Genomic DNA, 55,328 nt, shown 5'->3' with positions numbered 1-55,328 from the left:
TGGATGATCGACAGGATCGGGACGACCAGGGTCTGCATCATCGATACGACCATGGCGGCGAGCCCGAGGACCAGGACCAGCGAGGTCTGCCCCGAGGGCCGTGAGGTCGCCGTGTGCGGTGCGTGAGACACGGAATTTCTTCCCAACTGCTTAAGAACCTAGAAACTTGAGAACCTCAAGCAACCGCATCACTGTAGGGGCCATTGTTTGAGATGGTCAAGTTTTAGGGCGTAAGGTGGACCCCATGCCAGAAACTCCACGCGTCGGCACCGGCCAGCTGATGGAGCTGCTCTCGGTGTCGCTCGGCGCCTACTACGGCGACTTCACGGCCGCGGCCGCCCGCGAGAACCTCACGGCCAGCCAGGGCAAGACCCTGAGTGTGCTGCGCCGCGGCCCCGCCGCGATGCGCGTCCTCGCCGGGACGCTGGCCTGTGACGCGTCCAACATGACGGGGATCATCGACCGCCTGGAGAAGCGCGACCTCGTCCGCCGCGAGCCCAGCCCCGGCGACCGCCGCGTGAAGAACGTCGTCCTCACCGCCGAGGGCGAGCGCGTCATCGACGCGATCCGCGCGAACATGCGCACCACCCTGGCGGGCCTGGACGCCCTCGACGACGAGGAGCGCACCGCCCTGCACGACCTCTTGAGCCGCGTCTTCACCACCGGGCCCGCCGACGCGTCCTAGCTCCGGGGGCGCGGAGCGGGCCGGCGGCCCCGGCGCGCGGCCGGGCATCCGCGGCAGTCTTTGGGTGTAGACGGCAGGTGTGCTGGTGACTCGTGGCTCAGGGTTGGGACAACAGCCCTGTGGCCCGTTGCAGCTGCGGCTGCAACGGACCGCACTTGTCTGTGCGCGCCGAAGCGGGGCAGGCGTGAGAAGGAAGGCTGTCCACGTCCCTGCGACCCCGTTGGACCCGACATGTCGTCTTGCGAGCGTTGGTCGTCCGCCGGCCCGCCGGCCGATGAGGAGATCACGCGGCTGCGGGAGGAGAACCGACAGCTGCGGCAGGCCATCGGCTCCCACGCGGTGGTCGACCAGGCACTCGGCGTCCTGGCCGCCGTGCACCGCCTGGCACCCGAGGCCGGCTGGGAGGTGCTGCGGGAGACATCACAGCACCTGAACGTCAAACTGCGCCTCATCGCGGAAGCGGTCCTCGACGCCGCCATCGGCCGACCACTGCCCGGGCCCGTGCGGCGCGAACTCGACGCTGCGGTACGGCGGAGGCGGAACCGGCTGTCGGCCTGAGCGCGCGGACGGGACGCGGGCCCTTGGCACCCGCGAGGGCCCCGCGTCCCCGAGCTGCCGAGGGGCCCGTACGCGTCCGTCCACCCGGCCAGGCGCCCCGCCCGGCCTCCCGCGTCAGCCGGCGGCCGTGGCCAGGTGATCGGTGAGGGTGCGCAGCGCCTCCCGGGACGGCGATCCCGACTCGGCCACGAAGGTGACCAGGGCCTGGTCGGGCTCGCCGGGCAGATGCAGCGTCTCGCGGTTCAGGGTCAGCTCGCCCGCCACGGGATGGCGTACCCGCTGCACGTCGTGGGCGTGCTCGCGCACCTGATGCTCGGCCCACAGGCGGCGGAAGTCGTCGCTGCGCACGGACAGTTCGGCGAGCAGCGTGCACAGCCGGTCGTCGCAGGGGAAGCGCCCCAGGTCCATGCGCAGCGCCGCGACGGTGTCACGGGCGACCTCCTCCCAGTCGGGGTACAGCTCTCGCACGCCGGGGTGGAGGAAGTGGAGCCAGGCCACGTTGCGCTGCGCGGCGGGCAGGGCGTCGAAGTCGACGAACAGGCTGCGGGCCGGGCGGTTGGCGGCCAGGACGTCGAGCCTGCGGCCCAGGACGTAGGCGGGGACGTCGCCGACCGCGTCCAGGAGGATGCGCAGCCCTTCACGTACCGGCTGCGGTGCGGGCGCGGCCCGGTCCGGGGCGCCGTCGCGCAGCGCCCGCGTCAGATGGCCGAGGTGCGCGCGCTCGGCGGCGTCGAGCCGGAGCGTACGGGCGACGGCGTCCAGGACCTGGTCGGAGACGTTGAGGGAGCGGCCCTGTTCGAGCCGTATGTAGTAGTCGACGCTCACCCCGGCCCGTTCGGCCAGCTCCTCCCGGCGCAGGCCGGGGACGCGGCGGCGCCCGCCCAGCGGCCGCAGGCCGACGTCCTCCGGTCGTACGCGGGCTCGACGGGACTGGAGGAAAGCGGCCAGTTCGGTACGGAAATCCATGCCTCAAGTGTCGGTCAAGCCTGGTACTGCCAGACCCAGGGTCGGGCAGAGCCCTGGGTCGCCTTCGATCCCTCCGTCAGAGTCGGGTGAGCAAGACACCGCACGACCCTTTCCCGGAGATCACAGTGACCACAGCAGCAACGCAGCCCCACTCCTCCCTCCGCCCCCTCGCCGGCCGGGTGGCCGTCGTGACGGGAGCCTCCAGCGGCATCGGGGAGGCCACCGCCCGTCTGCTGGCCGAACAGGGCGCCCGCGTCGCGCTCCTTGCGCGGCGGGCCGAGCGTCTGACCGACCATGTGGCGCGGATCGAGACCGCGGGCGGCCACGCCCTCGCGGTGCCCGCGGACGTCACCGACCCCGCCTCGCTCGCGGCGGCCGCCGACCTGGTGCGCGAGCGCCTCGGCCGCGTCGACCTGGTGGTCAACAACGCGGGCCTCGCGCTCCCCGACCTGCTGGGCCGGAGCGACGAGAAGAACTGGCAGCGCATGATCGAGGTGAACGTCTCCGGCGCGCTCGCCGTCGTGTCCACCTTCACGCCGGACCTGATCGCGGCCGCCGCCGAGCGCGGCCACGCGGACCTGGTCAACGTCTCGTCCGCGGCCGCGCAGATCGTCCTGCCCGGCTTCGCCGGTTACGCCGCGAGCAAGGCCGCCGTCAGCCACTTCTCGCGGAACCTGCGCGCCGAGCTGAGCCCGCACCACGTGCGGGTCACCACGATCGAGCCGGGGACCGTCGACACCGAGCTGCGCGAGCACATCGGCGACCCGGCGATCAGCGCGGCGGTCCAGGAGGCCGTGGGCTCCCTGGGGGAACTCCCCAGCGGCACCGATGTCGCCGAGGTGATCGCCTTCGCGGCGAGCCGGCCCCGCCACGTCAACCTCTCGCTGCTCACGGTGCTGCCGACGCGGGAGGCGTGAGGACGGGCCCGGGCGGTGAAGGCAAACCCTTCCCCGCTCTCCGTGCCCACCGTCGTCCTCTCCAGGACCCGCGCGGTCCGGTGAGGTGTTCAACTCGGTGCCCGGGCACCGCCTTTCCGTGGCTGGGGCGAGCGCGCCGACGGCACCCGGCTCGCCCCGTGCCGCCGACTACGACGGCGTCGGCGCGGCCGTCGACCTCCTCGCCCGGGCGGTGGCCACCGGGAGGAACGCGGTCACGCTCACCGCGAGCGCCGGCGCGGGACTGCCGCCCACCGCCGGGCATATGCACTCGACCCGCCCGCAGTACGGGCAGACAGGAACCATGGTTGTCATGCCTTGCACTATGCCCTCCTGAAGTCAAGATTCCGTTAGAACCCGATGATTATCGGCTAGCTCACAGGGGACACCGGCTCCGCGCGGGGCGGGTACGGTGACCGTGTGGCTGAGTCGTGGTGCGAGACGGACCCGGGTGTACTCCGGTTGCCCTCGGGGCGTTCGGTGCGCGGGCGCGGCCTGCGGCGGCCGTTGCCCGAGGGGCCCGAGCCGATGTTCGGCGTGTATCTCCTGGGCAGGCCCGCGCCGGCGGTCGCCTGGGACGCGCGGTGGCTGCGCTGGCCCGACTTCCGGCTGCCGGCGGACCGTGAGGAGGCGCGGCGGCTGCTCGGCGAGGCGTGGGCGCGTGCCGCCACCGAGCGCGTGGAGGTCGCGTGCGGCGGCGGTATCGGCAGGACCGGCACGGCGCTCGCGTGCCTGGCCGTGCTCGACGGCGTCCCCGCGGACGAAGCCGTCGGGTACGTCCGCGCGCGCTACCACCGCCGCGCGGTGGAGACCCCGTGGCAGCGCCGCTTCGTCCGGTCCTTCGGCGCGTCCTAGCCCCACGACGGCACGGCCGCGGTGAACTCGGCGGGTCCGCACGGCACTTCCGGCTGAGCTGAAGACCGTGGTCCACCGCTTGCGCCGGGCGCGGGGGCGGATCGCCGGAGGGATCAGGACGATCGAGGAGGGGCGGGACCGCGAGGAGGTGGTCGCGCAACTCGCCGCCGCGTCCCAGGCGTTGGACAAGGCGGGCTTCGCGATCATCGCGACGGGGCTCCGGCGCTGCCTCGCGGACGCGGGCCTCGCGGAGGGCCAGGGGGACAGGGACCGGGTGCGCGCCCGCCTGGAGAAGCTGTTCCTGTCACTCGCCTGAGCGCGCGCGTGTTCCCGGTGCGACCGTGCGCACGCTCGTACGCCCCGCGTGGCGCTCATCGTCGTACGGCGACGTCGAGGAGCATCCCGGCCGCCACCGCGAGCAGCACGCAGGCGAAGGCCTGCCGCAGGCGGGGGCCGGAGACCCGGGCCGCGAGGCGCTTGCCGTCCCAGGCGCCGAGGACCGCCGCAGCGGTGAACGGCGCGATCACCGACCAGTCGAGGCCCGCCGTGGTGCTGCCGCGAGTGGCCAGCGAGGCGAGGGAGTTGGCCGCGATGACGAGCAGGCTGGTGCCGGTCGCCTCCCGCGTCTCGAAGGCGAGGACGGTGACCAGGGCGGGCACCACGAGGAACCCGCCGCCCACCCCGAGCAGCCCGGTCAGCGCGCCGAGCGCGGCCCCGGCCCCCGCCACCGGGCCCGGGCGCACCACGCCCGTCCCCCGCGCTGCGGCTCGCCCGGGCCACAGCATCCGCAGGGCTGCGACGGCGGCGAACGCGGCGGTGAGGACCGGCTGCGGCAGCCGTCCCGCCGCCGCGCCCGCCGCCGCGGCGGGCGGGATGCCCGCCCCGGCGAACAGGGCCCCCGCGCGCCGGCGGACGTGGCCCGCCCGGGCGTGGGCGTACAGGGCGCTCGACGAGGTGACGGCGACGATCAGCAGGCTCGCGGTCGTGGCGGCGGCCGGGGTGAAGCCCAGCGGGTAGATCAGCGCGGGGACCGCGAGGACGCTGCCCCCGCCGCCGAGGGCGCCGAGCGCCAGGCCGACCACGGCTCCGGCGGCCAGGGCGAGGACGAGCGCGCTCATCGGCGGGTCAGTCCGGCCGACGGAGGGTGAGGCCCGCCTTCTCCGCCGCGGCGAAGCTGTCGTCGACGACGACCACGTCCCGCCCCGCGGCGTCGAGCAGGGAGGCCCCGATCGTCGCGCGCGTACCGCTGGCGCAGTGCACCCACACCACGCCGTCCGGCACCTCGCGCAGACGGTCGCGCAGTTCGTGGACGGGGATGTGCACGGAAGCGTCCACACGGGCCTCGCGGCGCTCGGTGGCGCGGCGCACGTCGAGCACGACCACGTCGCCGCGCCCGGCGCGGGCCGCGGCGAGGTCCGCGAAGGTGGCGCACGCGCCGGCCGCGAGGCGCTCGCCCGGGCCCACCCAGGAGCGCGGGTCCCCGGTCGCGGCGGCGGCCGGGCGCTCGATGCCGACGCGCACCAGCTCCCGCTGGGCGTGGGCGAGTTGCCCGGCGGACTCGGCGAGCAGGGTGACGGGCTTGCGCCACGGCAGCAGCCACGCCAGATAGGTGGCGAGCTGCCCTTCGGCCTCGACGTTGACGGACCCCGGCACGTGCCCGGCGGCGAAGGCCGCGCGGTGGCGCAGGTCCACCACCCACTCCCCCGCGGCGAGGCGCGCGGCGATCCGGTCGGCGGTCGCGGGCTCCGGCGGGGTCAGGTCGACGGGTGCGGGCCCCGCGGCGTTGACCGGGCCCATGTGGGCGTAGTACGCGGGGACGTCGTCGAGCCCGGCGAGCAGTTCGGCGACGAACGTGTCCACGTCCTGGGTCAGGGCGGCGTTGCCCGCCCGTTCGGCGCCGACGGTGGTCTCCTCGCCCGTCGCCCGGCCGGACGCGCAGAAGCTGCCGAAGCCGTGCGTGGGCAGGAGCCGCACCGCGTCGTCGAGCGTGTCCGCGAGCCGGTGCGCGGACACGTGCTGGGCGCGGGCCAGGCGCTCGGTGAGCCGTGGCTCGACGAGGTCGGGCCGCCCCACCGCGCCGATCAGGAGCGAGCCGCCGGTGAACGCCGCGACCGCGCGGCCGCCCTCCTCCATGACGTACGCCGTGTGGTGCGGGGTGTGGCCGGGCGTGGCGAGGGCGCGCAGCACCAGGCCCTCGTCCACGGTGACCGTGTCGCCGTCGGCGACGGGGGTGCGCGGGAACGCCACCGCGGCCCCGGCCGGGACCAGGTAGCGGGCGCCGGTGACGCGGGCCAGCTCCAGGCCGCCGCTCACGTAGTCGTTGTGGACGTGGGTCTCCGCGACGTACGCGATCCGCACGCCGCGGCGGGCCGCCGCGGCGATGACCTGGTCGATGTCGCGCGGCGGGTCGATCACGACGGCCGTGCGGGGGCCCGCGGCCAGATAGCTGTGGTTGCCCAGGACCGGGAACTCCAGGGTGTCGACGACGAACACGGCGGCTCCTCCCCATGCGGCGGCGGATACTCGCCGCATACCCAGGGGGGTATTTCCGACTCCGGCCGCCGCTCAGGTTGGCGCGGTTCTTTCCCCGCGCCGCGCCCCGGATTGCACGTCGAGGCGCGCCCCCGGGTCGCACTTCGTGGCGCGCCCCGAAGCGCACCCCCGAGTGCACGCCGTGGCGCACTCCGGAGCACACCGCGGGCCGCGCGCGCCGGTTCCGTGTACGGCGAAGAGCGGTCGTCCGCCACCTCCGCAGTTTCACGCCGCTCCCGCGCGATACCCGTACAGGGAATCCCAACTGCCGCACCGGCCATCGCTGTTGCGCCACGCGAGCGGGCCGGGGCGACGCTCCTCCTTCGGCGGGGCGGCGACCGCCCGCCCGCGCGACGGCTCCGGCGTGCGGTCGTGGAGTCGCCCGACGAATCGACGGACAGGTGGAGCAAAAGTAAAATGTCAACACAAAAGGCGCTACTTCACTCGACCGAAAGCAGCGGTCACGCCATGGCGGCGGAATCCGACGTGTGGGACGACACACCGGAGAGCGGGACGGAACGTCCCGTTTCGCCGGTCTGTTCGTACACCGAGTGGGACCCCCTGGAGGAGGTCGTCGTCGGGCGCCTGGACGGCGCGACGATCCCCGCCAGCGATCCGGTCGTGGCCTGCAACATGCCGCCCTGGGCGGCCCGGTTGCAGGGCTTCGCCGCCGGGTTCAAGTATCCGGGCCTGCTGGTCGAGCCGGCGCAGCGCGAACTCGACGCGTTCATCGACCTCCTGGAGTCCCTGGGCATCACGGTCACCCGCCCGGAGGTCGTCGACCACAAGGCCGGTTTCAGCACCCCCCACTGGTCGTCGCACGGCTTCTGCACGGCCTGTCCGCGCGACAGCCTGCTCGTCGTGGGCGACGAGATCATCGAGGCCCCGATGGCCTGGCCCTGCCGGTACTTCGAGAGCCACGCCTACCGCGGGCTCCTCAAGGACTACTTCAGGCGCGGCGCCCGCTGGACCGCCGCGCCCCGGCCCCAGCTCACCGACGACCTCTTCGAGAAGGACTTCACGCCTCCCGGCGAGGGCGAGCCCCTGCGGTACATCACCAACGAGTTCGAGCCGGTCTTCGACGCGGCGGACTTCGTCCGCGCGGGCCGGGACCTCTTCGTCACGCGCAGCAACGTCACCAACCGCCTGGGCATCGAGTGGCTGCGCCGCCACCTCGGCCCCGGCTTCCGCGTCCACGAGATCCAGAGCCGCTGCCGCACGCCCATGCACATCGACACCACGTTCATGCCGCTCGCGCCCGGCAAGGTGCTCGTCAACCCCGAGTACATCGACGTCGACCACCTGCCCGACGTCCTGGACTCGTGGGACGTCCTGGTCGCGCCCGAGCCCGACCCGATCGACGAGAACGTGCTCAAGCTGACCTCGATGTGCGGCACCTGGCTCAGCATGAACGTGCTCATGGTGGACGAGAAGCGGGTCATCGCGGAGCGGCACCACACCGGCATGCTCCGCGCGCTCGAACGCTGGGGGTTCGAGCCGCTGCCCTGCGAGTTGCTGCACTACGCGCCGTTCGGCGGCTCGTTCCACTGCGCCACGCTCGACGTCCGCCGTCGCGGCACGCTCACGTCGTACGTCGACTGAGGGGCCGCCCCGCCGGGTCCTCGGCGGCCTCCTCCACGGGCAGGGGCCGGGTGAGCTGGCGCGCTGCGCGCATCCTGCCGTCCTCGGTGAACTCGCCGAAGAGGTGCACCTCGGTGGCGGTGGGACCGCCCTTGCGGGTGCGGGCGTGGATGGTCAGGCGGGCGGCGATCCGGCCGCCGTCCGCGACGGCCTCGTGCACGTCGAAGCGCCAGCCGACCACGTTCTTGCGCACGGGGCGCAGATGGGCGAGGAGGCGGTCGTGGTCGAGGCGCACCCCGTCGCTGATCTGCACGACGTCCGGCGTGTAGTGACGGGCCATCACGGACTCCGGCGCGTCGCCGCGGACCGTGGACGCGGTGAGGGAGGTGAAGAAGTCCGCGACGAACCGCTCGGGGGTGGTGTCGGCGAGTGGCTTCATGGCGCTCCGATCCGGTGGACGGGGGCCGGGCGGTGACGCTGCGGAGCCCCGGCAGGCGAGGCCAGGCAGTGGCGCTGCCGAGCTACGTTCTCTGACACCTCTGTAAGATATGAGCCTCTGACAACTTGGACAAGGGTGTAAGAGATGACGGCTCCCCCGGAACCGCCCCGGCGCCGCCGCGCCGACGCCGAGCGCAGCAGAGCCGCCGTCCTGGACTCGGCGGTGCGCCTGCTGCGGCGGCGGCCGGACGCGGGCATGGCGGCCGTCGCCGAGGCGGCGGGCGTGACCCGGCAGACCGTCTACGCCCACTTCTCCTCCCGCGACGACCTCCTCGCGGCAGCCGTCGACCGGATCACCGAGGAGACGGTCGCCGCCATGGACGCCGCCGCGCTCGACGAAGGGCCCGCCGCACAGGCGCTGTTGAGGTTCCTCGACGCCTCCTGGTCGTCGTTCGCGGGCAACCCATGGCTGCTCCACGCGCCCTCGGCCGCCGGATCGGCGGAGCGCGACGCGACCCGTCACGAGCCCGTGACCGAGCGGCTCGTCCGGCTCGTCGAACGGGGCCAGGAGGCGGGCGAGTTCACCCCGGGCCTCGCGCCGCGCTGGCTGGTGGCCATGACGGTCGCGCTCGGGCACGCCGCGGGTGACGAGGTCGCCGCGGGGCGCGTCCCTGCCGCGGACGCCGGGGCCGCGCTGCGCACGACGGTCCTGCGGGTCCTCGGCTCCACGGAGCCCTCCTAGGGAAGCCGGCGCGTCGGCGACCTGTCGCGGCTCGCACTCGGCTGACAGGGACGGGCGTGACAGATCACCTCACCGCGGACCCGCGCGTGCACGTGGTCGGCGGCCGCCCACCCATTGCTTTTGGCATAGGACAATCCTATGTTTGACACAGGACAAAGCCTGGCCGAGCGGTGGAGGGGGTGGCCGTGCCGATCCACGGGGCGACAGCCATGGAGATCGCGGACAGCGTGCGGGACCTGATCGCGGCCGGAGAGCTGCGCTCGGCGGACCCGTTGCCGCCGGTACGCGCCCTCGCGGCCGACCTCGGCGTGAACCGGAACACGGTGGCGGCGGCCTACCGTCAGCTGGTGGTCGCCGGGGTGGCCGAGACCCACGGGCGCGGCGGGACCGTGGTGGCCGGGACGCCGCACCTCGCCCGCGAGGGCGCCGGGTTCAACAGCGGCCTCACCGACCTGGCCAGCGGCAACCCCGATCCCTTGCTGCTGCCCGACGTGCGCGCGGCGGCCGGGCGCGGCGGCTACCGGCAGCCGCTGTACGGCGCGCCCGCCGTCGACCCCGGCCTCGTGAAGTGGGCGAGCGGGCGCTTCGCCGAGGACCTGCCGGACCGCCCGTTCCGGGTCCTGGTGACGAACGGCGCGGCGGACGCCACGGAGCGCCTCCTCAACGCCCACCTCACGCGCGGCGACGCCGTGGCCGTCGAGGACCCGTGCTTCCTCGCGAGCATCGGCACGCTGCGCCTGAACGGCTACCGCACCGCACCGGTCGCGGTCGACCACGCGGGGATGCGCCCGGAGGCGCTGCGCGCCGCCCTGGAGTCCGGGGCGCGCGCGGTGGTGTGCACGCCGCGCGCCCACAACCCGACCGGCGCGAGCCTGACCGTCGGGCGGGCCGCCGAACTGCGCGCCGTCCTGGCCGGGCACCCCGGGGTCCTGGTCGTCGAGGACGACCACTTCTCGGCCGTCTCCGCCGTGCCGTACCTCCGCGTCACGCCTGCGGGGACGGCCAGGTGGGCGCTGGTGCGCTCGGTGTCGAAGTTCCTCGGACCCGACCTGCGCCTCGCCCTCGTCGCCACCGACGGGGAGACGGCCCGGCGCCTGGAGACCCGGCTGAGCGCGGGCACGATGTGGGTGAGCCTGCTGCTCCAGCACATCGCCCGCGAGCTGCTGTGCGACCCGGACGTGCGGGCCCTGCACGCCCGGGCGCGCCGCGCCTACGCCGAGCGCGCCGCACTCCTGGCCGGGGAGTTGGCCGCGCACGGCATCGGCGCCCCCGCCGCCCACCGGCCCGACGGCCTGAACGTCTGGGTGGACCTGGACCAGCGGGCCCGGCCCGTCGTCGACGCGCTGGCGCGCCGCGGCTGGGCGGTGCGGCCCGGCGACCTCTTCGCCGCGGGGCCGACCCCGCGGCAGGCGCTGCGGGTCACGACCGCCACGCTCACCGAGCCGCTGGCCCGGCGGTTCGCCGCCGACCTGGCCGCCGCCCTCGACCATCCGCACGCCGCGTGACCCGCCCCGGGCCCGCGCATCCTCCGCAGAAGGGACCTCCCGTCATGTTCACCGGCCTCAGCGCCTTCCCCCTCACCCCCACCGACGAGTCGGGCATCGACGAGCGGGCGTACGCCGGACTCGTCGCGCGCCTCGCCGCCGCGGGGGTGGACTCGATCGGCGCGCTCGGCTCCACCGGCGGCTACGCCTATCTGTCCCGCGAGGAGCGCGCCCGGGCCGCGCGCGTCGCCGTCGACGCGGCCGGGGGCACCCCGGTCCTCGTCGGGATCGGCGCCCTGCGCACCGCGCAGGTCCTGGCGCACGCCGAGGACGCGCAGAAGGCCGGCGCGGCGGCGGTGCTGCTCGCCCCGATGACGTATCAGCCGCTCGGCGACGACGAGGTGTTCGGCCTCTACGAGGACGTGACGCGGGAGCTGTCCGTGCCGCTGTGCGTGTACGACAACCCGCGCACCACCCACGTGGACTTCAGCGACGAACTCCACGGCCGCATAGCGCGGCTGCCGAACGTCGCCGCCATCAAGATCCCGCCGGTGCCCGGCGATCCGGCAGCGGCCCGCGAGCGCGTCGCCGGGCTGCGGGCGCTGGTCCCGGACACGGTCTCGCTCGGCGTCAGCGGCGACTGGTCGGCGGCCACCGGCCTGGGCGCGGGCTGCGACGTGTGGTACTCGGTCCTCGGCGGCCTGTTCCCCGGCACGGCCCTCGCGCTCACCCGGGCGGCGCGGAGCGGGGACGCGGCCGGGGCAGCCGCCCGCTCCGCGCGCCTCGAACCGCTGTGGGAGCTGTTCCGGCGCCACGGCGGACTGCGCGTCATGTCGGCCGCGGCCGCCCACCTGGGCCTCGCGTCGGAGCCGAACCTGCCCCGGCCGCTGCGCGGCCTCGCCCCCGCGGACCGCGACCGGCTCGTCGCGGTCCTGGACGGGCTCGGCCTGGGGTCAGCCGCGCCGGAAGACCGCGACCGTGCGGGCGGGCACGTGGAAGGTGCCCGAACCCCTCGCGTAGGCGGCTGACTTGACCACGGGGTCCGCGCCGCGCGCCTGGACGGGGTGCAGGGCGTACGGCGTTCCCTTGAGCCCGGCCACGCGCTGTGTCTGCTCGCGCGGCGTGGCGTTGAACACCACCACCAGGTCGCCGAGGCGCATCGTGATCACACCGGGCGTCTCGCCCGCCGTGCCGGACAGCGGGAAGGCCAGTTCCTCCTGGACCCGTTCGCTCGTCGCCAGGGAGAACACGGGCTCCGTGGTGCGCAACCGCAGCAGGTCGCGGTAGGCGGCGGAGGCGCCGCTGATCTCCGCACAGCCGGGCGTGAGGGCCCGGTCGGCCAGGAGCGGCTTCGCGTAGGGCCACTTGTCCTTGTTGTCGGCGGCCGGGGGCAGGCCGCGGCCGAAGCCGTTGCCGTCGCGGCAGTCCCAGTGGACGGCGTTGAACCAGTCGCCGCTGTCGTAGGAGTTGCGGTCCAGGGACTTGGAGCGCAGCAGGTCGCTGCCGGCCTGGGACAGCTCGGGGCCCTGCGCGAGCGTGGCCGTGGCCATCGCGAGGACCTGGGCGCGGGCCCGGTCGGCGGCCGGTGTGGACGCAGGGAGCTTGTAGGCGAGGGCGTCGTACAGCGTCTCGTTGTCGTGGGCGTCGGCGTAGGCCAGGGCGTCGCCGGGGGCGGCCGCGTAGCCCGCGGGGGCGCCGTTGTAGTCGACGTCCGCGCCCTTGACGGCGCGGCCCGACGAGTCGGTGAAGGCGTACGCCGCCAGGTTGCCGGTGAGGCCGACCTTGATGAGGTCCTGGTAGTGCAGGAGCCGGGCCTTCTGCGCGGCGCGGTCGCCGTTGGCGGGCGAGGCGTTCGGGTCGGTGTACAGGCCGCTCGCGAAGCCCTGCACGCGCGGGTCCGCGTCGAAGGGGCCGCCGCCGCGCACCGCGTCACGGGCCCGGTCGGAGAACGTGGCGATGCCCGTGCCCGCCATGTTCCGCTGCGTGGCCTGGACGAAGCGGGCGTCGTCGGCGACCTCGCCGAAGTTCCAGCCCTCCCCGTACAGGACGATCTTCTTGCCGTCGACGCCGTCCTTCGCGGGGGTCAGCGCGTCCAGGGCCTCGCGCACGGCGAGGATGTTGGCCTTCGGGTGGTGGCCCATGAGGTCGAAGCGGAAGCCGTCGACCTTGTACGCGCGGGCCCAGGTGACGACGGAGTCGACGACGAGCTTGCCCATCATGGCGTGCTCGGGCGCGGTGTTGGCGCAGCAGGTGGAGGTGGCGACGGTCCCGTCGGCGAGCAGCCGCTGGTAGTAGCCGGGCACGATCCTGTCCAGGACGGACTTGTCGCTCTGGCCGCTCGCCACGGTGTGGTTGTAGACGACGTCCATCACGGTGCGCAGTCCCGCGCGGTTGAGGCCCCGCACCATCTCGCGGAACTCGACCGTGCGCCGGGTGCCTTCGGGGTCGCCGGCATAGCTCCCCTCGGGCACCGTGTAGTGCAGCGGGTCGTAGCCCCAGTTGTAGGCGTCCTTCGCGGCGGTCCGCGCCACGCACGCCTGTTGCGCCTCGGAGTCGGGCGCGGCGGCGGGCAGGTCGCAGTCGGGCCGCTCCTGGTCGGCGCGGCGCTCGGGGACCGTGCCGACGTCGAACACGGGCAGCAGATGGACGTACGACGTCCCGGCGCGGGCCAGCTTGCGCAAGTGCCGCATCCCTGCGGAGCGGGTGTCGGTGAACGCCCGGTACTGCCCCGGGTGCCGGGCCGTGCGGTCCGCGACGGAGAAGTCCCGCACGTGTAGCTCCTGGATGCGCGCGGCGCGCAGCGGGACCGGGGCCGGCTTGCGCAGGTCCTTCCAGCCCCGGGGCGCGAGCGCGGGGTCGTCCAGGTCGACGGCCAGGGCCCGCCGGGAGTCGGCGGTCAGGGCGGTCGCGTACGGGTCGGTGACCTTGTTCGTGACCACCTCGCGCACACTGGGCGCCCAGACCTTCACGGCGTACCGGTACGGCTTGCCCGTCCAGCTCTCGGGTCCGGTGGCCGACCACACGCCGGAGGCCGCGTCGCGGCGCATCGGAACGCTGCGGCCGTCGATGTCGAGCCGGACGTCCTGGGCGGTGGGCGCCCACACGGCGAGCCGAGGGCGGCCGTGCCGGAAGACGGGGCCGAGGTCCGCCTTGGTCGCGGCGCGCGCGTAGAGGTCGTCGAGGACGCCCGGGACCTGCACGCCCGTGGCGGCGCGCGCGGTGCCGTCGGCCTCGCGCAGGACGGCGGCGAGCTGCCCGGTCAGGGCCGTGCGGACGCGGCCCCGGTCACGCGGGTCCACGCGGAAGGCGGCGTAGTCCTTCAAGTGGGGGTACGCGGCGCGCTGCGCGCCGGTGAGGCCGCCGGGGACGGGGGCGAGGCGGATGCGCTCGGCCTTTCCGCTGATCTCGCCGCCGTCCGTGGCGAGCCCGCCGTCGCGCGCGTACAGCACCTCGGCGTCGTGGCCGCCGGAGCCGTTGATGTCCCAGGCGACGGTAGAACGGTCTATCCAATGCGCGCGAGATGTCGTGAGGTCGACCGTCGCGCTCCGGGGCGCCGCCGACGCGGCGGAGGAGGCGAGGGGCACGGCGGTGGCGAGCAGGGCGAGCGCCACCGCCGCCGTCAGGGAGGAGCGGGACATCAGCAGCTCCTCGCGCCGGTGTGCAGGGCGAGGGCGGTGTTCGGCGCCACGGACGCGGTGAACCGGCCCGAGCCGTTCACGCTGACCTTCCGGCCACTCTGCACGTCGCAGTAGTTGCCCGCGGGCAGCGAGGTCTGGAAGGTGCGGTTCAGCGCGGTCCCCTCGTGGTTGACGACGACGTACGCCTTGTCGCCCCGGCCGAAGGCGATGGCGTCGTCGCCGTTGTCCCACCAGTGGGTCACGCCGGTGCCGCGCGCGGTGTTGCGCAGCTCGACCATGCTGCGGACCTCGGGCCAGGCGTGCTGGCACTTCCAGCCGTCGCGGTAACAGGCCTCCACCCGGCCGCCGTTCGGCGGGCCCGCGTCGCGGTCGGTGAACTCGTAGCCGGAGTGCACGTCCGGGGATCCGTAGGGCCAGGCGAGCATGAACACATGGGCCAGGGTGTGGTCGGCGCCGTCCTTGTAGGTGAGGGTGTCGCCGCCGCGCTCGGTGTCGTGGTTGGCGACGAACACGGCCGCCTTGCCGGAGGGCATGTAGGCCCAGCCCTCGCCGTAGTTCTTCAGGTAGGCGAGCTTCTCGCTCCGGAAGACGCGCTTGAGGTCGCGGGCGTAGCGGAACTCCTGCACGTCGCCGTTGCCCACGTATTCGTCCGGCGAGACCGCCTCGCCCGCGCCGTGGATGGCCTCCTGCTTCCAGTACGCGCCCGGGTCGGTCAGGCGCGCCTTGATGTTCTTCAGGTCGGCGGCGGCCATGTGCTTGGCCGCGTCCACGCGGAAGCCGTCGACGCCGAGGGAGAGCAGGTCGTTCAGGTAGGCGGCGACGCGGCCGCGTACGTAGTCCTCCCCCGTGTCCAGGTCGGCGAGGCCGACGAGTTCGCACTCCTGGACGTTGAAGCGGTCCTGGTAGTTGCTGATCGGCGCGGTGCAGTTGTCGAAGTCGGGGCGGGAGTAGACGCCCGGGTAGTCGTACTTCGTGTACGACGAGCCGCCGGTGCCGGTGCCGTTCCCGGCCGCCATGTGGTTGATGACGGTGTCCACGACGACCTTGACGCCCGCGCCGTGGCAGGTGTCGACCATCTTCTTGAAGGCAGCGCGGTTCCCGAGGCGCCCGGCGATCCGGTAGCTGACGGGCTGGTACGAGGTCCACCACTGGGGGCCCTGGATGTGTTCCTGCGGCGGCGACACCTGGACGAAGCCGTAGCCGTCGGGGCCGAGCCGGCCGGCGCACTCCCTGGCCACCGCGTCGAATCTCCACTCGAAGAGCACCGCGGTGACGTCCTTGCCGCCGGGCGGGGCCGCCTGCGCCTGCGGGGCCGCGCCCACGACGACGCCGCCGACGGCCGCGAGGAGGGCCAGGGCCACGGTGCCTGGCCGGCCGCGGCGCGTGCCGCTGCTGGGGGGTGTCACGGGTCCTCCTGGGGGGTTGAAGGTTGTTGCAGAAAGATTGCAACGCCGTTTGCGCCGTGACCGTACGGCGCTCAACAACCCCGGTCAACCCTTCGGACACACTCCCGTCACCGGGCGGAAACCCCTCAGCCGCGGCGTACGGCCGCCGTGGAGCCGCGCACGACCAGCTCGGGCTGGAAGACGAACTCCGTGCGCTGCACGGGGTTTCCGTCGATCTCCTCAAGGAGGGCGCCGACGGCCGCCGACGCCATCGCCTGCACGGGCTGGCGCACCGTGGTCAGCGGCGGGTCCGTGAAGGCGATGAGCGGCGAGTCGTCGAAGCCGACCACCGACACGTCGCCGGGCACCGTGAGCCCGCGCTGGCGGGCGGCCCGTACCGCGCCGAGCGCCATCATGTCGCTGCCGCACACCACTGCCGTGCAGCCCGCGTCGAGGAGCGCGCTGGCCGCCGCGTGACCGCCCTCGACGGTGAACAGCGTGTTCCGCACGAGCGGTTCGGCCTCCCCCTGCGCCAGGCCGACGTGCTCGTGCAGGGCCGCGGCGAAGCCCTCCGCCTTGCGGCGCGAGGGCACGTAGCGGCTCGGGCCGACGGCGAGGCCGATCCGCTCGTGGCCGAGGTCCGCCAGATGGCGCACGGCCATCCGCATGGCGGACCGGTCGTCGGGCGAGACGAAGGAGACGGGGACGTGCGGGTTGTAGCCGTTGATGAGTACGAACGGCACGCCCCGCCCGGCCAGTTCGAGGTAGCGCCCGGGGTCGGCCGTGGTGTCGGCGTGCAGCCCGGACAGGAAGACGATGCCGCTGACGCCGCGCGCTTCCAGCTGTTCGACCAGCTCGTCCTCGGTGGCGCCGCCCGGCAGCTGGGTGCAGAGCATGGGCGTGTAGCCGTGCCCGGCGAGGACCTGCTCGACGACCTGGGCGAAGGCCGGGAAGATCGGGTTGGTCAGCTCGGGGATGACCAGGCCCACCAGGCCCGCGCTGCGGCGTTTGAGGCGCACCGGGCGCTCGTAGCCGAGGACGTCGAGGGCGGCGAGCACCCGGCGCCGGGTGGCCGCGGCGACGCCCACCTTGCCGTTGAGCACGCGGCTCGCGGTGGCCTCGCTGACCTCGGCCTGCGCGGCGATGTCCGCGAGCCGCGGGGAGGTCGTCACACGGCCCACCAGACGGTGGTGTCGGCGGGCAGCTCGACCGTGCCGTCGCCCGCCGTCTCCACGTCCGCGCTGGCCAGGAGCGTGTGGCCGGGCACGGCCAGGGTCACGGCGGCTCCCGTGGTGTTCGCGGTGCACACGAAGTCCGCGCGCTGGAACGCGAGGACGCCCTCGGGCGCGTCCAGCCACTGGAGGGCGTCGCCCGCGCCGAGTCCGGTGCGGGCCCGGCGCACCCGCAGAGCCTCGCGGTACAGCTCCAGGGTCGACGCGGGGTCGCCGGTCTGCGCCTGGACGCTCAGCTCGCCCCAGCCCTCGGGTTGCGGCAGCCAGCTGCCGCCCGCGCCGAATCCGTACGAGGAGCCGTCCTTGGTCCACGGCAGGGGCACGCGGCAGCCGTCGCGGAAGCCGTCCTGGCCCTGCGCGCGGTGGAACGACGGGTCCTGGCGCACCTCGTCGGGCAGGTCGGTGACGTCGGGAAGGCCCAGTTCCTCGCCCTGGTAGAGGTACGCCGAGCCGGGCAGGGCCAGCATCAGGAGGGTGGCGGCGCGGGCGCGGCGCAGGCCGAGCGCGCGGTCACCGGGGGTGCGCAGCTGGGTGCCGAGGCCCGGCGGGTTGGCGAACCGCGTGGCGTGCCGGGTGACGTCGTGGTTGGACAGGACCCAGGTGGCCGGGGCGCCGACGGGCCGCATCGCGGCGAGCGAGGAGTCGATGACCGCCCGCAGCCCGGCGGCGTCCCAGTGCGTGCCCAGGTACTGGAAGTTGAAGGCCTGGTGCATTTCGTCGGGGCGCACGTACAGGGCCGTGCGCTCCACGGTCGGGGTCCAGGCCTCGGCGACCAGGACCTTGTCGTCGGCGTACTCGGCGAGGACCTGCCGCCAGTCGCGGTAGACCTCGTGCACGCCGTCCTGGTCGAAGAACGGCATGGTGTCGTTGCCGAGCAGCTTCAGCTGGTCGCGGCGGCCGATGTCGGGCAGGCCGGCGGCCTTGACCAGGCCGTGGGCGACGTCGACGCGGAAGCCGTCGACGCCCCGGTCGAGCCAGAAGCGCAGGATGGAGCGGAACTCGTCGCGGACGGCGGGGTGGTCCCAGTTGAAGTCGGGCTGTTCGGGGGCGAACAGGTGGAGGTACCAGTCGCCGTCGTCGGTGCGGGTCCAGGCGGGCCCGCCGAAGATGGACTCCCAGTCGTTGGGCGGCAGTTCGCCGTCGGTGCCCTTGCCGGGCCTGAAGTGGTAGCGGTCCCTGAGCGGGGAGCCGGGGCCGTCCGCGAGGGCACGCCGGAACCAGTCGTGCCGGTCGGAGGAATGGTTGGGCACCAGGTCGACGATGACACGCAGGTCGAGGGCGTGCGCCTCGCGGATCAGGGCGTCGGCGTCGTCCAGGGTGCCGAACATGGGGTCGATGGCCCGGTAGTCGGCGACGTCGTAGCCCGCGTCGGCCTGCGGGGAGGCGTAGAACGGGCTGAGCCAGACGGCGTCGACTCCGAGGTCCTTCAGGTACGGCAGGCGGGTGCGGACGCCCGCGAGGTCGCCCATGCCGTCGCCGTCGCCGTCGGCGAAGCTGCGCGGATAGACCTGGTAGATCACCGCTTCGCGCCACCAGTCCGTACGCGTACCGGAGGCGTGGTCGGCGGCGGGGGCAGCGAGATGGTGGGTCATGTCTTCCCTGAGGAGTGGTGGCGGTTGCTGGGGAGCGTCAGGACTTCGTCGCGCCGGCCGTGAGCCCGGAGACGAGGTGGCGCTGCACGAGGCCGAAGATGACCGCGGCGGGCACGGCCACGATCACGGCCGCGGCCGTCAGTGAACCCCAGTCGCTGGTGTACTGGTTGACGAAGGTCTGGAGGCCGCCCGCGAGGGTGAGGTTCTCCTCGCCGGTCATGAACGCGGAGGCGTAGGCGACCTCGGCCCACCCGGTGATGAAGCTGTAGAAGCCGGTGACGGCGAGGCCGGGCTTGGCCAGCGGCAGGATGAGCCGCCAGAAGGTGCCGAACGGGTTGAGCCCGTCGACGCGGCCCGCCTCGTCGATCTCCACCGGGATGGTGTCGAAGTACCCCTTCATCATCCAGGCGCTGAAGGGCACCGCGATGGTCAGGTAGGTGAGGACGAGGCCCATGGGCTGGTTGAGCAGCTCCAGGCTCGCGAGCAGGTTGTACAGCGGCACGATGAGCACCGCGACCGGGAACATCTGGGTGATGAGCAGCAGCCACATCAGGGGCCGCATGCCGGGGAACTTGAACCGGCTGACCGCGTACCCGGTGGTCGCGGAGATGAACACGCCGATGACGGTGGTCAGGCCGACGACGAACAGGGAGTTGCCGACCCAGTCGAGGAACTTGGTGTCGTTCAGGACGTGGTCGTAGTTGGCGAAGGTGAAGTCCTTGACCAGCGCGGTCGAGAACGCCTCGCTCTGGGGTTTGAACGAGGTGACGAGCAGCCACAGGGGCGGCAGGACCGCGATGAGGCCGGCGATCAGCAGGGTGGTGTGCAGGGCGACGGAGGCGAGCGGTCCGCGCTCGCCGCGCGCCCTGACCTTCTTCGGGGCCACTTTCGTCACCACACCTCTCCTTGCTTGCGGAGCGCGCGGCGGTAGACCACCGCGAAGAGCGAAAGGAGCAGCAGGATGAGCACGCCCCAGGCCGCGGACCCGGCGAAGTCGCGGGGGCTGACGACGAACGACAGGCGGTAGGCGTACGTCACCAGGATCTCGGTGGCGTCCCCCGGTCCGCCCCGGGTGAGCAGGAAGATCACAGGGAACATGTTGAAGGTCCAGATGGCGCTGATGAGGACCACGGTGGTGGCGACGGGCCTGAGGCCCGGCAGGGTGACGTAGCGGAAGCGCTGCCAGGCGCTCGCGCCGTCCATCTCGGCGGCCTCGTACAGCTCGCCGGGGATGGACTGGAGCCCGCCGAGCATGGCGACGAGCATGAACGGCACGCCGAGCCAGACGTTCACGGCGATCACCGAGAGCTTCGCCCAGGTGGGGTCGTTCAGCCAGGGGATCGCGTCGAAGCCGCCGCCTTCGAGGACGGCGTTGAGGAGGCCCTTCTTCTCGTTGAAGAGCAGCCGCCAGGTGAAGACGGAGACGAAGGCGGGCACCGCCCAGGGCAGGATCAGCGCCATCCGGTAGAAGGAGCGGCCCTTGAGCTTGCGGTTGAGCATGTTCGCGAGGACCAGGCCGATCGCGAACGACAGAGCGACGCAGGACACCGTCCACACCACGGTCCAGGTCAGGCGGTCCCAGAAGACGCCGTCGTCGAGGATCGCCTTGTAGTTGTCCAGGCCGACGGAGTCGTAGGTCGCCGGGATGTGGTTGACGCCGATGGTGCGCTCGACGTTCGCCTCGTTGGCGTTCGTCGTCGACAGGTACATGCCGCGCACCAGGGGGTAGCCGACGATGACGCCGATGACGATCACCACGGGGGCGACCATGGCCCAGGCGTACCAGTACGTGCTCAGCGCCCTGCGCAGGCGTCCGGGGTTCTTGCGGGGGCCGCGGCCGCGGACGCGCGGGGCGTCCGCGGCCGGGGCGACCCGGGGGCCGCTCTCGACAGACATCGTTACTTGTAGTCCTTGAGGAGCTTGCGGTAGGCGTCGCCGATGCCCTCGGCGCCGTCCTCGGGCGAGGACTTGCCGCTGAGCACCTTCTGCATCTCGAGGCGGATCGGCTCGAACAGCGAGTTGGCCTCGGGGATCCAGGGGCGCTGGACGGATTTGTCGACGGCGGGCTTGAAGAACTGCACCATCTGGTTGTCCTTGACGGACTTCACCTCGTAGACCGAGGTGCGCGTCGGCAGCAGGCTGAGCTTCTCGGTGGTCTGCTGCTGGACCTTCGCGGAACTCATGTACTTGATGAACTCGTAGGAGGCGTCCAGGTTCTTCGAGCCGGCGTACGCGGCGAGGTTCCAGCCGCCCTGCGGCGAGGCCTGCCGTACGCTGCCACCGGGGACCGGGGCGACGCCGAGGTTGGTCTTGGCGCTCTTGAACTGCTTGCCCTGGAGGGCGCCCTCGATGGACCAGGGGCCGTCGAGGGCCATGGCCACGTCGCCGTCCTTGAAGGCGTTGAGCTGGTTGTTGTAGCCGTCGCTCGCGTCGGTCACGGCGGCCTTGGAGTCCACGAGGTCCTTCATGACCTCGAAGGCCTTGGCGCCCTCGGCGTCGTCGACGGTGATCTCCTTCTTCTTGGTGTCCAGGAGGTCACCGCCCTCGCCGTAGAGGTACGGCAGGTAGAAGTACGGGTCGTCGCCGCGCAGGTAGAGCCCGGTCTTGCCGGACTTCGACTTGATCTTCTTGGCGGCGGACTTCAGGTCGTCGAAGGTCTTGGGGACCTCGACACCCGCGTCCTTGAGCATCTTCTTGTTGTAGAAGAGCGCGAGGGTGTCGATGGTCTGCGGAGCCGCGTACGTCTTGCCCTTGAACTTGGTGCTGGCGGCGGCCTGCGGCAGGTAGTCGTCGGGCTTGTCGAGCGCGGCGGTGTCGTCCAGCGGGGCCAGATAGCCGAGGTTGGCGAAGTCGGCGACCCAGGCGACCTCGGTGCGCATCACGTCGGGGGCGCCGGAGTTGCCGCCCGCGGCGTTCTTGAACTTGGCGTTGGCCTCGCCGAAGGGGACGTTGACGTACTTGACCTCGACACCGGGGTGGAGGTCCTCGAAGCCCTTGGCGAGCTTCTCGTACGTGGCCTTCTCGGCGTCGTTCGAGGTGTCCCAGAACGTGACGGTGCCGGACAGCTTGCCGCCGCTCTTCTTCCCGCTGTCGCCGTCGTCGCCGCCGCACGCCGCCGCTGTCATCGTCAGGGCGGCGACCACTGCGGTGGCCGCTATGCCACGCCGCATGTGAACTCCTTCAACTGGACCCGGAATGACCCGGGGTGATCCCGGGATGACCCGGAACAAGGGGAGACGAAAGGGGCGTCTCCTGTCGGCCGCACTCGACGCGGCGCCGGGTTGGCAGGAACGTAACAGGCTTGAAAACGTCCCGAAAGACCTTGCGGTGTTTTTCTGCAAGAGATGACGATCGTTACCGCCGCGTGTCCTGTGGGTGCCGGTCCGGTCACGGCCGGGCTTTCAGGGCTTGCCGCAAGCTTGCGCAAGCGGTGGGCAAGGCGCGCGCCGCCGGGTACAGTCCCGTGCATGACCGCGCGGCTCGTCGACATCGCAGCTCAGGCGGGGGTCAGCGAAGCCACCGTCAGCCGTGTGCTCAACGGCAAGCCGGGCGTCGCCACGGCCACCCGCGAAGCCGTCCTCGCCGCACTCGACGTGCTCGGCTACGAACGGCCCGTCCGGCTGCGCCGCCACGGCAGCGCGGGCCTGGTCGGCCTGATCACGCCCGAGCTGGACAACCCGATCTTCCCCGCGCTCGCCCAGGTCATCGGGCAGGCCCTGACCCGCCAGGGCTACACGCCGGTGCTCGCCACCCAGACCCCGGGCGGCTCCACGGAGGACGAGCTGACCGAGATGCTGGTGGACCGCGGGGTCGCCGGGATCATCTACGTCTCCGGGCTGCACGCCGACACCACAGCGGACATGGGGCGGTACGCGGCACTGCGCGCCAAGGGCGTCCCGCACGTCCTGGTCAACGGCTTCTCCCCCGAGGTCGACGCGCCCTTCGTGTCAGCGGACGACCGGGCGGCGGCCCAGCTGGCCGTGCGGCACCTGGCCTCGCTCGGCCACACGCGCGTCGGACTCGCGGTCGGCCCCCGGCGGTTCGTGCCAGTGGTACGCAAGATCGAGGGCTTCCGCCTCGGCATGCGCGAGCGCTTCGGCCTCACCACCGAGGAGGCCGACGCCCTGGTCGAGCACTCCCTCTACACCCTGGAGGGCGGCCAGGCCGCCGCGGCAGCGCTGATCGCGCGCGGCTGCACGGGCATCGTCTGCGCCAGCGACATGATGGCGCTCGGCGCGATCCGCGCCGCCCGGCAGCAGGGCCTGGACGTGCCCCGCGACCTCTCGGTGGTGGGCTTCGACGACTCCCCGCTCATCGCCTTCACCGACCCGCCGCTGACCACGGTCCGCCAGCCCGTGCAGGCCATGGGGCAGGCGGCGGTGCGCACCCTCCTGGAGGAGGTCGGCGGCACGCCCGCCCCGCACAGCGAGTTCGTCTTCCTGCCGGAGCTTGTGGTGCGCGGCTCCACGGCGTCGGGTCGCGGCCGGGCCTGAGCTGCGGGGCCCGGCTCGTCGTCGGCACCGCGAGGGCGGCCGCTCACGGAACGGCCCCCGGCTCCCTGGGGCCCGCCGCCTCGGCCAGGCACTCGTCGACGAGCGCGGCGAGCCGGTCCAGGCCCTGCTCGATCCGGTCGGGCGTCAACGTGCTGATGGACAGGCGCAGTTGGTGGTGGCCCGCGGTGGAGCCGTAGAAGTGGCGCATGGGTGTGAAGAGCACTCCGTGGCGGCGGGCCGCGTGGGCGAGGAGCGCGTCGTCGACGGTGAAGGGGACGGTGACGACGATGAAGAAGCCGCCCGTCGGCGCGTTCCAGCTGACGCCCGCGCGGTCCCCGAGGCGCCGGCCCAGGCCGTCGAGGACCTGCTGGAGGTTGCGCCGGTAGACCTCCGTCTCACGGCGGTTGGCTGCGGCCATGCTGCAACCGTGGGAGAGCAGCTTGCCGCCGATGACCGCCTGGACGATCGGCGGGGTGTTGACGGTCAGCATGCTTTTGATCTTCGAGAGTTCATCGGCGAGCAGGGTGCTGCCGCCGCGCCCCCCGGTCACCCGCTGCCCGGCGACGACATAGCCTACGCGGGCCCCCGGCATCCCGGTCTTGGCGAAGGAGCCCAGGTAGACGACGCGTTGCCGCGTGTCGAGGGCCTTCAGTGTGGGTGGCCGCTCGGCGGCGCTGTTCAGCAGCCCGTACGCGTTGTCCTCCAGGAGCAGCAGGTCCTCGGCGGCGGCGAGGTCGAGGAGCCGGTGCCGGTCGGCGACCGGCATGCTGACGCCCACGGGGTTGGCGAAGTCGGGCGTGACGTAGCAGGCGCGGACGCGCCGGCCCGCGGCGCGCGCCCGGCGCAACTGGTCCACCAGGTCGTCGAGGTCGATGCCGTGTTCCCCGGTGCGCACGGCAAGCACCGGCAGGTCGGCGAGGAGGGCGGCGCCGGTCAGGCCGACGTAGGTGGGGCTCGGCGCGAGGAGCGCGTCCCGGTCCCCGGCCCGCAGGGCGCGGAGGACCAGGAACATCGCCTCCTGGCAGCCGACGGTGACGACCACCGACTCCGGGTCGGCTTCGATGCCCTCGTCCACGGCGAGGCCGCGCGCGACGAGGTCGGCGATGATGCCCTTGGTGTCGCCGTACTGGAACAGGGCACGGGCCACGGCGGTCTCGCTCATGCCGCGGTCGGCACGCAGGTGCGCGCAGAACGTCCGCAGGTACGTGTGGATCAGCTCCACGTCGTAGAAGCCCTCGTAGGGGCGGCCCGCCGCGAAGGAGATCGCGTCCGGGTACGTGCCCGCCACCTCGTTCAGGAGGTTCATGGATTCCATCGACGTATCGCCGAGCGAGGCGTGCAGGGTGGCCGCGTCCAACGCGGCGCGGACGATTTCCGATTCCAGGATTTCCCTCACCTGAGTCCTTCATCGGCAGCGGTTTTCGGAGGCGGACACGACAAGGGGCCGCAGCGGCGCGCGGCCCGCTTTCCGCCCGTTCCACTTCCACGGATGCGGCGGTCCTGCGCACGACCGTACGATCGGGGCCGCACGAGAAGTATTCGGCCTCCCCGCCCGGCGGTAAAGACACACCACGGAAGAGGAAGCGCGAGGAACCCTCATGACGGTTTCACCCGAACAGGCCATGGCAGGTGACCTCCCCGGGGTCACGGATCTGACCATCGACCACGTCGAGTTGTACGTCGAGGACCTGGACGCCGCGGTGGCCGACTGGGTCGACCGTTACGCCTTCACCGTCGTCGGCACCGGAGGCAGTCGCGAGCACCGCGGTGTCGCCCTGCGCCAGGGCCGCACGACTCTCGTCCTGACGGCGGCGATGTCCGAGCGGCATCCGGCGTCCACGTACGTCAGCACGCACGGCGACGGCGTGGCCGACATCGCGCTGCGCACCGCCGACGTGTCCGCCGCCTTCGCCCGGGCGGTGGCGGGCGGGGCGCGCCCGGTGCGCGGGCCCACGCGGCACTCGGGCGGGGGGCCGGCCGTCACGGCCGCCGTCGGCGGCTTCGGGGACGTGACGCACACGCTGGTGCAGCGCGCGCCCGGCGCGGGCCCCGGCCTCCCGGCCGGGTTCGTACCGGCTCCGGAGCCCCGCGACGGGTGCGACGGGCTCGATGGGGGTGTGGGGCTCGTGGAGGTCGACCACATCGCGGTGTGCCTGGAGGCGGGCGACCTGGACGCGACGGCCATGTTCTACCGGCGCGCGTTCGGGTTCCGGGAGATCTTCCAGGAGCGCATCGTCGTCGGCGCGCAGGCGATGGAGTCCAAGGTGGTGCAGAGCGCGGTCACCGGCGCGGTCACGCTGACGCTCATCGAGCCCGACCCGCGGGCGCAGCCGGGCCAGATCGACGAGTTCCTCAAGAGCCACCACGGGCCGGGCGTGCAGCACCTGGCGTTCTCCGGGGCCGACGCGGTCCGTGCGGTGCACGCCCTCGCCGCACGCGGCGTGACGTTCCTGACGACCCCGGGCACGTACTACGACCTGCTCGACGAGCGGATCGACGTGAGGACGCACGCCCTCGACGACCTGCGCGCCACGAACCTGCTCGTGGACGAGGACCACGGCGGCCAGCTCTTCCAGATCTTCACCGCCTCCGCGCACCCGCGCGGCACGCTCTTCTACGAGGTCATCGAGCGCCAGGGCGCGCGGACGTTCGGCAGTGCCAACATCAAGGCGCTGTACGAGGCCGTGGAGCTGGAGCGGACGGGCCGCCGTGCCGGAGGCTGACGGCGGGGCGGCGGACGCCCTCGAAGACACGCCCGGTGCGCATGACACGCCCGGTGTGCATGGCATGTCCGATGTGCGCGACATATCCACGGCGTGCGACCTCGACGACGTGTACGACCTCGACGACATGGAGCGGGCCGCCGCGGCCGTACTGCCGCACGACGTACGGGACTTCGTCGCCGGCGGCAGCGGCCGCGAGCGCACGCTGGCGGCCGACCGGGAGGCGTTCGACCGTCTCTACGTCACGCCGCGGGTGTTGCGGGACGTCTCGGCGTGCTCGACGGACACGACGCTGCTCGGGCGTCCGGCGCGGCTGCCGGTCGCGGTCGCACCGGTCGCCTATCAGCGGCTGCTGCACCCCGAAGGGGAGTTGGCCGCCGCGCGGGCGGCGCGTGCGGCGGGCGTGCCGTTCACGGTCGCGACCCTCAGCAGCGTGCCCGTGGAGGAGGTCACGGCGGCCGGCGGCACGGTGTGGTTCCAGCTCTACTGGCTGCGCGAGCCGGGGCGCACCCTCGACCTCGCGCGCCGGGCGGAGGACGCGGGCTGCGCCGCGCTCATGCTCACCGTGGACGTGCCATGGATGGGCCGCAGGGCGCGGGACGAGCGCAACGGCTTCGCGCTGCCCGGGCACGTGCGTGCCGCGCACCTCGACGCGGGGGCCCGTTCGGCCGCGCACCGGGCGCCGGGGCGCGGCTCGGCCGTCGCCGCGCACACGGCCACCGCGTTCTCCGCGGCCCTGACGTGGTCGGACGTGGCCGAACTGCGCTCCTTGACGCGGCTTCCGCTGATCCTCAAGGGCGTGCTCGCGCCGGCCGACGCGGCACGCGCGGTGCGGCTCGGCGTGGACGCGGTCGTGGTGTCCAACCACGGCGGACGCCAGCTCGACGGCGCGCTGCCCGGCGTGGTGGCGCTGCCCGCCGTCGCCGAGGCCGTCGCGGCGGCGGGCGGCGGCTGCGAGGTGCTGCTCGACGGCGGCGTCCGCGGCGGCGTGGACGTGCTCAAGGCCCTGGCCCTGGGCGCCGACGGGGTCCTGGTGGGCAGGCCTGCGCTGTGGGGCCTCGCAGTGGGCGGGGAGTCCGGGGTGCGCCGGGTCCTCGACCTGCTGGCGGCCGAACTCCGGGACGCCCTCGGCCTCGCGGGCTGCGCGGAGGTGGACGCGGCACGGAAACTGGACGTGACGCGGCTGCCCTGAGCCGCAGCTCGACGAACGGGAGCAGCGCGCCGAAATCCGTACGGGACCCGAACGTCACGCCGAGGATATCGGCGGGCGAGACCCCGGAGCCCGCGGCGGCAGGTGCTCGCCCGCGCGGGAGTCGACGTACTCTACTTGCATGGACGCGCAAGGACAGTCGTGGGACGCGGCGGCCGCCGACCGGGCCGTGGCAGTGCTCAAGGCAGTGGCCGACCCCTCCCGCTACCGGCTGCTGTGGGCCCTCAGCCGGCAGGAGCTGCCCGTCAGCGCGCTCGCGGAGCTGCTCGGCGCCCATGTGGCGGCGACCTCCCAGCATCTGGCGAAGCTGCGGGCGGCCGGCCTCGTGGTGCCGCGCCGCGAGGGCACCCGGATCTACTACCGCGCCACGGACGTGGGCGGCCTCCTCGAAGAGGCGGCCCTGGTGGCCCAGGCCTCGACGGCGCGGGCCGGGACCGGTGCCGCCGACACCACCGCCGCGGAGCAGGCGGCCGAGCGGACGGCGCCCGCCCGCGCGCCGCGAGGACGAGCGGCCCGTGCCGCGCGCCGCCGCCCGGCGACCGAGCACTGACCGCCGGTCAGGACGGGGGCGCCTCCGGCCCGCCGAGGCCGGGCACGCCGAGCACACCGAGCAGGGCCCGGGTCGCCGGGCTGGGGTTGAACCGGCTCCACACCAGGTACTCCACGCGCCGCGGCCCGTCGACGACCGGGACGAGGGCCAGTGCGGGATCGGCCGCGGCCACCGGCCGGACGAACGCCGACGGCAGCAGCGCGACCCCGAGGCCCCGCGCGACGAGCCCGGCCATCAGGGCGACCTGGGCCTCGTACGCCACGTCACGGACCAGCCCGGCCGCGGCGAACGCCTGGTCGGACTGGGCCCGGGCGGGCGACCCCGCCGCGAAGTCCACGAACGTCTCCCCCGCGATCTCCCGCAGCGTGACCCGGCCGGCGCCCGCGAGCCGGTGCCCGGCGGGCACCACGAGCACGTGCTCGTCGTGGTCGAGGACGAGGGTCTCCACCCCGGAGGGCAGATCGCCCTCCGGCAGGCCGAGGAAGGCGATGTCCAGGTCGCCGCTGCGGACCGCGGCCGTCAGCTCGTCGCTGCGTCCGCCCCGCAGGAAGACGCGGACGTCCGGGTGCCGGGCGCGGTAGCGCTGGAGCAGTTCGGCCACGTCGACGGCCGCCGTGGTCACGATCACACCGACGGCGAGCCTGCCGCGCACCACGCCCGACGCCGCGGCGGCGTCGGCGGCCGCGCGGTCCGCGGCGGCGAGACACGCCCGCGCGCCGACGAGGAACGCCTCCCCCGCGCTGGTCAGCTCCGTGCGGCGGCTGGACCGGGCGAACAGCTTGACCCCCAGCTCCCGTTCCAGACCGGCGATCCGGTGGCTGAGGGACGACTGCACCACGGCGCACCGCTCGGCCGCGCGCGTGAAGTTCCGGGTCTCGGCGACGGCGACGACGTACCGCATCTGCTGGAGGTCCACACGATCATCGTCCTCGTTCATGGCTGTGATGACAACCATGCTTTGGAGTCATGGCGGTCCTGACCCGAGACTCCTCGCATGCCAACCCTGACCGAGCGGTCACCGACCCCCTCGCGGGCCTCATCGGCGCCACGTGTGTCGACCGTCGCGCTGACCGCACTCGCTCCCGCCTCCTGGGGCACCACGTACGCGGTGACCACGGAGCTGCTGCCGCCGGGGCAGCCGCTGTTCGCAGGCCTGATGCGCGCCCTGCCCGCCGGCCTTCTCGCCCTCGCGGTCACCCGCGTCCTGCCGCGCGGGGACTGGTGGTGGAAGGCCGCCGTCCTGGGCGCGCTCAACATCGGCGCGCTCTTCCCCCTGTTGTTCCTCGCGGCCGAGCGGCTGCCCGGCGGGGTGGCCGCCACCCTCAGCGCCACGCAGCCGCTGCTGGTCGCCGGGCTTTCCATCGTGGTCCTCAGCGACCGGCCGTCCGCCTGGCAGTGGGCCTGGGGCGCGCTCGGCGTGCTCGGCGTAGGGCTCGTCGTGCTCGGCCCGCAGGCCCGCCTGGACGTCGTCGGCGTCCTCGCCGTCCTCGGCGGTACGGCGGGCATGGCCGGCGGAATCGTCCTCACCAAGCGCTGGGGCCGCCCCGCGGGGGCCGGCCCGCTGACCCTGGCGGGCTGGCAACTGACCGCGGGCGGGCTGCTGCTGCTCCCGCTCACCCTGGTCGTGGAGGGCTTGCCGCACGGGATCGACGGCGGAGCCGTGGCGGGCTACCTGTGGCTCGGCGGCATGGGCGGAGTCGTCTCGTTCGCACTGTGGTTCCGCGGCGTCGGCGAGCTGCCGGTCGGCGCGTCCGCGCCGCTGGTGCTCCTCTCGCCGCTGGTCGCCACCGTCGTCGGCGTCGCGCTCGGCGAGTCCCTCAACCTGACGCAGAGCCTCGGCTTCGTCCTCGCCCTCGCGGCCCTGCTCGCCGCGCAGCTCACTCCCCCACGCCCCCGTACGAAAACCCTGACGCAAGGAGAACGGACGCGATGAACACCTCGATGAAGAGGGCAGGTTCCATGAAGGCAGGTATGACGATCGCCGTGCTCGGCGCCAGCGGGATGGTGGGCAGCCGGGTCCTCACAGAAGCCGGGGCGCGCGGGCACCGGGTGCTCGCCCTGTCCCGGAAGCCCGCGGTCGGCGACCCGCACGTGACCCCGGTCGCGGTGGACGCCGGCGACCCGGAGGCCCTGCGCGCGGCCCTCGCCGCCTCCGGGGCGGACGCGGTCGTGGTGACCTTGCGGACCATGCCGGTCGACCAGGAGTTCCTGGTCGGGGCCACGCGGACGGTCCTCGACAGCGCCGCGCGGCTCGGCCTGCGGGTCCTGGTGGTCGGGGGCGCGGGCGCGCTGCGCAGCCCGGGCGGGGAGGGCCTGCTGGTCGCCGACGACCCGGCGTACGTGCCCGCGGCGGTGACGGCCGTCGCCGCCGCCGGGGTGGCCCAGCTGCGGGCCTGCCAGGCGCACACCGGGAGCGACTGGGTCTATCTGAGCCCTCCGGCCCTGCTCGAACCCGGCGACCGCACCGGCCGCTATGTGCGCGGCACCGACACCCTCCTCACCGGCGCGGACGGGCGCTCGTGGATCAGCGCGGAGGACCTGGCGGTCGCCGTGGTCGACGAGCTGGAGTCGCCCGGCCCGGAGCGCCACATGACGGTCGCCGCCGCCTGAGGGCCTGCGGGCCCGACGTGGCCGGTCGCGCGGCTGCCCGCGCCTACGGGGCACTCTCGTCCGCGTCGTCGAGCCGGTACTCCTCGGAGCCCGCGTCGTAGGCGTACAGCTCCGCGTACCGGCCCCAGTCGGTGGCCGTCTCCAGCTGCCGTTCGGCCTGCTCGCTCGTGAAGTGGTGGGCGAGCAGGTCGCGGAAGTAGCCGGCGCGGACGGTTCCGTCGGGGTGCCGGCGCAGGCTGTTGGTGACCAGCTTCACCAGCGGGACCTCCAGGGCGGCGCGGGCGAACAGCGGCTTGGACGTCTGGACGTCGGCCCCGGCGAACGCGGCGCCCTCGTCGGACAGGACGAGGTCGTCGCCGCTGACGTGGGCGAAGCCGAGCAGGTCGAGCGCGTCGACCTGCGGGAGCAGGTCGTCGACGTCCAGGCCGAGGTCGTCGGCGAGGTCGGCGAGGTCACAGCTCCCGCCCCGGTGGGCGACCGTCTCGGCGAGGCCGGACAGGCCGTCGACGGTGGCCGGGGGCAGCGGGGTGGTGGCGACGGTGCGCCGGTCCGGCTCCGCCGCCCCGGAGCGGCCGGGCAGCCGGGATTCGCGGGGGCGCCCGGTCATGACCCGGTAGACGCGGTCGATCAGCTCCTCGAAGGCGGGCGCGTCGCGGTCACGCGGGCGGTCCAGGCCGACCTCGATGGTCTCGCGGACGGTGCCGTAGGGGCGGGAGCCCAGGACGACGACGCGGTCGGCCATCAGGACGGCCTCTTCGATGTTGTGGGTCACCAGGACCACGGCCCGGGTCGGGAACTGGCCGGACTCCCACAGCTCCATCAGCTCGCCGCGCAGGTTCTCTGCGGTCAGCACGTCGAGCGCGGAGAACGGCTCGTCCATCATCAGCACGTCCGGCTCGACGACGAGGGCGCGGGCGAAGCCGACGCGCTGCCGCATGCCGCCGGACAGCTCCTTGGGGTAGGCCGACTCGAAGCCGTCGAGGCCGATCAGGTCGATGGCCTGGACGGCGGCGCGGGCCCGGTCGCCGGCGGGCACACCGCGCGCCTCGAGGCCGAGTTCCACGTTCTGCTGCACCGTCAGCCACGGGAGCAGCGCGAAGGTCTGGAAGACCATGGCCGTGCCCGGGTTGGCGCCGGTCAGCGGCTCGCCGCGGTAGGAGACGGAGCCGGAGCTTGCCGGGACGAGGCCGGCGAGGCAGCGCAGCAGCGTGGACTTGCCCGAGCCTGACTTGCCGAGCAGGGCGACGATTTCACCGGCTCGGATCTTCAGGTCGACCCCGGCGAGCACGGGCAGTTCCCCGTCGGCGCCCGCGTAGGACTTGGTCAGGCCGGTGGCTTCGAGCAGGACGTCGCCGTCGGCGGCGCGCGGGGGCCGGGCGGCGGGGCGGGGGGTCGGGGTGCGCAGGGCGCGGAGGGCCTTGAGTGCCATCAGGGAGGCTCCAGTTCTCCAGGCGGGGCGGGAGGTCCGAGGGATGTGACCGGCGCCGGTCACAGGGAGTAGCGCCTGTCGGCGAGGCGGTAGAGACGGCGCCACAGGAGCCGGTTGAGCCCCACGACGTACAGGCTCATCACGGCGACGCCCGCGATCAGGTGCGGGAAGTCGCCGTCGGCGGTGGCCCGGGCGATGTACGCGCCGAGGCCGGTGGCGGTGAGCGTGGTGCCGCCGAAGGTGACGACCTCGGAGACGATCGAGGCGTTCCAGGCGCCGCCGGACGCGGTGATGCCACCGGTGACGTACGCGGGGAAGACGCCCGGCAGGATCAGCCGCCGCCAGCGCTGCCACCCTCGTACGCCGAGGTCGTCGGCGGCTTCGCGCAGATCGCTCGGGATCGACATGGCGCCGGCGATGGTGTTGAAGAGGATGTACCACTGGGCGCCGAGCGCCATCAGGAGGATGCCGCCGACGTCGAGGGACAGGCCGGTCCGCAGGAAGAACCAGACGGCGAGCGGGAACAGGAAGTTGGCGGGGAAGGACGCCAGGACCTGCACGACGGGCTGGGCGATCCGGGTCAGGCGCGGCGAGAGGCCGATCCACACGCCGACGGGCACCCAGACGACGGTCGCGACGGCGACCAGCACGACGACGCGGGCGAGCGTGACGAGGCCGAGCAGGAGCGGCTCGCCGAACACGCCGAGTCCGGTGCGGTCGTGCAGATAGCCGCCGAGGTCGGCGAGGCCCCAGGCGATGAGGCCGCCCGCGACGAGCGCGAAGGTGAGGTCGCCGGTGCGCCGCCGCGCCGGGTCGTGCGTCAGCGGCCGGTCGTCGGTGCCGAGGACGCGGGCGGCCCGGCCCAGGGCCCGGCCGGCCGGGCGGAGCAGGGAGCCGAGGAGCCGCGGCCAGTGGGAGCGGCGCAGGAGGTCGAGCACGGCCGAGCGCTGCACCTCGCTCGCCTCGGACTGCTCGTTCTTGAACCTCTCCGCCCAGGCGGTCAGGGGCCGCCAGAAGAGGAAGTTCACGCCGATGACCATGACCGCCATGGTGAGGACGGCCCAGCCGACCTTGCCGAGGTCGCCGTCGGTGACGGCCGCTCCGGCGTAGGAGCCGACGCCGGGCAGCGCGTACTCCTTGTTGTTGACGCTGATGGCCTCCGAGGCGACGAGGAAGAACCAGCCGCCGCCGAAGCTCATCATGCCGTTCCAGACCAGGCCGATCATCCCGGCCGGCACCTCGACCTTCCAGAAGCGCATCCACTTGGTGAAGCGGAACGACCGGGACAGCTCGTCGAGTTCGCGGGGCAGCGAGGTGAGGGACTGGTAGAAGCCGAACGTCATGTTCCAGGCCTGCGAGGTGAAGATCGCGAAGATCGACGCGCACTCCAGGCCGAGCATGGAGCCGGGGAACAGGGCGAGGAACCCGGTCACCGCGACCGTCAGGAAGCCGAGCACGGGCACGGACTGGAGGATGTCCAGGGCCGGGATCAGGATCCGTTCGAGGCGGCGGCTCCTGGCCGCCGCGTAGGCATACACGAAAGTGAAGACGATCGAGGCGGCGAGGGCCGCGAACATGCGCAGGAGCGAGCGCGCCGCGTCGTACGGCAGCCGCGCGGGATCGGTGTCCACCCGCACCGGGCGCTCGCCCGAGAAGCGGACGGTGGTGCCCTGGCCGACCTTGAGGACGAGATACAGGAGCACCAGGACGGCCGCGGCGACCACCACGTCCACCCACGTCATGCGGGACAGGCGCCCCGCGAACCGGGAGGCGAGCGGAGCACGCGGGCCGCCGTCCCTTGTCCGGAACGACATCACAAGAACCTCCGACCACACTGTGGGCACAGCGGACCCCCGGCCGCGACCGCAGAGCGCGGCGGGCCTGGCGGGGCACAGGGCGATGCCCGGTGTGCATAAGTGAATTGACTAGCGGGTTCGGAAGCCGCCGTCGAGGCAGCGGCCGCTACTGGGAGGGTCTTCGCCCATGGCTGCCTCCTTCGGTGATGTGCCGGACAGGGGCCCGGTGGACCACGGGAAGTGTGCGCTTCTTTGCGTCGATACGCAAATAAGCGAGACCCGGCAACGGGGGCCGTCGATGACCTTTGTGCGTAGTTGCGCAACTGTGCAACTATGGGGTGATCGCATTCCGACCAGGAGGTACTCGCGTCCCGACCTCGGGGAGATCGCACTCCGTACCGCCGCGCCACCGGGAGGTGCCGCCATGCAGGCCCTGACCACGTTCGACTTCGCTGCCCGCCTGGGCACAGGCGTCGGCTGCGGCGCCCTCATCGGGGTGGAGCGCCAGTGGCGCGCCCGCATGGCGGGCCTGCGCACCAACGCGCTCGTCGCCGCGGGAGCCACCCTCTTCGTGCTCTACAGCGAGGCGATGGCCGACCCCACGAGCCCCACCCGCGTCGCGTCGTACGTCGTCTCCGGCGTCGGCTTCCTCGGCGGCGGCGTCATCATGCGCGAGGGCGCCTCGATCAGCGGCCTCAACACGGCGGCCACGCTGTGGTGTTCGGCGGCGGCGGGCGTCCTCGCCGCCTCCGGGCGGCTCGCGCTCGCGCTGCTCGGCGCGGTCACGGTCATCGGCGTACACCTGGTCCTGCGCCCCACCAGCCGCCTCATCGACCGGGCCCCGCAGGCGAGCGCCGACACCACCACGCGGGTCGCCTTCCACGTCACCTGCGAGCGGCGCGCGGAGGGGCACGTCCGCGCGCTGCTCATCCAGCTCCTGAGCAGCGCGGACCCGCGCCTCGACGGGCTTCGGATCCGGCGCGGCGAGGACGACGGGACCACCGCGCTCGAAGCCGCCGTCACCCTGGACGGCGCCCCCGGCGCGGACATGGAGCAGCTGGTGACCCGGCTCTCCCTGGAGCCCGGCGTCCGCGATCTGCACTGGCGGCTTGCCGACCGGGAGGAGCAGGAGCGCGCCGAGCGGGCCGCGGCCTGACCGGCGCCCGCCCGCTCAGCCGCCCACCGGCTCCAGCTGGAGGTAGTCCAGGTTCCAGTTCTGGAAGGCGTTCGCGTCCAGGGACAGGCGCAGGGTGTGGCGGCCCCGGTCCAGTCGCCGCGTGACCCCGCTCGGCTGGAGCGCGAAGGCGCTGTGGCCCGTGGTGTTGCGGATGCCGACGGGTCCGCTGGGGGCCGCCCGGTCGAAGGCGAGCCGATAGGTCCCGGCGGGCGCGTACGGTGACGAGACCCGGGCCATGACGGCGTACTGTCCGCTCCGGGGCACGCTCACGTCGTACTTGAGCCACTCCGAGCCGCGCATCCAGCAGACCGCCACCGCGCCCTCCTGGTCGCACACGTCGACGCCCTCGCCGGGCCGCCCGGGGCCGTCGCCGCGGTTGCCCGGGTCGGTGTCGTGGTAGCCGACGCCCTCGCCGCCCGGGGCGTAGGCCTCGCCCTGGACGCGCACGGCCCCGGGCGGCACCTTGCCCGCCGCGCCCGTGGCCAGGTAGGTCTCCAGCGCCGCCACGTCGTCGGTCTGGAGGACGTTCGCCCCGTACTTGTCGATGAGCGCGCCCCAGCCGCGCGCGGGGTCGATCAGCGAGGCCTCGTCGGTGAACCGGGCGGCGAGGCCGCCGCCCACGCTGTTCATCCAGACGCGCCCCGACGCGCGCAGCCGCCGCAGGAACGCGGCGTCGACCACGGCGTCCTCGACGCGCGCGAAGACCACCTCGTACGCGTGCGGCGGGGCATCGCCGAACTCCGCGACGGAGCCGGCGTTGTCGTCGTCGACGACGTGCGTGTACAGCGCCCCGCGGTGCTCGGCGAGGAACGACCGCACCTCGGCGACGCGCGCGTGGGACTTGAAGACGGCGTTGCGCACGGTGTCGGTCTCCTTCAGGACGCGCCACACCGCGTCGCGGACGTCCCAGCCCTTGTCGAGGTTGACCAGGCCGCGGGCCTTCGCCGCCCGCATGGCGTCGGCGAGCGTGGGGACCCGCTGGTCGGTCAGGGCCGCCTGCTTGCCCCCGAGCCCCTCACGCAGGCGCAGGCCGCGCACCTGGGCGTGGGTGAGGTCGGCGACGCGCCCCCTGCCGTCGGTGGTGCGGTCCACGGTCTCGTCGTGCAGGAGCACGGGGACGCCGTCCTTGGTCAGGCGTACGTCGACCTCGACGATCTCGGCGCCCGCCACGAAGGCCCGGCGGAGCGCGCGGAGGCTGTTCTCGGGCGCCTCACGCCACTGGCCCCGGTGGGCGGCGGTCATGACCTTGGCGCGCGGGCCGTGGTCGAGGAAGTCGCGGTGCGCGCGGTCGGCGGCGTCGCGCCCGGGCGCCTCGCGCGCCACCACCGCCGCCGCGCCGGGGGCCGCGCCGAGCGCGAGCGCGCAGGCGACGAGGGCGGCGGCGGCACGGCGGCGCGGGCCGCGTCCGGCCGTGTGCGGGGTGAGGTCCGTGGGGCGCAGGATCATGGCCGTGAGCATCGGGCAGCCGATACCCGTACGTCCACGACCCCGGCCCGGTATGTCCCGGCTTTCTCCGACGCCGCGTCACGAGCAGCAGCGGGTGGGCCGGGTGGCGCGGGCGGGGATCAGCCCCTCACCCCGCGCCCAGGCGCCGCGCGACCTCGCCGAGCCCCTCCTTCAGGGCGGTGAGCTGGCCGGGCGTGAGGACGTCGACGAGGTGGGCGCGCACCACGTCGACGTGGCCCGGGGCGGCCGCCTCCAGACGGCGGCGGCCCTCGTCGGTGAGCACCGCGTACACGCCGCGCACGTCGGCGGCGCAGGAGCGGCGGCGCACCAGGCCCGCCTTCTCCAGCTGGGTGATCTGGTACGTGAGCCCGCTCTTGCTGGTGACGACCACCGCGGCGAGTTCGGCCATGCGCAGCTCACCGCCCTCGGCGGCGGAGAGCCGCACGAGCACCTCGTACTGGAGGTGGGACAGGCCGGACTCGTCCTTCAGCTGCTCCTCGACGCGCCGGTTGAGCAGCGCGCCCGCGGTCAGGAAGGCCTGCCAGGCGGCCATCTCGTCGTCGTTGAGCCAGTGGGTCTCGGGCATGGCACCAGACTACGGCAGTTGTTCAAATTCGAACCATCGAGTACGGTGCGAGAGGTGGTTCAAATTTGAACCCGCCCACCACCCGGCGCCCCGGCGCCTGGTACCCGTCACCCCTCACCCGTCGTACGAGCACCGCCCGCCGACCGTGCACCCGCAAGGAGCCGACCATGACCACCGCAGCCCCGGAACGCATGCCGTCCCTCTTCCTGAGCCACGGCGCGCCCACCCTCGCCGAGGACCCCGTCTGGCCGGGCGAGCTGGCCCGCTGGGGCGCCGAGCTGCCGCGGCCGACGGCGATCCTGATGGTCTCCGCGCACTGGGAGGAGGCCCCGCTCGCCCTCGGCGCCACCACCACCGTGCCGCTCATCTACGACTTCTGGGGCTTCCCGGAGCACTACTACGGCGTCCGGTACGCCGCCCCCGGCGCCCCCCGGCTCGCCGAGCAGGTCCGCAAGCTGCTGCGCGGCCCCGGCACACCGGTGCAGGACCTGCCCGACCGGGGCCTCGACCACGGCGCGTACGTACCGCTGCGGGAGATGTACCCGGACGCCGACGTACCGGTGCTCCAGGTGAGCCTGCCGACGCTTGACCCGCGCAAGCTGATGGAGATCGGGCGCAAGCTCGCGCCGCTGCGGGACGAGGGCGTCCTGATCGTCGGCAGCGGGCACTTCACGCACAACCTCCGGGCCATCAACCCCGAGAACCAGGTGCCCTCCGTCCTGGCCGAGTTCGACGACTGGGGCAGGCGCACCCTGGCGGCCGGGGACGTGGACGCGCTCCTCGACTTCGCGCACAAGGCCCCCGGCGCCCGCTACGCCCACCCCCGCGAGGAGCACTTCGTACCGCTCGCTGTCACGCTCGGCACGGCGGCGGACGACCTGCGCACGCAGCGCAGCGTCATCGAGGGCACCTGGCTCGGCCTCTCCAAGCGCTCGGTCCAGTTCGGCTGAGCACTCCGCCGTGCCGCGGGCTCGTCCCGCACGCCGGCGCGGATCACCCGGGCCCGGTCAGCACCCCGCTGTCCACGTGCTTCAGGAGTTCGGCCGGAGTGGCGTACACGGCGGCGGCCCCCGCCTCCTCCAGGTCGCGCCGCGGGATGCCCCCGCAGAGCAGCGCGACGGCACGCACCCCGGCCCGGCGCGCCGCGCGCATGTCCCACACCGTGTCGCCGACGAACACCGCGTCCTCCGGCTCGCACCCCGCGATCTCCAGGGCGCGGTGGACGGGGTCGGGGGCCGGCTTGCCCGAGGAGACGTCGTCCGCGCTCGCGACACCGCTGATCACGTCGTCGGCGTCGATGGCCCGGCGCAGCGCCGCCAGTTCGCCGCCGCCCGCCGAGGTGGCGAGGACGATGCGCCATTCGCGGTCCGCGAGGGCGTACAGGAGGTCACGGGCGCCGTCCAGCGCGGCGATCCGCTCGAAGTACGTGCCGTACAGGGTGCCGTGCGCGGCGCTCAGCTCCGCGTCCTGGTCACGGTCCCGGTCGTCGCCGAGCAGATGCGCGACGAGATCGGTCGAACCGAGCCCGATCGCGTGGTGGATGTCGTGCGTGGCGACCTGCTCGCCTGCCTGCCGGAACGCCTCCCACCAGGTCACCACGTGCAGGTGGTTGGTGTCGGCGAGGGTCCCGTCGACGTCGAAGAGCGCTGCGCGCGGCACGGCGCTACGCCCTCGTGCCGCGGTCGTGGCGGTGGGCGTCCTCCTGGGCCTCGGGATTCGGCGTGAGCGCGTCGCCGGCCTCGCCGTCCTTGTCGGGGTCCCGCTCGTCCCCGGGGTTCCGTGTGGCCGCTTCCTCCACTTCCTCGAAGACTTCTTCGGCGGCCGTCTCCGCGGGCTGCCCGGGCTTGGTCCTGTGGCCGTGGTGGTGCGTCATGGCGTTCCTTTCCTTGGGATGTCAGCGCACGTTCGTGATGACGAAGCCGCTGCGGGGCCTGGTCGGCATCCGGCTCAGCGGGATCCGCAGGTCCTGGTCGGGGACGCGGTAGTCGAGCCGGGCCAGGCGGGGCAGCAGGGTGCTCAGCACCGCGAGGGTGACGTCCTCCCCGGGGCAGCGGTGGCCGGTGGCGGCCTCCCCGCCGCCCTGGGGGACGAGTTCGTCGCGGCCGGGCGGGCGGCTGGTGAACCTCTCGGGGTCGAAGGTGTACGGCGCCTGCCACAGGTCCGGGTCGTGGTTCTGTCCGTAGAGGTCGAGCAGGACCACGGTGCCCTCGGCGATCCGCTCGCCGTGCCACTCCAGGTCCCGGGGGGCGAGCCCGGCGACGAAGGGCGCGAACGGGTAGAAGCGCCGCACTTCGTGGGCGAACGCCCGCGCGTAGTCCTCGCCCTCCTTGGCGAGGGACGCGCGCAGCTCAGGGTTCCGGTGCAGGGCGTGGGCGCCGAACACGGTGTACCAGGTGACGGCGACGGTCGGGCGGATGATGTTCAGCAGTTCCACGGCGGCCGTGCGCGGGTCGAGGAGTTCGCCGTCGGCGTCGCGGTGCGCCGCGACGGCGTGCACCGCGGAGCGCGGCTGCTCGCTCCCGGCCGCGGCGGAGGGCTCCGCGGCGGCCTGCGACCGTACGTCCTCGATCAGCTGGGCCAGGTGCTCCTCCTGGCGCCGCCGGGCGCGCCGGGCCCGCAGGTGGCGCGGCCCCGCGGTGGCGAAACCGTCGACCATCGCCACCAGGTCCCGCGCGGTCCGCCGGGCCTCGTCGTCGGGGGACTCCGCGAGGGGGATGCCCGCCCAGGCGCAGACGGCCCGGGTGAGCACCACGCTCACCTCGTCGAAGAGCCTCACCTCGGAGCGGTGGGGCCACTCCTGGCACGCGCGGTCCCACTCCCCCGCCACCCGGTCGGCGAGGGCGGCCACGCCCCGCGCGTCCTTCAGGAGCGACACGAACAGGGCCTTGCGCGTCCGGTGGTCCGCCCCGTCGAGGGTGTGCACGGCGCCCTGGCCGAAGAGGGTGTCAAGGACCGGCTCGGGCAGGGCGGTGCGCCGCCGCACATGGTCCTCGTCGTAGAAGAACGCGACGGCCGCCGGTCCTCGCAGCGCGACGGCCGGTTTGCCGAGCAGCCGGGTGCGCACCGGGCCGGGGCCCCGGCGGCGGCTCAGGTCGGGCAGCCACGCGTAGCCCTGGACGAGCAGCGGCAGAGTGTGGTCGAGCAAGGGAAACCTCCCGGCAGTTCGCGTCCGGCGGAGAAAAGGCGCGGCCCGTCCCGTCCCACCCTCCGCCGGATGGAGCGCGGCCACCACCGGAGCGGGCCGCGGTCCGGCTTTTCGATCAGGGTGAACGGGTTCCCGGCTCGGCCGCTGTGAATCAGGAACGGCCGATCGGCCGCGGCCCGATCGGGCGCACCCGGGCGTGTCGGACGCCAGGCCGCCCGCCGATCACGACCGCGCACGGCATCGTCACAGTGCTCACATCCGTGCGTTCCCCGCCCGGGAGGCGGCTTCCGGAACCGGTGGGCCCGTGAAAGGAAGCAGATCTGGTGCGTGGCGGTGGCGCGACGGTCCTGGCGGGGGTACTGCTCTGCGCGCTGACGGCCTGCGGTTCGCTCGCCGGGCGCGAGGACGCGGCGGTCGCGGCGGCGACCCGCTTCGAGGCGAGCCTGCGCGCGTCCGACGCGGTGCGCGGCTGCGCGGCCCTGGCCCCCGGGACCCGCGACGAACTGGAGCAGTCCGCCGAGCAGCCGTGCGCGAAGGCGCTGCCCGCCGCGGGTCTCCCCGCGGCGGGCCCGGTGCGCTCCGTCGACGTGTACGGCGGTCAGGCGCGGGTCGTGGCGGAGCACGACACGCTCTTCCTCTCGGCGTTCCCCGACTTCCCGGGCGGCTGGAGGGTCACGGCCGCCGGCTGTGCGGCCCGCACGGAGAAGCCGTATCGATGTCTGGTCAAGGGTGGTTGACGGATGCGGACCTTGTTCACGCTGTATCTGGTGGTGGTCCTCGGCGGGCTCACCTACTGCACGGTGCTGGGGCTGACGCAACGGTGAAGCGGGTGCTGCGGTTCCTGCGCCACAACGGCCTGACGCTGGCGTTCGGGCTCGGGTTCCTGCTCGCCCTCGCGGGGCAGGCGGTCGCCGGGCACGCCGAGTTCAACAACGGCCTCGTCGCCGAGGAACTGCGTCCCGTGAGCTTCGGCGGCTATCTGCTCACCTCCGACTTCGCGGTGGACGTGACGGAGAACTGGCAGTCCGAATACCTCCAGTTCTTCCTCTACATCTTCGGCACGGTCTGGCTGCTCCAGCACGGCTCGCCCGAGTCCAAGGAACTGGACAAGGCGGGCCCGGAGACGGACCGGGAGCAGAAGGTCGGCCGGTACGCGCGGGCCGACTCGCCGCGCTGGGCGTCCGTCGGCGGCGTCCGCCAGGCCTGGTACTCCCGGTCCCTCGGCATGCTGATGTGCACGCTGTTCCTGCTCTCCTGGCTGGCGCAGTCCGTCACGGGCGTGGCCGCGTACAACGAGGAGCACCTGCGGCAGCTCCAGGCGCCGATCAGCTGGTCCGCGTATCTGACGGCCGCCGACTTCTGGGACCGCACCCTCCAGAACTGGCAGTCCGAGCTGCTCGCCGTGGGGTCGATGGCGATCTTCTCCGTCTATCTGCGCCAGCGCGGCTCACCGGAGTCCAAGCCGGTGGGATCGGCCCACACGTCGACCGGCGTCGAGGGCTGAGGCCCGCGCGCCCGCCGGGGTGCCCGCCGGTCCCCCGGCCGCCGGTCAGCCCTGGTGCCGCCAGCCCCGGTCCGTGCGGACCAGCTCCGTGAAGCCCAGGTCCTTCAGGAGCGCGAGGGCCTGGGCGTCGTCGGCGGACTCGTAGGCCAGGAGGCGGTCGGCCCCGGCCAGGCGCAGCCACCGGGCGGCCTCCCCGAGGAGCCAGGCGGCCAGGCCTTCGACGCCGTGGCCCGGCTCGGTGCGGAGGTTGCCGACGTCGGCGAGGGTGCCGTTGCGGGCCTGGCGCTCGGGGCGGCCGAGGGCGGTGTCGACCTCGATGAAGCCGAGGTCGCGGCCGTCCAGGTGGGCGGTGAGGCGGGTGCCGCACTCGCCGAGGGTGCGGCGGACGCCGAGGCCGTCCACCGGGGCCGGGGGCGTCGGCAGGTCGGGCACCGCGGCGATGAGGACGACCTCCGTGTGCCCGGTGTGCCGGAACCCGGCGCGCTCGTAGACGGCGCGGACGTGCGGCCAGGTCCGGGGCAGGCCGTACACGGCGGGCGCGGGCAGGGCCCCGTCGGCCTCCCGCACCCGCACGTCCCAGCGGGCCAGCTGGGCGAGGCAGGCGCTCATCAGCAGGTCGGCGGCCGTGTCCGCGTCCGGCCAGAAGGACGCGGGCGGGTGGGACACGAACCAGTCGATCACGCCCATGTGCCGGTAGTCCGGGCCGACCTCGGCGTCGGCGCGGTAGCGCAGCAGGTGCGCGGCGGCCACGACATAGGACCGCTGCTCGGCGACGAGCGTGACGCGCTCGGCGACCCACGGGTCGATGATGAACTCGTCGGGCCTGCGCGTCAGCTGGCCGAGGACCGTGTTCACGGAGACGGAGGCGCCGGGGACGACGGCGGCCACATGGGCGTTCACCAGCTCCGTGAGCTGGTCGCGGTCGTCGCGGTGGAAGGGGCGTACCTGGAGCGCGGACATGCGCGAACCTCACTGCTGAAGGCCGGTCGGGCCGTGTCGGTCGAGGAGGCCGCCATGCGATGCGGTACGCCGCCGATCATACGACGGACTCCCGCGCGGGTGCCACGGTCTTGGGCACCGCCTTCAGGGCCAGGTCGTTGTGGACCGTCAGATACGGGCGCAGCTCCAGGACGCCGCCGTCGGCGGTGGTGGTGCGGGCGCTCGGGAAGAGGTCGGTGCGGCGCCGCTCGACGATGTCGCCGCGCAGCCGCGCGAGCCGGACGGGGTCGCCCTGCTCGTCGTACGGTTCCAGGCCCAGGTCCCAGGTCGCCTCGCCGCCCGGGTGCTGTCCCGCGGGGCCTGACAGCGGGATCTCGGCGGTGAGGCAGCCCGCCTCGTCGACCTGGCAGCGGGCCTCGAACGTGGCGTCGCCGCCGCGCAGCCGGGCCCTGAAGCGGTAGTGGTGGCCGTGCGCCGCCGCGCCGCACACCGTGCCGGTCAGGGTGATCGCGTCCTCGCCCACGGCGAGCGACTCCAGTTCGGCGTGGGCCGGCCTGCTCCAGGTGCGCAGGGAGAGGTTGCCGTCCTGGGTGCGGTAGGGCACTGCGGTGGCGAAGCCCGCGCCGGAGGGGTGCGGGGGCACGCTGGACCCGAGCAGCCTTCCGGTCTCCACGAGCCCGGCCCGCGCCCGCCGGACACGGCCCTTGCGCCCCTGCTGGAGGTGGACGTTCCAGTACCCCTCGGCCATGGGGCGGCCGCTGCGGTGGAGCAGGAGCTTGACGTACGGGTCGGTGTCGTCGGCGGTGAACCGGAACGGCAGGCGGACCTCCTCGTCCTCCGTTCCGGCGCGCGGCTTGAGCACCAACTGCCAGTCGCCGTGCGTGAGTTCCGCCACCGGCACGCGGAAGTAGAGCGAGCCGTCGGGGGCCACGCGGCAGCCGACGGCGACGGGCGGCAGCGCCTTGCCGAGCCAGGCGGCCACGCCGACGCGCTCGGCGAGGGCGCCCACGCGCTGGCGGGGCGTGCGGCCGGGCGCCGTGCGCGCGGGGCGGGTACGGGAGCGGCGGGCGGTCGTCGCGCCGGGCCTGAGGTCGTCGATCAGCGCCTCGTACTGGGCGGCCATGTGGTCGGGCCGGAAGCGGCGCGCCGAGCGGATCGCGGCCTGGGCCATGCGAAAGCGCTCGGCGTCGTTCTCGATGAGGCGGCAGAGCGCGTCGGCGACGCCCTCCTCCACGGCGGCGTCCGGTCCTTGCGCGGGGACGAGCAGTCCGTCCTCGCCGTGCGTGATGATCTCGCGCGGCCCGAAGTCGCAGTCCGTGCTGACCACGGGCACGCCCAGGCGCATGGCCTCGACGATGGTCATGCCGAACGACTCGGTGGAGCTGGTGACCGCGGCGATGGCGCCCTTGGCCCACTCCGTGTCGATGGGTGAGCGGGCGTCCATCAGGAACACGTGGTCGTGCAGGCCCAGCTCCTGGATGCGGCGGCGCAGCTTCTCCTTCTCCCGGCCCTGCCCGTAGATCCGCAGGGTCCAGTCCGGGTGCTGGGCGGCGACCTTGGCGAACGCGCCGATCAGGCGGTCGTAGCGCTTCACGGGCACCAGGCGGCCCGCCGCGACGACCGTCCTGGTGTCGCCGGACGAGGCCTCGGCCTCGGGGGCGGGGCAGCAGTTGGGGATGTGGGTGAGCCGGGTCGCGACGTCGGGCAGGGCGGCGCGGTAGGCGCGCTCGTCGCCGTGCGAGACGGTCACGAACGCGTCGAGGCGCGCGATCGCGGCGTCCTGGTCGCGGCGCAGGCCCGGGCGGTGGAAGTCGTGGGTGACGTGCTCCTGGCCGATGCGCAGCTGGTCGGCGCGGCCGTGCTCGGCGAGGAAGCACACCAGGTAGGGGCGGGTCGCGATGACGACGTCCGCGTCGCTGCGGCGCAGGTACTCGGCGAGCCGCGTCTCGCCGAGGGCGCTGGGCGGCGTCTTGCCCTTGTACATGAGGTCGTGCGGGCACACGGTGCCCGGCTCGCCCTGGGCCGGGTCGCGGCCGTCGTGGTGCCGGGAGCCCGCGCGCAGGTCGACGAGGGGGCGCAGGGTGACGCCGGGCCCGAACGGCAGGCTCGGGCGGGCGGCGGTGCGGTAGTACGAGACCACCTCGACCTCGTGGCGCTCGGCGAGCGCGGTGGCGAGGTTCGCCGTCGCGCGAATGGTGCCGCCGATGCCGTACGCGTTGTAGAGCAGGAAGGTGATCTTCATGAGGGGGCTGTCCCGTGGGCTTCGTCTGGGGGGTGGAGGAGGTGGGCGGGCGCTGGGGTCTAGGTCACGTGGGGCCCTTGGGTCGATGTCGTCCGAGATGTCCGTGGTTCATACACCCTCTCTGCCGGGAGGGTCCGGAATCGTCCCGCCGGGGGCTGAACCCGGGGCGCCGAACGGCGGGAGCGACCCCCGCCGTTCGGCGGGGGTCGCAAGGACGGTCAGGGGACGCGTTCCGCGACCTTGGTCGCACGCCGGAGCAGTTCCTCCAGCGGGCCGCGCCGGAAGAACCGCGCCCACAGCGCCGCGAACACGGTGACGCCCGCGACGAAGGCGAGCAGCACCACCGACGACTGGGGCAGTTCGTCCCCGCCGAGGAAACGGATGGCGACGATGTGCAGGACGTACGCGCTCAGCGACATGCCGCCGACCGCGATCACCGGGCCCGCCAGGCGCCGGAAGCGCGGCAGGGCGTCGACGGCGAGCAGACAGGTGGCGAGCACGGCGACGGCCACGCCGGTGTTCGCCACGATCGACAGGGTCGTCTCGCTGTGCGGCGCGGCGACGAACAGCCAGCCCCAGGTGTCCTCCTCCGGCCAACCCGCGACGTCGGACCACCAGGCGGTGCCGGTGCCGCCGGACTGGAAGCCCGCGTCGCTCAGGGCCCGCGCGACGCCGGGCAGGTGGTGCAGCGCCAGCCAGGACCCGCCGTAGCCGAGCACGGCCAGGCCCGCGCCGGTGGCGGCGAGGCGGATCCGCACGGCGGTGTCCGCCAGGTCGAGCCGCGCCACGGCCATGCCCGCGATGACGAACGGCAGCCAGGCCAGAGCCGGGTAGGAGCCGGTGAACAGCAGCGCGACCAGGCCGTCCCCGGTGCGGGGCCAGGCCAGGGGGCCCGTGGTGCCGCCGCCGAGGGCGCCGTCGTAGTAGACCGCGTGCGTGACGAAGTACAGCAGTTGGGGCAGCACGAGCGCCGCGACCACGGCGATCTCGGCGAGCGTCCGCGCCGAGAGGCGGTACAGCGGCAGGACGAGCAGGAAGTACAGACCGTAGAAGGCGAGGATCACCTCGACGGGCGTGCCGCTCATGGTGAGAGCGGTGCCGAGCGCGAGCAGGACGACGGCGCGCAGGACGACCTTCGCCACGGCCTGCCGGCCCTCCCGGCCGGTCTTCGGCACGCGGCGCCCCGTCATCAGGACGACGGAGAAGCCCGCGAGGAAAGCGAAGAGCGCGGACGACCGGCCGTGCGCCAGCTCCGTCACGAACCCCCGCACGCCGCCCGCGACGGCGGGGTCGGGCCCCACATGGGCCGCGTACATGCCGAAGACGGCGAGGCCACGGGCGAGGTCGACGCCGATGAGACGGCCGGTCGACCGTGCCCCCGCCCCCGGCGGGGACACGGCCGGTGCCGGGGCCGTGGCCACTGCGTTCTGTGTCATGCCGGCCAGCCTTCGCGGCGGGCTCCGCGCGGGGTATCCGGCAGTCGTCCGGCACCGCTCCGCCGTCCGGGCCGCCCCTCCCCCCGAACGGCTGGAACCCCCACGCCGGGTGGCTGCCGTCCGGGACCGCCCCCGCGCGCCGCGGGCGCCGCCGCCTAGAGTCGTACGGGGACGATCACGAGGGCGGTCCCCCTCGCGGACGGCCGGGCGGCCGGCCCGCGAGGCGACGACGGCGGCGAGGCGGGACAGCGTGATCCGGGTAGTGGTGGTGGACGACGAGGCCCTGGTGCGGTCCGGTTTCGAACTCATCCTCAACGCGGCCGACGACCTGCGCGTCGTCGCGACCGCCGCCGGGGCCGAGGCCGTGGACACGGTGCGGCGCGAGCGGCCCGACGTCGTGCTGCTCGACATCCGCATGCCGGACGTCGACGGCCTCACCGTCCTGCGGGAGCTGCGGTCGCTGCCCGAGGCCCCGGTGGTGGCGATGCTGACCACCTTCGACACCGACGAGTACATCGTGACCGCGCTGCGCTCGGGGGCCGCCGGGTTCCTGCTCAAGGACACCGAGCCCGACCAGCTCGCCCAGCTGGTGCGCACCCTCGCCGCGGGCGGCGTGGTGATGTCGCCCAAGGCCTCGCGCTCCATGCTGCGCGCCCACCCCGGCCCCGGCGGCGGCGCCGCGTCCGACGCGGACCGGGCTCGCGTGGAGCGCCTCACGGGCCGCGAGCGCGACGTCCTCGTCCTCATCGCCGACGGCCTGACCAACGCCGACATCGGCGTCCGCCTCCACCTCAGCGCGGGCACCGTCAAGGACCACGTGAGCGCCATCCTCACCAAGCTCCGCGTCACCAGCCGCGTCCAGGCGGCCCTGCTGGCCGAGCGCGCCGGGCTCCTGGACGCGGCGGGCCGCGCGGAGGAGCCGCGGTGAGCGAGCGGGCGGACGCGGACGCCCCGGCGGCACGGCCCCCCGGCCCGGACGGGGGGCCCGCGCCCACGGATCGCGGGGGGACGCTCGCCGCGCCCTGGTTCCGATGGCCGCGCCGCGTCGCCCCCTACGTCATCGATCTGGTCATCCTCGTCTGCGCGGCGATCGACATGGCCTTCACCACCGACTTCTACGACGACACCCCGTCCTCCCTGACCGCGGCGGCGGTGGCCTGCGCCGCGCTCCTGCTGAGGCGGCGGTTCCCGCTCGCCGTCGTGCTGCTCACGCTCCCGGCCAGCCTGATGGTCGAGCTGACGGTGGCGCCGTTCGCCGCGCTGTTCACGCTGGCCGACCGGACCCGGGACCGCAGGCTCCTCGCGGCGTGCGCCATCCTGTCCGGCGCCGCGGCCGCCTTCCCGTGGCCGCCGGGCTCACTCAGCTCCGGCGACCAGACCTGGACGCTGATCTACTTCGTCTACGCCCTGACGACCGCCGCCGCGCCCGTGCTGCTCGGCCAGCTCACCCAGGCGCGCCGGGACCTGTCGCGCCGCCTGGCCGAGATCGAGGAGGCGCGCGAGCACGAGCGGGCGCTGCACGCGCAGGCCGTGCTCGCGCAGGAGCGCGCGCAGCTGGCCCGCGAGATGCACGACGTCGTCTCGCACCAGGTGTCGCTGATCGCGGTGCGGGCGGGTGCCTGGCAGGTCGCCGCCAAGGACGCCGATTCACGGGAGGCGGCCCGCACGATCCGCTCCCTGAGCGTCAACACCCTCGACGAGCTGCGGCACATGGTCACACTGCTGCGCGCGTCCGGCGGCCGGGCCACCGAGCTGACGCCCCAGCCCACCCTGGCCGACCTCCGGACCTTGGTCTCTTCCAGCGGCATCGAGGCGGAGCTGACCGGCGCGCTGCCGCCGGACATCGCGACGCCCGCGCAGCGCACCCTGTACCGCACCGTCCAGGAGGCGCTCACCAATGTGCGCAAGCACGCGCCGGGAGCCCGCGCCCGCGTGCATCTGTGGGACGACGGCGAGGAGTTCGGCGTCACGGTCACCAACAGCCCGCCCACGCGCCCCTCGCTGCCCCTGCCCGGCTCCCAGCAGGGCCTCATCGGCCTGCGGGAACGCGCGGAGCTGCTGCACGGCACCTTCCAGGCGGGCCCCACGGCGGACGGCGGCTACCAGGTCAGGCTCACCGTCCCGAACGCGGCCGGCTGAGTCCGGCGCGTCCGAAGCTGTCCGGCCTCCTGCTGTGCCGCGCGCGCCGCGCCCCGTATACCTGGAGCACCATGACCACGCCGCAGCCCCGCCCCGCCTCCCGGCCCCGCGCCGCGCTCGCCATGGCGCGTGACGCCGCCGCAGCCGTGCTCGACGACCAGGCGCTCGCCGCGCTCGACGCGGTCTGCGCGCTGGAGTATCCGCCGCTGCTCGACGACTTCGGCACGGCGGCGGCCCGGGACGTCCTCGGCCGGGTCGAGGTGCTCGTCACCGGCTGGGGCTGCCCGCCGCTCGACGCGGCCGCGCTCGCCGCCGCGCCCGGCCTGCGGGCCGTCGTGCACACGGCGGGCTCCGTGCGCGGGCACGTCACGGACGCGTGCTGGCAGCGTGGCGTGGAGGTGTCGTCGGCGGCCGTCGCCAACGCCCTTCCGGTGGCCGAGTACACGCTCGCGATGATCCTGCTCACGGGCAAGCGGGTCCTGGAGCGCGCCCGCGCCCACACCGCGGCGCGCCGCCCCGACGACCCGCTGCGCGTCCCCCGCACGCTCGGCAACCACGGCCGCACCGTGGGCATCCTGTCCGCCTCGCACGTCGGCAGGCGGGTCATCGAACTGCTGCGCCCGTACGACATGCGCGTCCTGCTGCACGATCCGTACGTCGACGCGGCGGAGGCGGCCGCCCTCGGCGTGCGCGGCGTGGGCCTGCGGCAGCTCTTCGCGGAGAGCGACGTCGTGAGCGTGCACACGCCGCTGCTGCCCGGGACGCACGGGCTCGTCGGCCGGGACCTCATCGCCGCCCTGCGCCGGGACGCGGTGCTCATCAACACCGCGCGCGGCGCGGTGGTCGACCAGGAGGCGCTCACCGAGGCCGTGACGGCGGGGCGGATCCGGGCCGTGCTCGACGTCACGGACCCCGAAGTGCTGCCTCCCGGGCACCCGTTGTGGGACTGCGAGAACGTGCTGCTCACCCCGCACCTCGCCGGGTCGCAGGGCAACGAGTGGCGCCGTCTGACCGACCTCGCCGTGAGCGAGGTGGCCCGCTGGGCGGCGGGGGACGGCTTCGCCCACGCCGTGTCCGCCCGGCGGGCCCGGCTGCTTGCCTGAGCCGCCGCTAGGCCCCCGTCGTGGAGCCCGGCCGGACGATCATCAGGATGGTGACGGTCGCCCAGAGGACGTTGAAGACGCCGGTGACCATGGCGAGTCGGGCGCCGGCCCGCGCGTCGAGGCGTACGGCGACAGCGCCCTCGGGTTCGGCGGCCGTGCCGTCCCCGGCCCCGGTGCCACCGGCGGCGGCACCCGGTCCGGCCACCGCCGCCAGGGCCGTCTCCTGCCGGGGCAGGACGAGCAGCATCAGGATGAGGGCGGCCAGGAAGGTGAGCCCGATCGACGTGACCAGCCACGGGCTGCCCAGGACGTCCATGCTGCTCGCGGTGGCGAAGCCGAAGGCCACCACGGCGATGCCCAGGCCCCCGTAGACGCGGCTGATGCGGTGCAGCGTCCGCAGCGTGGTGACGGGGCGCGGGTCGTCGGGCGCGGCCAGGGCCTCGCGCAGGACCCTGGGGAACATGCTGGCGGCGACGGTGACCGGGCCCACGGCGACGATCGCCGCGAGCACGTGCAGGGTGAGGAAGAGTTTCGACATCAGAGGCTCTCGGGAGACCTTCGGGAAGGCGGCGGGAAAGGGCTGCTCCGCCGCGGGGGGGGGCTGTTCCCGGCGCGGCGGGGTGAGGGCTGTTCAGATCGCGACCGGCTCGGTGCCGGTGTCGCGCCAGACGACACCGCGGCGCTCGTACGCGAACAGCTCCTCGACGGCGTGGGCGACGCGCGGCCCGAACTCGCGCTCCAGCAGGTGCAGGCCGAGGTCGAGCCCCGAGGTGACGCCGCCGCCCGTGACCAGGTCACCGTCGTCGACGACGCGGGCCCTCACGGTCCGCACGCCGAGCGCCTCCATGCCGTCCAGGGCGGCGTGGTGCCCGGTGGCGGGGCGGCCCTTGACGAGCCCGGCCATGGCCAGGACGAGGGAGCCGCCGCACACACTGGCCACGGTCACGCCGGGGCGGGCCAGGGCCTCGCCGAGGAGCCCGGGCAGCTCGGTGCGCAGGGTGCGCCCGAGCCGCGAGGGGATGCTGTCGTCGTCGGGGGCCCGCTGCTCGGTCGCCCCCGCGGCGCCCGGAAGGAGCACCAGGTCGGCGCGTTCGGGATCGAGCTTCGCCGCGGCCCTGAGGCTGATCCCCTCCAGGCCGCTGGGGACGTCGCGGGGGCCTTCCGCCGAGACCAGTTCCACGGTGAGCGCGCCGTCGGTGGCGTGACCGCCCGCGTACAGGACCTCCAGGGGTCCGAGGACGTCCAGCGGGTCGAAGCCGTCGAAAAGTACTGCCTGCACGCGCATGCCGGGGTTCCGTTCCGTGGTGAGGGGCTCGGGCACCGCCGAGGCTAGCCAGGGGGCCTCGGGCCCCGACAGTGGCTGTAATGACAGCTTTCAACGGGATATCGCCACGGCGCCCCAGGGCCGAGCCGCCTGGTCATCGCCCGGTGCGCGGGCGTCGGCGTGCGGCTTCCCGCCTTGGCGTAATGCCGGTGGTGCCGTACGTTTCCGCCATGCACACGGTCGCTGTCCTCGCCCTGGACGATGTCATCTCCTCCGACCTGGCGATGCCCATCGACACCTTCGCGCGCACCCGGCTGCCCGGCGAGCGGTCGGCCTACCGGGTGCGGGTGTGCGCGGCCGAGGACGAGGTCGACGCGGGCGGCGCGTTCACGCTGCGGGCGCCCCACGACCTGACCGCGCTCGCCGACGCCGACACAGTGATGGTGCCGGGCGTGCACGACCCCTCGGCGCCGGTGCGCGAGGACGTCCTCGACGCGCTCCGTGAGGCCGCCGCCGCGGGCACGCGGATCGCCTCGGTGTGCGTCGGCACGTTCGTGCTCGCGCAGGCCGGGCTGCTGAAGGGGCTGCGGGCCACCACGCACTGGTACGCGGCGGACCAGCTGGCGGCGGCCTACCCGGACATCGAGGTGGACCCGGACGTCCTGTACGTGGACAACGGCCAGATCCTGACCTCCGCGGGCGCCGCCGCCGGGATGGACCTGTGCCTGCACATGATCCGCCGCGACTACGGCTCGGCGGTCGCCGCCGACGCCGCGCGCGCGTCCGTGATGCCGCTGGAACGCGAGGGCGGCCAGGCCCAGTTCATCGTCAACCAGCCCCCGGCGAACCCTTGCGGCCAGGCCCTCGAACCCCTGCTGGCCTGGCTCGACGAGAACGCGGCGCGCGAACTGACCCTCGACGACATCGCCGCGCACGCGGGCCTGAGCAGCCGCACGCTGCTGCGCCGCTTCCGCGAGCAGACCGGCACGACCCCCTTGCAGTGGCTGCACCGGGCGCGGGTCCGCCGCGCCCAGCACCTCCTGGAGACCACCGCCCACCCGGTGGAGCGCATCGCCGCGCAGGTCGGCTTCGGCTCGCCGACGGCGTTCCGCGACCGCTTCAAGCGGGTCGCGGGGGTCAGCCCGCAGGCGTACCGGCGGGCGTTCGGGGCGCGGGCGTAGTCCCTTCGGGAACCAGGACGAGACGGCCGCGCAGGCCGCCCGCGGCGAGGCGGGCGTGGGCCTCGGCCGCGCGGGACAGGGGCAGGGTGCCGGCCACGCGCGGCGTGAGGCGGCCCGCCGCCGCGAGCGCGGACAGCAGGCCGAGGGCCGCGCCGTCGGCCGCGATCCAGTGGTTCAGGGAGCGGATGCCCCGCAGGCCGGGCGGGGCGTCCGCCGCCACCGCGACGAACGCCCCGCCGCCCCGCACGGCCGCGAGTGCGGGCAGGCCGACACCGGCCGCGTCCAGGGCCCCGGCCGCGCCGCCCGGGACGGCCGAGCGCACCGCCACCGCCAGGTCCGGCACGTCCCTCGGCACGAACCACTCGGCGCCGAAGCCCCGCACCAGGTCCTCGTCCGCCGCGCCCGCGACGGCCACCACCCGCAGGCCGCGCCCCGCCGCCAGTTCCACGGCATACCCGCCCACGGCTCCCGCGGCGCCCGTCACCAGGAGCGCCGCCCCGGCCGGCAGGTCGAGGGCGGCAAGGGACTGCCACGCCGTGAGCCCGTTCAGCGGGAGCGTCGCCGCCGCCGGCGGCAGCCCCTCCGGGGCCGGTGCCACCGCCGTCGCGTCCAGGACCACGTGGTCGGCGTACGTCCCGAGGGAGGAGTCCAGCAGGTCGCGCAGGCCGATGACCTCGTCGCCCACGGCGAAGGCGGTCACCCCCGGGCCCGTCGCGTCCACCGCGCCCGCCACGTCCCAGCCGAGCCCGGTCGTCTCGCGCGGCGCCATCCGCCCGGCGGCCACGAGCGCCCCGGCGCGGGTCAGCAGGTCCACGGGGTTGACGGCCGCCGCCGCCACGCGGATCCGCACCTGGCCGGGGCCCGGCGCGGGCACCGGCACCCGCGTGAGTTCCACCGCCTCCGGCCCGCCCGGCGTCCGCACCACCGCAGCCCGCATCACCTTCGTCGCGCTCATGGCCCCTCCTTCGTCGGCCCGCCGCCCCGTCGGCGGCCGGTTGACCTCGCCGCCCAACGTAGGGAGAGTTGCTCTCCACAGGGAAGTACGCACTTCAGAGTGCCTATGTCACCCGGAGGAGACCCGTGACCACCCGGACCGCCGCACAGCGCCGCGCCGAGGCGCGGGCCGCGTACGACGCCTTCGTCGCGCAGTGCCCGACCCGTCAGCTCCTCGACCGCATCGCCGACAAGTGGGTCTCGCTCGCCCTGACGGCCCTGGCCGAAGGGCCGCACCGCTACAGCGAGCTGGCCCGCCGCCTCGCGGGCGTCAGCCAGAAGATGCTCACCCAGACCCTCCGCAACCTGGAGCGCGACGGCCTGGTGAGCCGCACCGTCACCCCGGCCGTCCCGGTGCGCGTCAGCTACGCGCTCACGCCGGTCGGCGAGAGCCTGGCCGGTCTGATGGGGGCGATCAAGGGCTGGGCCGAGGAGCACATGGACGTGGTCCTCGCGGCGCGGGCGGCGTACGACGAGGAGGTGACGGCCGCCGACGGCTGAGGCCTCACTCCTCGCGCGCGCCGCCCGCCTTGCGCGCCACCACGAGGCGCCAGCGCGGGCTGCCGTCGTCCGCGCGCCCGAACTCCTCCAGCGGCAGCAGCCGCACCGCGAATCCGGCGCGCTCCAGATCCGCCCGCACCCCGGTCAGCGGGAACGTGCGGTAGTACATGACGAAGGGCGGCCTGAGCAGCGCGTTGCGCACCCGCATCGCCGCGTCGAAGCCGAGCATGGCCCAGTACCATGGTGACGTGAGTGGCTGCGGTGCGCCGAGGGGAAAGGCGAACAGGCCGCCGGGGCGCAGCGCCCGGTGCACCTGGGCGAAGAGCCCGGGCCGCTCGGACGGCACGAAGTGGCCGAAGGCCCCGAAGCTGACGGCCACGTCGAAGGCGCCGGCGAAGGGCAGCGCGCGGGCGTCGGCCCGCACCCAGTCCACCGCGGGACCCGCCCCGCTCACGGGGAGCGCCGCCCGCGCCTCGGCCAGCATCCCGGCGCTGAAGTCGACGCCGGTGACCCGCTCCCGGCACAGCGGCAGCAGGGCCCGCACGCCCGCCCCGGTGCCGCAGCACACGTCAAGACCCGCCGGGAACGGGCCAAGTGGCCGCAAGGCCCCGGCGGTGGCGTCCAGGATGCGGTCGGGCGTGCGGAACGGCGTGTGGTCGAACTTGGGAGCCAGCAGGTCGTAGCCGTGCTCGGTGGAGGACAGCGCCTGGACGGCCAGTTCGCGGAGCGAGGGGCCCTGGGAGGTGAACACCGGCACAGCCTAATGAGTCCGCCTGGCCGGGAACCGCCGCGCGGTCTACCGGGCCGGGAAACGCGTCGGGTACAGCTTCAACTGCCGCACACCCGATCCCACGCCCCGGAGGTACTCCCATGTGCGCACGCAGGACACCCGACGGCACCGGCCCGGCGATGACGGAAATGGCCGGCAAGACCCGGTTCGACGACATCTACGACCGCCCCGACCCGAGGGCGTATTTCCGCCGCCTCGCGCCCTTCGCCTACGAGATCCCGCAGCACGCCCAGGGGGTCTTCCGCCGCACGCTCGCCGAGCGCGAGCAGGGAGGGCCGCCCGGCGAGCGCGTCACGGTCCTCGACCTGTGCTGCTCGTACGGCATCAACGCGGCGCTCCTGAACCACGACCTCACACTCGCCGACCTGTACGCGCACTACACCGACGAGGCGACGGACCGGCTCACGCCGGGCGAACTCATCGACCGCGACAAGGAGTTCTACGCCGAGCGGCGCCGCCCGGACGCGGTGCGGATCATCGGCGTCGACACGGCGGCCCAGGCCACGGCCTACGCCCTGGCCGTCGGCCTGCTCGACGAGGCGTACGCGGAGAACCTGGAGCGGGTGCCGCCCAGCGCCGGGCTCGCCCGCGCCATGGGCCGGGTCGGCCTGATCACCGTCACCGGAGGCATCGGCTACGTCTCGCACCGCACCTTCGACGCCCTCCTGGAGCACGTCCGACTCCCCCTGTGGGTCAGCGCGTTCGTGCTGCGCACCGTGCCGTACGACCGCATCGCCGAGAGCCTCGCCGCCCACGGCCTCACCACCACGACGGACCCGCACCACCTCTACCCGCAGCGCCTGTTCACCGGCCCCGACGAGCAGCGCGACGCCGTCGACCGGGTCACCGCCGCGGGCGACGACCCCACGGGCTTCGAGGCCGCGGGACGGTACTACACCCGCCTGTACACGTCCCGGCCCGAGGCCGCCTGACGGTCCTCGCACGGCACGGCCCGGCCGCGAGCAGCCCCTCGCCCCAGCACCGGAACGGGGCGTATCGTTAAATACGGGACAATTCAGCGATCAAGGACGGCTCGGAAGACAGGGGGTCGTCATGCTGGAGGAACTGCTCGCGGCCGGTGTGGCCACGCTGTCCGCCGGCCTGCTGTACGCGGCGTCGGCCGCACGTGTCGTCAAGCAGTACGAGCGCGGTGTCGTGTTCCGGCTCGGGCGGCTGCACGGCGGGCCGCGCCCGCCAGGGTTCACGATGGTCATGCCGCTCGTGGACCGGATGCGCAAGGTCAACATGCAGATCGTGACGATGCCGGTGCCGGCGCAGGAGGGCATCACGCGGGACAACGTCACGGTCCGCGTGGACGCGGTCGTCTACTTCAAGGTCGTGGACGCGGCCAACGCGATCATCCAGGTCGAGGACTACCGCTTCGCGGTCTCGCAGATGGCCCAGACCTCGCTGCGCTCCATCATCGGCAAGAGCGACCTGGACGACCT

General features: G+C 74.0%; 53 protein-coding genes and 1 pseudogene (1 of these 54 running past the window's edge). 26 read left to right on the top strand and 28 right to left on the bottom strand.

Annotation, left to right across the window (positions count from 1 at the left end; genetic code table 11):
* A protein-coding gene (locus AC07GB_RS04965) for an MFS transporter (RefSeq protein WP_478841823.1) crosses the window boundary here: on the bottom strand, window positions 1-131 show its start. The gene continues 1,363 nt to the left of window position 1, outside the view; the window shows 131 of its 1,494 coding nt (coding positions 1-131); the start codon lies at window positions 129-131; its stop codon lies beyond the left edge, outside the window.
* A 113-nt stretch (window positions 132-244) separates the two neighbouring features.
* On the opposite strand from AC07GB_RS04965, the gene AC07GB_RS04960 reads away from it, so the two are divergent.
* The gene (locus AC07GB_RS04960; RefSeq protein WP_478841822.1) at window positions 245-685 is read left to right on the top strand and encodes a MarR family winged helix-turn-helix transcriptional regulator; all 441 of its coding nucleotides are present in this window, start codon (window positions 245-247) and stop codon (window positions 683-685) included.
* A gap of 231 nt (window positions 686-916) precedes the next feature.
* A complete protein-coding gene (locus AC07GB_RS04955; protein ID WP_478841821.1) occupies window positions 917-1,243 on the top strand; it encodes an ANTAR domain-containing protein in 327 nt (108 codons plus the stop codon).
* 114 nt (window positions 1,244-1,357) lie between these two features.
* On the opposite strand, the gene AC07GB_RS04950 is transcribed toward AC07GB_RS04955, so the two are convergent.
* Entirely contained in the window at window positions 1,358-2,209 is an 852-nt protein-coding gene (locus AC07GB_RS04950) for a helix-turn-helix domain-containing protein (RefSeq protein ID WP_478841820.1), read from the bottom strand.
* Window positions 2,210-2,334: 125 nt separating this feature from the next.
* On the opposite strand from AC07GB_RS04950, the gene AC07GB_RS04945 reads away from it, so the two are divergent.
* The 3 genes from AC07GB_RS04945 to AC07GB_RS04935 all read left to right on the top strand — a co-directional run bounded on the left by AC07GB_RS04945 (window position 2,335) and on the right by AC07GB_RS04935 (window position 4,315).
* The gene (locus AC07GB_RS04945; RefSeq protein WP_478841819.1) at window positions 2,335-3,126 is read left to right on the top strand and encodes an SDR family oxidoreductase; all 792 of its coding nucleotides are present in this window, start codon (window positions 2,335-2,337) and stop codon (window positions 3,124-3,126) included.
* 438 nt (window positions 3,127-3,564) lie between these two features.
* Window positions 3,565-3,999, top strand: coding sequence for a protein-tyrosine phosphatase family protein (locus AC07GB_RS04940; RefSeq protein WP_478841818.1), 435 nt, complete (start codon window positions 3,565-3,567; stop codon window positions 3,997-3,999).
* Between the two features lie 58 nt (window positions 4,000-4,057).
* Window positions 4,058-4,315 (top strand): metal-sensing transcriptional repressor, encoded by a 258-nt coding sequence (locus tag AC07GB_RS04935; protein WP_478842057.1) that lies wholly within the window; start codon window positions 4,058-4,060, stop codon window positions 4,313-4,315.
* A 55-nt stretch (window positions 4,316-4,370) separates the two neighbouring features.
* Here AC07GB_RS04935 and AC07GB_RS04930 read toward each other — a convergent pair whose 3' ends face one another.
* Window positions 4,371-5,117 carry a sulfite exporter TauE/SafE family protein gene (locus tag AC07GB_RS04930; protein ID WP_478841817.1) on the bottom strand — a complete coding sequence of 249 codons (747 nt, stop codon included), beginning with the start codon at window positions 5,115-5,117 and terminating at the stop codon, window positions 4,371-4,373.
* Window positions 5,118-5,124: 7 nt separating this feature from the next.
* Window positions 5,125-6,492, bottom strand: coding sequence for an MBL fold metallo-hydrolase (locus AC07GB_RS04925; RefSeq protein ID WP_478841816.1), 1,368 nt, complete (start codon window positions 6,490-6,492; stop codon window positions 5,125-5,127).
* Window positions 6,493-6,999: 507 nt separating this feature from the next.
* Between AC07GB_RS04925 and AC07GB_RS04920 the strand changes: the two genes are divergently transcribed.
* Window positions 7,000-8,133: an amidinotransferase gene (locus tag AC07GB_RS04920; protein ID WP_478841815.1), complete on the top strand. Its 1,134-nt coding sequence runs from the start codon at window positions 7,000-7,002 to the stop codon at window positions 8,131-8,133.
* Here the strand turns inward: AC07GB_RS04920 and AC07GB_RS04915 are convergent.
* Window positions 8,114-8,551, bottom strand: a complete 438-nt coding sequence (locus tag AC07GB_RS04915) for a nuclear transport factor 2 family protein (protein WP_478841814.1) — start codon at window positions 8,549-8,551, stop codon at window positions 8,114-8,116. The genes AC07GB_RS04920 and AC07GB_RS04915 overlap by 20 nt on opposite strands.
* Window positions 8,552-8,695: 144 nt before the next feature.
* Here AC07GB_RS04915 and AC07GB_RS04910 point away from each other — a divergent pair, with 144 nt between their 5' ends.
* From AC07GB_RS04910 to AC07GB_RS04900, 3 genes are all read left to right on the top strand, one after another.
* A complete protein-coding gene (locus AC07GB_RS04910; RefSeq protein ID WP_478841813.1) occupies window positions 8,696-9,292 on the top strand; it encodes a TetR/AcrR family transcriptional regulator in 597 nt (198 codons plus the stop codon).
* A gap of 185 nt (window positions 9,293-9,477) precedes the next feature.
* Window positions 9,478-10,797, top strand: a complete 1,320-nt coding sequence (locus tag AC07GB_RS04905) for an aminotransferase class I/II-fold pyridoxal phosphate-dependent enzyme (protein WP_478841812.1) — start codon at window positions 9,478-9,480, stop codon at window positions 10,795-10,797.
* Window positions 10,798-10,841: 44 nt separating this feature from the next.
* Window positions 10,842-11,804, top strand: a complete 963-nt coding sequence (locus AC07GB_RS04900; protein ID WP_478841811.1) for a dihydrodipicolinate synthase family protein — start codon at window positions 10,842-10,844, stop codon at window positions 11,802-11,804.
* Here the strand turns inward: AC07GB_RS04900 and pulA are convergent.
* The 7 genes and pseudogenes from pulA to AC07GB_RS04865 all read right to left on the bottom strand — a co-directional run bounded on the left by pulA (window position 11,730) and on the right by AC07GB_RS04865 (window position 21,793).
* Complete coding sequence (pulA, locus tag AC07GB_RS04895; protein ID WP_478842056.1) at window positions 11,730-14,360, bottom strand: pullulanase-type alpha-1,6-glucosidase; 2,631 nt, start codon at window positions 14,358-14,360, stop codon at window positions 11,730-11,732. The genes AC07GB_RS04900 and pulA overlap by 75 nt on opposite strands.
* 56 nt (window positions 14,361-14,416) lie before the next feature.
* Window positions 14,417-15,820: pseudogene (locus tag AC07GB_RS04890) on the bottom strand (alpha-amylase); the annotation flags it as partial.
* A 125-nt stretch (window positions 15,821-15,945) separates the two neighbouring features.
* Complete coding sequence (locus AC07GB_RS04885; protein WP_478841810.1) at window positions 15,946-16,971, bottom strand: LacI family DNA-binding transcriptional regulator; 1,026 nt, start codon at window positions 16,969-16,971, stop codon at window positions 15,946-15,948.
* Complete coding sequence (locus AC07GB_RS04880; RefSeq protein ID WP_478841809.1) at window positions 16,968-18,623, bottom strand: glycoside hydrolase family 13 protein; 1,656 nt, start codon at window positions 18,621-18,623, stop codon at window positions 16,968-16,970. The genes AC07GB_RS04885 and AC07GB_RS04880 overlap by 4 nt, the downstream gene beginning before the upstream one ends.
* Window positions 18,624-18,660: 37 nt before the next feature.
* On the bottom strand, window positions 18,661-19,518 hold the full coding sequence (locus AC07GB_RS04875; RefSeq protein ID WP_478841808.1) for a sugar ABC transporter permease: 858 nt from the start codon (window positions 19,516-19,518) through the stop codon (window positions 18,661-18,663).
* Complete coding sequence (locus AC07GB_RS04870; protein WP_478841807.1) at window positions 19,515-20,519, bottom strand: carbohydrate ABC transporter permease; 1,005 nt, start codon at window positions 20,517-20,519, stop codon at window positions 19,515-19,517. Before AC07GB_RS04870 ends, AC07GB_RS04875 begins: the two co-directional genes overlap by 4 nt.
* Before the next feature lie 2 nt (window positions 20,520-20,521).
* Window positions 20,522-21,793, bottom strand: a complete 1,272-nt coding sequence (locus tag AC07GB_RS04865) for an extracellular solute-binding protein (RefSeq protein WP_478841806.1) — start codon at window positions 21,791-21,793, stop codon at window positions 20,522-20,524.
* Window positions 21,794-22,090: 297 nt separating this feature from the next.
* On the opposite strand from AC07GB_RS04865, the gene AC07GB_RS04860 reads away from it, so the two are divergent.
* Window positions 22,091-23,116, top strand: a complete 1,026-nt coding sequence (locus tag AC07GB_RS04860; RefSeq protein ID WP_478841805.1) for a LacI family DNA-binding transcriptional regulator — start codon at window positions 22,091-22,093, stop codon at window positions 23,114-23,116.
* 43 nt (window positions 23,117-23,159) lie between these two features.
* Here AC07GB_RS04860 and AC07GB_RS04855 read toward each other — a convergent pair whose 3' ends face one another.
* On the bottom strand, window positions 23,160-24,512 hold the full coding sequence (locus AC07GB_RS04855; protein WP_478841804.1) for an aminotransferase-like domain-containing protein: 1,353 nt from the start codon (window positions 24,510-24,512) through the stop codon (window positions 23,160-23,162).
* A gap of 202 nt (window positions 24,513-24,714) precedes the next feature.
* Between AC07GB_RS04855 and hppD the strand changes: the two genes are divergently transcribed.
* From hppD to AC07GB_RS04840, 3 genes are all read left to right on the top strand, one after another.
* Window positions 24,715-25,839, top strand: a complete 1,125-nt coding sequence (gene hppD, locus AC07GB_RS04850) for a 4-hydroxyphenylpyruvate dioxygenase (protein WP_478841803.1) — start codon at window positions 24,715-24,717, stop codon at window positions 25,837-25,839.
* A 64-nt stretch (window positions 25,840-25,903) separates the two neighbouring features.
* Window positions 25,904-27,031 carry an alpha-hydroxy acid oxidase gene (locus tag AC07GB_RS04845; protein ID WP_478841802.1) on the top strand — a complete coding sequence of 376 codons (1,128 nt, stop codon included), beginning with the start codon at window positions 25,904-25,906 and terminating at the stop codon, window positions 27,029-27,031.
* A gap of 139 nt (window positions 27,032-27,170) precedes the next feature.
* A complete protein-coding gene (locus AC07GB_RS04840; protein WP_478841801.1) occupies window positions 27,171-27,599 on the top strand; it encodes an ArsR/SmtB family transcription factor in 429 nt (142 codons plus the stop codon).
* 7 nt (window positions 27,600-27,606) lie between these two features.
* Here the strand turns inward: AC07GB_RS04840 and AC07GB_RS04835 are convergent, their stop codons facing one another.
* Entirely contained in the window at window positions 27,607-28,515 is a 909-nt protein-coding gene (locus AC07GB_RS04835; RefSeq protein WP_478842055.1) for a LysR family transcriptional regulator, read from the bottom strand.
* 78 nt (window positions 28,516-28,593) lie between these two features.
* On the opposite strand from AC07GB_RS04835, the gene AC07GB_RS04830 reads away from it, so the two are divergent.
* Window positions 28,594-29,532 carry an EamA family transporter gene (locus tag AC07GB_RS04830; RefSeq protein WP_478841800.1) on the top strand — a complete coding sequence of 313 codons (939 nt, stop codon included), beginning with the start codon at window positions 28,594-28,596 and terminating at the stop codon, window positions 29,530-29,532.
* Window positions 29,533-29,570: 38 nt separating this feature from the next.
* Complete coding sequence (locus tag AC07GB_RS04825) at window positions 29,571-30,209, top strand: NAD(P)-dependent oxidoreductase (RefSeq protein ID WP_478841799.1); 639 nt, start codon at window positions 29,571-29,573, stop codon at window positions 30,207-30,209.
* A gap of 43 nt (window positions 30,210-30,252) precedes the next feature.
* Here AC07GB_RS04825 and AC07GB_RS04820 read toward each other — a convergent pair whose 3' ends face one another.
* Window positions 30,253-31,638, bottom strand: a complete 1,386-nt coding sequence (locus AC07GB_RS04820; RefSeq protein WP_478841798.1) for an ABC transporter ATP-binding protein — start codon at window positions 31,636-31,638, stop codon at window positions 30,253-30,255.
* A gap of 59 nt (window positions 31,639-31,697) precedes the next feature.
* Window positions 31,698-33,452, bottom strand: coding sequence for an ABC transporter permease (locus AC07GB_RS04815; protein ID WP_478841797.1), 1,755 nt, complete (start codon window positions 33,450-33,452; stop codon window positions 31,698-31,700).
* Between the two features lie 406 nt (window positions 33,453-33,858).
* On the opposite strand from AC07GB_RS04815, the gene AC07GB_RS04810 reads away from it, so the two are divergent.
* Window positions 33,859-34,590, top strand: a complete 732-nt coding sequence (locus AC07GB_RS04810; RefSeq protein ID WP_478841796.1) for an MgtC/SapB family protein — start codon at window positions 33,859-33,861, stop codon at window positions 34,588-34,590.
* A gap of 15 nt (window positions 34,591-34,605) precedes the next feature.
* Here AC07GB_RS04810 and AC07GB_RS04805 read toward each other — a convergent pair whose 3' ends face one another.
* Together AC07GB_RS04805 and AC07GB_RS04800 are read right to left on the bottom strand one after the other, a co-directional pair.
* Window positions 34,606-36,057: a glycerophosphodiester phosphodiesterase family protein gene (locus AC07GB_RS04805; RefSeq protein ID WP_478841795.1), complete on the bottom strand. Its 1,452-nt coding sequence runs from the start codon at window positions 36,055-36,057 to the stop codon at window positions 34,606-34,608.
* A gap of 127 nt (window positions 36,058-36,184) precedes the next feature.
* Window positions 36,185-36,643: a MarR family winged helix-turn-helix transcriptional regulator gene (locus AC07GB_RS04800; protein WP_478841794.1), complete on the bottom strand. Its 459-nt coding sequence runs from the start codon at window positions 36,641-36,643 to the stop codon at window positions 36,185-36,187.
* Between the two features lie 167 nt (window positions 36,644-36,810).
* Here AC07GB_RS04800 and AC07GB_RS04795 point away from each other — a divergent pair, with 167 nt between their 5' ends.
* On the top strand, window positions 36,811-37,593 hold the full coding sequence (locus AC07GB_RS04795; protein WP_478841793.1) for a dioxygenase family protein: 783 nt from the start codon (window positions 36,811-36,813) through the stop codon (window positions 37,591-37,593).
* 43 nt (window positions 37,594-37,636) lie between these two features.
* On the opposite strand, the gene AC07GB_RS04790 is transcribed toward AC07GB_RS04795, so the two are convergent.
* From AC07GB_RS04790 to AC07GB_RS04780, 3 genes are read right to left on the bottom strand one after another with little or no spacing between them, the layout of a single operon-like run.
* Window positions 37,637-38,302, bottom strand: a complete 666-nt coding sequence (locus tag AC07GB_RS04790; RefSeq protein ID WP_478841792.1) for an HAD family hydrolase — start codon at window positions 38,300-38,302, stop codon at window positions 37,637-37,639.
* 4 nt (window positions 38,303-38,306) lie between these two features.
* Entirely contained in the window at window positions 38,307-38,516 is a 210-nt protein-coding gene (locus AC07GB_RS04785; protein WP_478841791.1) for a hypothetical protein, read from the bottom strand.
* A 21-nt stretch (window positions 38,517-38,537) separates the two neighbouring features.
* Window positions 38,538-39,788: a cytochrome P450 gene (locus AC07GB_RS04780; RefSeq protein WP_478841790.1), complete on the bottom strand. Its 1,251-nt coding sequence runs from the start codon at window positions 39,786-39,788 to the stop codon at window positions 38,538-38,540.
* Window positions 39,789-40,111: 323 nt separating this feature from the next.
* On the opposite strand from AC07GB_RS04780, the gene AC07GB_RS04775 reads away from it, so the two are divergent.
* Both AC07GB_RS04775 and AC07GB_RS04770 read left to right on the top strand, forming a co-directional pair.
* The gene (locus AC07GB_RS04775) at window positions 40,112-40,525 is read left to right on the top strand and encodes a hypothetical protein (RefSeq protein WP_478841789.1); all 414 of its coding nucleotides are present in this window, start codon (window positions 40,112-40,114) and stop codon (window positions 40,523-40,525) included.
* Between the two features lie 83 nt (window positions 40,526-40,608).
* The gene (locus tag AC07GB_RS04770; protein ID WP_478841788.1) at window positions 40,609-41,292 is read left to right on the top strand and encodes a DUF6766 family protein; all 684 of its coding nucleotides are present in this window, start codon (window positions 40,609-40,611) and stop codon (window positions 41,290-41,292) included.
* 45 nt (window positions 41,293-41,337) lie between these two features.
* Here the strand turns inward: AC07GB_RS04770 and AC07GB_RS04765 are convergent, their stop codons facing one another.
* The 3 genes from AC07GB_RS04765 to AC07GB_RS04755 form a co-directional block, all read right to left on the bottom strand.
* Window positions 41,338-42,252, bottom strand: a complete 915-nt coding sequence (locus tag AC07GB_RS04765; protein WP_478841787.1) for an N-acetyltransferase — start codon at window positions 42,250-42,252, stop codon at window positions 41,338-41,340.
* A 76-nt stretch (window positions 42,253-42,328) separates the two neighbouring features.
* A complete protein-coding gene (locus tag AC07GB_RS04760) occupies window positions 42,329-44,473 on the bottom strand; it encodes a glycosyltransferase family 4 protein (protein WP_478841786.1) in 2,145 nt (714 codons plus the stop codon).
* A 218-nt stretch (window positions 44,474-44,691) separates the two neighbouring features.
* Window positions 44,692-45,909, bottom strand: coding sequence for a DUF418 domain-containing protein (locus AC07GB_RS04755; protein ID WP_478841785.1), 1,218 nt, complete (start codon window positions 45,907-45,909; stop codon window positions 44,692-44,694).
* 250 nt (window positions 45,910-46,159) lie between these two features.
* Between AC07GB_RS04755 and AC07GB_RS04750 the strand changes: the two genes are divergently transcribed.
* The 3 genes from AC07GB_RS04750 (at window position 46,160) to AC07GB_RS04740 (ending at window position 49,151) form a co-directional block, all read left to right on the top strand.
* Window positions 46,160-46,837 carry a response regulator gene (locus tag AC07GB_RS04750; protein ID WP_478841784.1) on the top strand — a complete coding sequence of 226 codons (678 nt, stop codon included), beginning with the start codon at window positions 46,160-46,162 and terminating at the stop codon, window positions 46,835-46,837.
* Window positions 46,838-47,004: 167 nt separating this feature from the next.
* Window positions 47,005-48,048 (top strand): sensor histidine kinase, encoded by a 1,044-nt coding sequence (locus tag AC07GB_RS04745; RefSeq protein ID WP_478842054.1) that lies wholly within the window; start codon window positions 47,005-47,007, stop codon window positions 48,046-48,048.
* A 71-nt stretch (window positions 48,049-48,119) separates the two neighbouring features.
* Window positions 48,120-49,151: a hydroxyacid dehydrogenase gene (locus tag AC07GB_RS04740; protein WP_478841783.1), complete on the top strand. Its 1,032-nt coding sequence runs from the start codon at window positions 48,120-48,122 to the stop codon at window positions 49,149-49,151.
* Window positions 49,152-49,158: 7 nt separating this feature from the next.
* Here AC07GB_RS04740 and AC07GB_RS04735 read toward each other — a convergent pair whose 3' ends face one another.
* Together AC07GB_RS04735 and AC07GB_RS04730 are read right to left on the bottom strand one after the other, a co-directional pair.
* A complete protein-coding gene (locus tag AC07GB_RS04735) occupies window positions 49,159-49,689 on the bottom strand; it encodes a hypothetical protein (RefSeq protein ID WP_478841782.1) in 531 nt (176 codons plus the stop codon).
* Window positions 49,690-49,782: 93 nt separating this feature from the next.
* Window positions 49,783-50,436: a DJ-1/PfpI family protein gene (locus AC07GB_RS04730; RefSeq protein WP_478841781.1), complete on the bottom strand. Its 654-nt coding sequence runs from the start codon at window positions 50,434-50,436 to the stop codon at window positions 49,783-49,785.
* A gap of 209 nt (window positions 50,437-50,645) precedes the next feature.
* On the opposite strand from AC07GB_RS04730, the gene AC07GB_RS04725 reads away from it, so the two are divergent.
* Window positions 50,646-51,596, top strand: coding sequence for a GlxA family transcriptional regulator (locus AC07GB_RS04725; protein WP_478841780.1), 951 nt, complete (start codon window positions 50,646-50,648; stop codon window positions 51,594-51,596).
* On the opposite strand, the gene AC07GB_RS04720 is transcribed toward AC07GB_RS04725, so the two are convergent.
* On the bottom strand, window positions 51,553-52,551 hold the full coding sequence (locus AC07GB_RS04720; protein ID WP_478841779.1) for an NADP-dependent oxidoreductase: 999 nt from the start codon (window positions 52,549-52,551) through the stop codon (window positions 51,553-51,555). The genes AC07GB_RS04725 and AC07GB_RS04720 overlap by 44 nt on opposite strands.
* Window positions 52,552-52,676: 125 nt before the next feature.
* On the opposite strand from AC07GB_RS04720, the gene AC07GB_RS04715 reads away from it, so the two are divergent.
* Window positions 52,677-53,090, top strand: coding sequence for a winged helix-turn-helix transcriptional regulator (locus AC07GB_RS04715; RefSeq protein ID WP_478841778.1), 414 nt, complete (start codon window positions 52,677-52,679; stop codon window positions 53,088-53,090).
* Between the two features lie 4 nt (window positions 53,091-53,094).
* Here the strand turns inward: AC07GB_RS04715 and AC07GB_RS04710 are convergent, their stop codons facing one another.
* Complete coding sequence (locus AC07GB_RS04710) at window positions 53,095-53,841, bottom strand: class I SAM-dependent methyltransferase (protein WP_478841777.1); 747 nt, start codon at window positions 53,839-53,841, stop codon at window positions 53,095-53,097.
* Window positions 53,842-53,960: 119 nt separating this feature from the next.
* Here AC07GB_RS04710 and AC07GB_RS04705 point away from each other — a divergent pair, with 119 nt between their 5' ends.
* Both AC07GB_RS04705 and AC07GB_RS04700 read left to right on the top strand, forming a co-directional pair.
* The gene (locus AC07GB_RS04705) at window positions 53,961-54,812 is read left to right on the top strand and encodes a hypothetical protein (protein WP_478841776.1); all 852 of its coding nucleotides are present in this window, start codon (window positions 53,961-53,963) and stop codon (window positions 54,810-54,812) included.
* 121 nt (window positions 54,813-54,933) lie between these two features.
* The coding region (locus tag AC07GB_RS04700) for an SPFH domain-containing protein (protein ID WP_478841775.1) at window positions 54,934-55,328 on the top strand (395 nt) is incomplete at its 3' end.

The organism is Streptomyces sp. NPDC045778 (assembly GCF_056431945.1).
Note: the sequence above shows the minus strand (reverse complement) of the source record. Positions and strands in the feature narration are given on the sequence as shown.

What these genes read in the sequence shown, in the direction of transcription:
- AC07GB_RS04960 (WP_478841822.1), top strand. Translation starts at nt 245, where the DNA reads ATGCCAGAAACTCCACGCGTCGGCACCGGCCAGCTGATGGAGCTGCTC.
- AC07GB_RS04955 (WP_478841821.1), top strand. Translation starts at nt 917, where the DNA reads ATGTCGTCTTGCGAGCGTTGGTCGTCCGCCGGCCCGCCGGCCGATGAG.
- AC07GB_RS04950 (WP_478841820.1), bottom strand. Translation starts at nt 2,209, where the DNA reads ATGGATTTCCGTACCGAACTGGCCGCTTTCCTCCAGTCCCGTCGAGCC.
- AC07GB_RS04930 (WP_478841817.1), bottom strand. Translation starts at nt 5,117, where the DNA reads ATGAGCGCGCTCGTCCTCGCCCTGGCCGCCGGAGCCGTGGTCGGCCTG.
- AC07GB_RS04920 (WP_478841815.1), top strand. Translation starts at nt 7,000, where the DNA reads ATGGCGGCGGAATCCGACGTGTGGGACGACACACCGGAGAGCGGGACG.
- AC07GB_RS04915 (WP_478841814.1), bottom strand. Translation starts at nt 8,551, where the DNA reads ATGAAGCCACTCGCCGACACCACCCCCGAGCGGTTCGTCGCGGACTTC.
- AC07GB_RS04910 (WP_478841813.1), top strand. Translation starts at nt 8,696, where the DNA reads ATGACGGCTCCCCCGGAACCGCCCCGGCGCCGCCGCGCCGACGCCGAG.
- AC07GB_RS04900 (WP_478841811.1), top strand. Translation starts at nt 10,842, where the DNA reads ATGTTCACCGGCCTCAGCGCCTTCCCCCTCACCCCCACCGACGAGTCG.
- AC07GB_RS04880 (WP_478841809.1), bottom strand. Translation starts at nt 18,623, where the DNA reads ATGACCCACCATCTCGCTGCCCCCGCCGCCGACCACGCCTCCGGTACG.
- AC07GB_RS04870 (WP_478841807.1), bottom strand. Translation starts at nt 20,519, where the DNA reads ATGTCTGTCGAGAGCGGCCCCCGGGTCGCCCCGGCCGCGGACGCCCCG.
- AC07GB_RS04865 (WP_478841806.1), bottom strand. Translation starts at nt 21,793, where the DNA reads ATGCGGCGTGGCATAGCGGCCACCGCAGTGGTCGCCGCCCTGACGATG.
- AC07GB_RS04860 (WP_478841805.1), top strand. Translation starts at nt 22,091, where the DNA reads ATGACCGCGCGGCTCGTCGACATCGCAGCTCAGGCGGGGGTCAGCGAA.
- hppD (WP_478841803.1), top strand. Translation starts at nt 24,715, where the DNA reads ATGACGGTTTCACCCGAACAGGCCATGGCAGGTGACCTCCCCGGGGTC.
- AC07GB_RS04845 (WP_478841802.1), top strand. Translation starts at nt 25,904, where the DNA reads ATGTCCGATGTGCGCGACATATCCACGGCGTGCGACCTCGACGACGTG.
- AC07GB_RS04840 (WP_478841801.1), top strand. Translation starts at nt 27,171, where the DNA reads ATGGACGCGCAAGGACAGTCGTGGGACGCGGCGGCCGCCGACCGGGCC.
- AC07GB_RS04830 (WP_478841800.1), top strand. Translation starts at nt 28,594, where the DNA reads ATGCCAACCCTGACCGAGCGGTCACCGACCCCCTCGCGGGCCTCATCG.
- AC07GB_RS04825 (WP_478841799.1), top strand. Translation starts at nt 29,571, where the DNA reads ATGACGATCGCCGTGCTCGGCGCCAGCGGGATGGTGGGCAGCCGGGTC.
- AC07GB_RS04820 (WP_478841798.1), bottom strand. Translation starts at nt 31,638, where the DNA reads ATGGCACTCAAGGCCCTCCGCGCCCTGCGCACCCCGACCCCCCGCCCC.
- AC07GB_RS04815 (WP_478841797.1), bottom strand. Translation starts at nt 33,452, where the DNA reads ATGTCGTTCCGGACAAGGGACGGCGGCCCGCGTGCTCCGCTCGCCTCC.
- AC07GB_RS04810 (WP_478841796.1), top strand. Translation starts at nt 33,859, where the DNA reads ATGCAGGCCCTGACCACGTTCGACTTCGCTGCCCGCCTGGGCACAGGC.
- AC07GB_RS04805 (WP_478841795.1), bottom strand. Translation starts at nt 36,057, where the DNA reads ATGATCCTGCGCCCCACGGACCTCACCCCGCACACGGCCGGACGCGGC.
- AC07GB_RS04800 (WP_478841794.1), bottom strand. Translation starts at nt 36,643, where the DNA reads ATGCCCGAGACCCACTGGCTCAACGACGACGAGATGGCCGCCTGGCAG.
- AC07GB_RS04795 (WP_478841793.1), top strand. Translation starts at nt 36,811, where the DNA reads ATGACCACCGCAGCCCCGGAACGCATGCCGTCCCTCTTCCTGAGCCAC.
- AC07GB_RS04785 (WP_478841791.1), bottom strand. Translation starts at nt 38,516, where the DNA reads ATGACGCACCACCACGGCCACAGGACCAAGCCCGGGCAGCCCGCGGAG.
- AC07GB_RS04765 (WP_478841787.1), bottom strand. Translation starts at nt 42,252, where the DNA reads ATGTCCGCGCTCCAGGTACGCCCCTTCCACCGCGACGACCGCGACCAG.
- AC07GB_RS04760 (WP_478841786.1), bottom strand. Translation starts at nt 44,473, where the DNA reads ATGAAGATCACCTTCCTGCTCTACAACGCGTACGGCATCGGCGGCACC.
- AC07GB_RS04755 (WP_478841785.1), bottom strand. Translation starts at nt 45,909, where the DNA reads ATGACACAGAACGCAGTGGCCACGGCCCCGGCACCGGCCGTGTCCCCG.
- AC07GB_RS04745 (WP_478842054.1), top strand. Translation starts at nt 47,005, where the DNA reads ATGGCCTTCACCACCGACTTCTACGACGACACCCCGTCCTCCCTGACC.
- AC07GB_RS04740 (WP_478841783.1), top strand. Translation starts at nt 48,120, where the DNA reads ATGACCACGCCGCAGCCCCGCCCCGCCTCCCGGCCCCGCGCCGCGCTC.
- AC07GB_RS04735 (WP_478841782.1), bottom strand. Translation starts at nt 49,689, where the DNA reads ATGTCGAAACTCTTCCTCACCCTGCACGTGCTCGCGGCGATCGTCGCC.
- AC07GB_RS04730 (WP_478841781.1), bottom strand. Translation starts at nt 50,436, where the DNA reads ATGCGCGTGCAGGCAGTACTTTTCGACGGCTTCGACCCGCTGGACGTC.
- AC07GB_RS04725 (WP_478841780.1), top strand. Translation starts at nt 50,646, where the DNA reads ATGCACACGGTCGCTGTCCTCGCCCTGGACGATGTCATCTCCTCCGAC.
- AC07GB_RS04720 (WP_478841779.1), bottom strand. Translation starts at nt 52,551, where the DNA reads ATGAGCGCGACGAAGGTGATGCGGGCTGCGGTGGTGCGGACGCCGGGC.
- AC07GB_RS04705 (WP_478841776.1), top strand. Translation starts at nt 53,961, where the DNA reads ATGTGCGCACGCAGGACACCCGACGGCACCGGCCCGGCGATGACGGAA.